Here is a 57,671-nt window from a genome sequence, read left to right as displayed (position 1 = left end):
CGTACTGTTTACAACATGATATATCGTGATGGAGCGAAAGGACCTTCATACATGAAGCGTTTTAATGTGACGTCAGTAACTCGTGATAAAGAGTATAACTTAGCCAATGATGATTCGAAATCAAAAGTATTGTATTTTACCGCAAACTCTAATGGAGAAGCTGAGGTGGTAACTATTTTACTCCGAGCAGTAGGAAGCGTTAAAAAACTAAAATGGGATATAGATTTTGCCGATTTAGCGATAAAAGGACGCGGTGTTAGAGGTAACTTAGTAACCAAGTACTCAATTAAAAAAGTAGAGTTTAAAGAAGCAGGAGTTTCAACTTTAAAACCTAGAAAAATTTGGTTTGACGATACAGTACAACGTTTAAATGTTGATGGTAGAGGAGAACTTTTAGGAGAGTTTAAAGCAGAAGATAAAATTTTAATAGCAACTCAATCAGGAAAAATCAAAGCAGTATCACCAGATTTAGCGATGCATTTTGAAAACGATATGATTGTGCTAGAAAAATGGAAACCTAACAAACCAATTTCAGCAATCTATTTTGATGGTGTAAAAGAACGTTATTTTGTAAAACGATTCTTAGTTGAAACACCAGACAAGGAAGAGCTTTTTATATCAGAAGACGAGAAATCAAAGTTAGAAATTATTGCTACAGATTATCGTCCTATGGCTGAGGTAATTTTCTCAAAAAGAAGTTTAGACAAAATAGAAGTTAATTTTGAAGACTTTATAGCAATAAAAGGAATTAAAGCTCAAGGAAATCAATTAACAACAGACAAAATAAGAACAGTTAATTTATTAGAATCATTACCTTATGAAGAGCCAGAAGAGGAAAAAGTGGAGGATATAGAGGTAAATGATGAAGAAGAAATTAAAGAAGAAGCATTACCTTTGGAAGTAGAAGATGCTAAGCCTAAAGATAAAGAGTTTGTAGAGTCTAAAGAAGACAAAGCAAAGAAAGCGTTGGAAAGAGCACTTCAAAAGAAGAAGAAAGATAAGGATGACGAAAGTCAAACAGCGTTGTTTTAATGGATAAGCTTTTACCATATCGTTTTAATTTAGATACCTTTTTTGGTGTTTTAGGATACATTATTGTTGTATTTCTAGTGTCTTGGGTTATTTCTAGATTGGTAAGAGCCATTATTTGGCAACTAATTAAGAGTAAGAAAGAAGATCGTTTTGGTAGAACAAGTATTCAGTTTTTACGTAATTCAGTATCTTTTGTAATAGGGCTTTTAAGTGTCATTTATGTAATTATGACCGTGCCTGCTTTTAGAAGTAAAGCAACGTTAATTTTTTCTGGGGCTGGTATTTTAGCAGCCATTATAGGTTTTGCTGCACAAGCAGCTCTATCTAACTTAATAGCAGGGGCTTTTATTGTTATATTCCGCCCGTTTAGAGTAGGAGACTATATTAAGTTGGATGATACACGAGTGGGTATTGTTGAAGATATAACGTTGAGACATACCGTGATAAATAACTTTGAAAACAAACGTTTAATAATACCTAACTCGGTAATAAGTACAGATTCTATTTTAAATCATACCATAGAAGACTCTCATGTATTGAGTTTTAATAACTTCAAAATAGGATTAAAAGCAGATATTGATTTAGCACGAAGAATTATACAAGAAGAGGCAGTTAAGTTACCAACTGTTATTGATTATCGTACACCAGATCAAGTGATGAGTGATATACATCAAGTAGATGTTCGTGTTATTGATGTTTACCCAGACCATATTCACATGCGTGCTTATGTATGGTTAAATGAACCATTTCAAGAATTTAAGACTAAATGTGCTTTAAAAGAAGCGGTACATAAATGTTTTCTTGAAGAAGGTGTGGACTTGCCAATACCAATTAATATTAATGAAATAATAAAAAGAGCAAACTAGGTTTGCTCTTTTTATTTAATATACTTCAAAAGTTATAAATAAGTTTTTCTCGGAAGGATTGGGAACTTCTGATATTAACCCATAAATACCTTTATTTAATATGGCTGTAAAATAAGCTTTATTACCAGTAGGCATATCGTTAACTCCACCTAAAAAAGTAACATCAGAAGGGGCAGGTTCAATTAGTCCTTTAGGATCAGCCCAATTCATCCAGTTTTCTAGGTTTTCAAAATCAGTATTACTTTGTAGTTTTACTAAATTAATATCGTGTCCAACAAAACTTTCGTATACAATTTGATCTTTAAAATGCACTGAAAAAGTACGTTTTCCAGCAAAAATTGAATCTTTTAAAACAATCCCATCAGTACTAGAAATAGTTATGTTAGCATCTGCTTTTGGTTCTGAGTTTCCAGAATCTTTGTCAGATACAACAACATCTTTAACCATTCCCATAGAAGTATGAAATACTCCATTACTCATTTTTACATAACATTCAAGCATGTAATTTCCAGGGTTTAAATAAAGTGTAGTTTCTCCTGTACTTTCAGGAGAAAGTAATCCACTACCACCTAAAAAAACAACTTCGCTAAACCATTCGGGTAAATTAGCAAACTCAGCAAACCCTTCTTTAGCTTTACCTTCATTAATAAGCTTCATAGCTTCATCAAAAACGGGTGCTACATATTTTTTAGCATCCTCTGAATTTTTCCCTTCAGGATACTTATCAATTAGAAAAAAGTGTGTTTGTGGAGATTTATTGATGTAACGAAATGTATTCCAGCCAGAAGGTATGGTATCAGACATTTGAAAATCCATACTTTCTGTAATAATTTCAATTACCTTTTTCTTCTTAATAACTTCTTTTTTAGTTTCAGTAATATTATCAGTTTGTTTCTTCTCTTTTTTACAAGATTGAAAGATTAAAAACGAACAACATATAATAATGAGAGCTAGAGTCTCTTTAAGAAAAGTTTTCATATAGAAATGAGTTTAGTTAGTAATTCTATCTTAAAACTAGGGAAGTAAAAGAGAGGAATTATTATTTAGCTAATAATAACACAAAAATAAAAAATACTTTAGAGAAAAGTATAGGTAAATAACTGATTTTTAAACAATTGAATTGTTAGTTTGCTTTTTTGAATAAAAAACTTAGTCCTAATCTACTTAAAAACTTCTTTTCAAACTCCCAAAAGAATTTAAATTGACCAAAAAGCCATCCAACTATAGGTAGTGTGGTTTGATAAATAGGGAAAATAAGTAAAATTCTTAAAGGGTAGTATAACCAAGGAGTCATTGTTTGTGGAGATAGACCCAGTAAGTTAGTAACAGGTTTAGCAACCCACGCGGCAAAAGAACCGTTTATTGCGAAAACTATAAAAATGGCTGCTAAAGCCCAATTGTTTTCTATGCCCCAACGTTGTTTAAGTTTCTCCATAAATCCTAATATCGTGGCAAAAGTAGTTAAAAGAAAAAGGGCAAACAAATGTTTGCCCTTTGATTATATTATAAATGAAAAGTTATTTTTTTCCAAATACTCCTCCTAAAAGTCCTCCTAAAAGTCCACCAGACTTTTGTTGACTGCTACTAGCGTTTCCTAAAATCATTCCAGCTACATCATCAACAATACTACCATCACCATCAGCATCTAATATTTGTTCTAAGAAACTTTGTTCTTTTTGAGCTGAACTACCACCAAGTAAACCACCTAAAAGCCCACTTAAATCACTCGAATTATTTATGTTTTCTTGACGAGATTGCTTACCTAATAACCCCATTAAAATTGGAGCTGCAGTTTTTAAGATATCAGCAACAGCACTAGTGTCCATTCCTGCTTTTTGACCAATAACTTTTTCTACTCCTTGTTGTTTATTTCCTAAAACATGACCTAAAATTTTACTACCATCTTGTAAAACATCAGAGTTAACACCACCATTAAATAAGTCACCTAAATTATCTAAGATTCCACCATCATGCTTGTTTAATGCACTTTTTAAACTTTCAGCACCTTGAGGTGTAGCAGCATTTCGTTGCATTGCTTTCATTAAAACAGGCAATGCCATTGTTAGAACACTACTAGTTTTATTAGTATCTTGTCCTGTAGAGCCAGCAACGCCAGATATTATTGCCTTTCCGGTATCGCTATTTAATAAATCTAAAATTCCAGTCATCTTTTTATTTTAATAAGGTTAGTACTTAGTATCTAATTTATGGGACACAATATACGAACTCAAGGTCACTTTTTTTTAAATAATTCTTTATACCTTACGGCCAGAAAAAAACTAATAGATTAATATATTATATGAAGAAACTTGCACTACACTGGCAAATTTTAATAGGAATGGTTTTAGGTATTTTATTTGGGTTAGCAATGACCTTTGTAGATAATGGAGCATCATTCGTATCTGACTGGATAAAGCCTTTAGGAACTATTTTCGTAAAATTATTAAAGTTAATTGCTGTACCATTAATTATTGCTTCTCTTGTAAAAGGTATATCTGATTTAAAAGATATTTCAAAATTTAAAAATATAGGTTTACGTACCATACTAATATATATAGGTACAACAGTAATAGCTATAACAGTAGGATTACTATTAGTAAATGTTGTACAACCTGGAGATGGTATTTCAGAAGATACCATAGCAAAGTTAACAGCTGATTATGCAAATAGTGAAGGTGTACAAGCTAAAATTGCAGAGGCTAGTAAACAAAAAGAAAGTGGACCACTTCAATTTTTAGAAGACATGGTTCCTGATAATGCCATGCAGGCAATGAGTAACAATAAAGCAATGTTACAAGTAATTTTCTTTACTATTTTCTTAGGAATATCAATGTTGTTGGTAGGTGAGAAAAATGCTAAACCATTAAAGAACTTTTTTGACTCATTAAATGAAGTCGTGTTAAAGATGGTAGATTTAATAATGTTAACAGCTCCTTACGCAGTATTTGCATTATTAGCAAATGTTGTGGTTTCTTCTAACGATCCAGATTTATTATTAGCATTGTTAAAATATGGATTAACAGTTATAGGAGGGTTATTGTTAATGGTGGCACTTTATATGGTTTTAATAAGTGTGTTTACCAAAAAGAACCCATTGTGGTTTTTACAACAAATTAGCCCAGCACAATTATTAGCATTTTCAACTAGTTCAAGTGCAGCAACATTGCCTGTTACGATGGAGAGAGTAGAAGAGCATATTGGAGTTGATAAAGAAGTATCAAGTTTTGTGTTACCAGTTGGAGCTACAATTAATATGGATGGTACTAGTTTGTATCAAGCAGTAGCAGCAGTTTTTATATCGCAGGCTTTAGGTTTTGATTTAACTTTTGGAGATCAGTTAACAATTATTTTAACAGCTTTGTTAGCCTCAATAGGTTCAGCAGCTGTACCAGGAGCAGGTATGGTAATGTTGGTAATAGTATTGGAGTCAGTTGGGTTTCCAGCAGATAAATTAGCAATAGGTTTAGCTTTAATTTTTGCGGTTGATAGACCGTTAGATATGTGTAGAACAGTTATCAATGTAACAGGTGATGCAACAGTGTCTACTTTAGTTGCGAAGTCTGTAGGTAAGTTAGGAAAACCACATCCACATGAATGGGATGAACATTATGATGAAGTAAAATAAACTTGTATGCTTACAGTAAAATCACCTATAGTTTCTGTTGAATGGTTACATGATAATTTAAGTGTAGATAACTTAATAATTCTTGATGCAACTATTCAGAAAGTAGGAACAAAATCAGATGATAAAAAAGAAAAACAGCAGATTCAAAATGCTGTTTTCTTTGATTTAAAGAATGTCTTTTTAGATATTGAAGGAGAATATCCTAATACAGTTCCGTCAGAGGAATACTTTGAAAACGAGGTTAAGAAGTTGGGAATAGACAATGATAGTTGTATTGTTGTTTATGATGATTTAGGAGTGTATTCAGCACCGAGAGTTTGGTGGTTGTTTAAAGTGTTTGGTTTTGAAAATATCGCAGTTTTAAACGGAGGTTTACCTGCTTGGAAAGACGCTGGTTATAAAGTTGAGTCCAAAAAAGAAAGAGAGCTCTTAACAGGGAACTTCAAAGCTAACCTTAATAAGGGTAAAATAAGTGTTACGGAGGAAGTGTTAAAAGCTTCTCATGATGATAATAAAGTTATTTTGGATGCTCGCTCTAAAGGAAGGTTTTATGCTACGGAACCAGAGCCAAGAAAAGACTTAAGAGGAGGTCATATACCGAATTCTAAAAGTTTGCCTTATGCAGAATTGCAATTAGAGGGAAAGATGAAATCGAAAGAGGAGCTTCAGAAAATATTTTCAGATATGAATCCGAATGAAGAAGAAATGATTTTTTCTTGTGGTTCAGGAATTACAGCGTGTATTTTAGCTTTAGGAGCAGAAGAATCAGGAAGTACTAATTATAGTGTATATGACGGTTCTTGGACAGAGTGGGCTAGTAGACTAGAATTACCTATTGAAAAATAATAGAAATAAAAAAGCCTCTGATCAGAGGCTTTTTTATTATATCAATTTCTTTACTTCTTGCTTTAAAAAGGAGATTGCAGTATTGGCGGGACTTTCTTGTTGAGAATAATCAATTAATACATTTTCTCGTAAATCTTTAGCGGTTTCAGAATCTTCTGCTGTAGAACGAAGCTTTGCTATAATGGCTAATTTAGCAGCAGTAACAGCTTTCCAGCTATCATCAGAAATGTATAGTTGTTGTACTAAATTATGTTCAAATTCTTGTTCTATGTTACCAATTAAAAGTTGTAGATAATTATCAGTATCATCTCCAATAGGGTTAACTCTTAAAAGTAATTTAGAAGGGTTGATACGCTCACAAAATAATAACATACGTTCATAAGCTTGTAGTTTTGTAGGTAAGCTTTCACGCTTTTTTTCAACTAAAGCATTGAATGTTTTTTCTTTATTATCCTGTTCAATAAAGCGACCTAAAATTAGGTAAGCCACACCGCCAGTTACTAATGCTGGTAGGGCATAAGCAAGCCCTTCAATAATTTTATCTTCCATAATGCGAATATACGAGTCCTGTTAAAATAGCCAATCCAAAACTTAATAAAGTTCCAATTAGTACATATTCAGTAAGTTTTCTGTCTTTTGAAGCAGTTAAATCTCCAAACCTAAATATAGATTTTGCTGCTAGTAAAAAGCCGACACCTGCCCATTGGTTAATTGCTATAAAAACAAAAATTAATATACGTTCTAAAAAACCAATGTACTTACCTGCATTGGCTAACGATTGTTCTGTTGATTTATTACCCTTTTCAGGATTCCATTTAGAAATTAATGTATTTATAATGATGGAAGAGGTATAAGTAACAAAAATTAAACAAGCAAAAAGTAATAGGTTTTGCTTAGTTAAAATAGCGTCGATATTAATTTTAAAAGGAGAATAAATATAGGTAGCAAGTCCTAAAAAGAATATATGTAAAGCTTGATCTAAAAAGAAAAATAAGCGTTTATTTTTTTTCTTTTGAAGGTATAGTTTTCCAAGATCAACTAAGTAGTGAGAAATAATTACGAGTAAAATAGTACTCCAATATGTAGAGTTGAATTGTAATAATATTAGTAATAGAATAGCATGAACACCTATGTGGGCATAGAGTTTTACAGATTTTATTTTCTTTTTCTCTTTGTTTTTTACCCAGTTTTTAGGTTGAAACACAAAATCACCTAATAAGTGAGCAATAAGTAGTTTTAAGAAGAGTATCATAGGTTAGTTAGTTTCTGATTCATAAGTTTTCTATAACGTTTTTCTAGCTTCATAATTTCATCAAAACCAGAACGTTTTCTTCGTTCGCTAGCACTACTTTCTGAAATATCTAGTTTTTTAGCAATAACTTTTTGAGTACACTCAGGGTTTTGTAATGACATATATACAAAAGCAGCAGAGTTAGTTGTCCAGCTATCCATTATTAACAAACTTAACCCTAAAGAAACTTCAAACTCTTCGTTAATATCTTTCCAAGGAGTTTTTAAAGCCAAATTTTGCTTTTTAAGTAAATGATCAAAAGCATACCCAGAATTTATAAAAGCTTCACCATTAGCTTCGGTAATTTTATCTGTATCAAAATTTTTATTACCAATACCAATAGCTAAACGAATGTCTAAATCTTTTATTTTCTTAATATTGGTTTTTAGCTTTATGGCATAAAGAAGAGCATCAGCAATATTTTCAATTTCAATTTGAAAACTATCTCCACGAAAAAGTTCCCATGTTTTTGGTGTTTTTCCAATAGAGTTAAAAGACTCCTTTAATAAAGGGAGCCATGTTTCAGCAGAAACACCTCTAGAATTAATAATATCACCAGTAATTACACTTGTCATGCATTTAAATTTTAGTAAAAATAGGTTTTCAAATTGAAAACGCCAAATAATTCGGGTTTTAAAACGAATACTTTAAAATAAGGGTTTTAGGACGAATTTTTGGTTATTCGGGTTTAGACTGAAATTTATCAAATAAAAATTAGTGAATAAAAAAAAGGTTAGAATCTTTAAAAAACCTAAAAGATTGGTTAATTTTCCACTTTTAAAATACTTTCAATTTAATTTCCATTGAATACTTATTTAGAGCAACTTAACGAACCACAGAGAGCAGCTGTTTTGCAAAAAGACGGCCCAATGATAATTATAGCAGGAGCAGGATCGGGTAAAACGAGAGTGCTGACTTATAAAATTGCTTATTTAATGGAGCAAGGCGTAGATGCATTTAACATTTTATCGTTAACATTTACCAACAAGGCTGCTCGTGAAATGAAAGACCGTATTGGTAAAGTAGTGGGGTATAGTGAAGCTAAAAACCTTTGGATGGGAACTTTTCACTCGGTTTTTGCGCGTATTTTACGTTCTGAAGCTGACCGATTAGGCTATCCATCAAACTTCACCATTTACGATACACAAGATTCAGTTCGATTGATAACGGCGATTATCAAAGAAATGAATTTGGATAAAGATAGATACAAACCAAAGCAAATTTTAAGTAGAATTTCGTCTTTTAAAAACAGTTTAATTACGGTTAGAGCTTATTTTAATAACTCTGATTTACAACAAGCCGATTTAGAAGCAAGCAGGCCTAGAACAGGTGATATCTATAAAGAATATGTAGATAGATGTTTTAAATCTGGAGCTATGGATTTTGACGATTTATTACTACGAACGAATGAATTGTTGGCGCGTTTTCCAGATGTGTTGGCAAAGTATCAAGATCGTTTCCGATATATTTTGGTAGATGAGTACCAAGATACCAATCATTCGCAGTATTTAATTGTACGTGCGTTAGCAGATCGTTTTCAGAATATTTGTGTGGTAGGAGATGATTCACAAAGTATTTACGGATTCCGTGGAGCGAATATTCAAAATATCTTGAACTTCCAGAAGGATTACCCAGATGTAAAAACGTTTAAGTTAGAACAAAACTATCGTTCAACAAGTAACATTGTACGTGCTGCGAATAGTGTTATTGATAAGAATAAAACCAAGTTAGATAAAGAAATTTGGACAGCAAATGATGCAGGAGATAGTGTAAAAGTAATGCGTACAATTTCTGATGGAGAAGAAGGGCGTTTTGTAGCGCAATCTATTTGGGAAAACCAAATGAATCATCAGTTAACAAGTGATCAGTTTGCTATTCTCTATCGTACTAATGCACAGTCAAGAGCTATAGAAGATGCGTTGCGTAAAAAAGACATTAAGTATAAAATTTATGGAGGTATTTCGTTCTATCAACGTAAAGAGATTAAAGACTTACTATCGTATTTACGAATTTTAATCAACCCGAATGACGAGGAAGCGTTAAAACGTATTATTAACTATCCAGCCAGAGGAATTGGAGCTACAACGTTAGATAAATTAACAATTGCAGCGAATCATTATAAAAAATCAATGTTTGATATTTTAAAGAATATCAATACAGTAGATATTAATCTTAACTCTGGAACCAAAACAAAGTTGCAGAATTTTGTAAATATGATTCAGCGTTTTCAAATTGAATCACAAACAAAAAATGCTTTTGAAATTGCTGATTTGGTAGTTAAACAAACGCAGTTAGTTAAAGACTTACAAAAAGACGGAACGCCAGAAGGAGTTAATAAAGTTGAAAACGTTCAAGAACTTTTAAACGGAATAAAAGACTTTATTACCGATAAAATTGAAACAGGAGAAGACGCATCGTTAACTTCATTTTTAGAAGATGTAGCATTAGCTACTGATTTTGATTCTGACAAACAAGATGAAGAACCTCGAGTTTCGTTAATGACAATTCACTTATCTAAAGGGTTAGAATTTCCTTACGTATACATTGTTGGATTAGAAGAAAGTTTATTCCCTTCAGCAATGAGTATGAATACTCGTAGTGAACTTGAAGAAGAACGCCGTTTGTTTTACGTAGCTTTAACAAGAGCTGAAAAAGGAGCATATTTGACCTATGCACAAACACGCTATCGTTGGGGGAAATTAACGGATGGAGAACCTAGTAGATTTTTAGAAGAAATTGATGATCAGTATCTAGAATACTTAACTCCCAAAGTGCCAGAACCATCAGTAAATAGATTTATAGACGCTAGCCTGTTTGAAGATGATTCTCCAAAGAAAATACGATTTCAAAAACCAATTCAAAAAAAGAGAAAAGAATTCTTAGCTAAGAAGGAAAAGCCTAATATGGTTCCTCCAAAAAGTAAAATGAAAAAGGTTTCAGAAATGAGTCCGAAAATGAATTTGTTTGATGGAGAAATTACAGTAGGAAATGTAGTAGAACATAACCGTTTTGGTACTGGGAAAGTAGTAGCTTTAGAAGGGAAAGGTCCCAATAAAAAAGCAGAAATAGAGTTTAGTACCGTAGGTAAAAAGAAATTATTGTTACAATTTGCAAAATTGAAAGTAATCGGGTAAGTTAATTCATAATAATTACCTATTTTGCATAGATAAAATATAGAGAAATGACGTTTGATTTAGAATACAATTCGAAAAGATCCAAATTAATTATCCCAGAATATGGGAGACATATACAAAAGTTAGTGAACCATTGTATCGCTTTAGAAGATAAAGAAGAAAGAAATACAATGGCCAAAGCTATTATTGACGTTATGGGGAATTTGCAACCTCATTTACGAGATGTACCTGATTTTAAACATAAACTTTGGGATCAGTTACATATAATGGCAGATTTTCAGTTAGATGTAGATTCTCCATACGAAACACCTTCAAAGGAAGAGTTACAAGAATCTCCTGAGCGATTGCCATACCCTAAATCAGCATCAAAGTACCGCTTTTATGGAACAAATATCCAAACCATGATTGATGTTGCGTTAACATGGGAAGAAGGAGAAATGAAAGAAGCTTTGGTGTTTACCATTGCTAATCACATGAAAAAATGCTATTTAAACTGGAATAAAGATACAGTTGAAGATAGTGTTATTTTTGATCATTTGTATGAGTTATCTGATGGGGAAATAGATATACGTAATACTGAAGAAGAGCTTACAGATAGTAAGAGCTTACTAAGAAAAAGAGGTGGTCAAGGACAGCATAAATCAAAAGGAAAAACAAATACTAAATACAGAAAAAAGTAAATGGCATCATTTAAAATAGAAGGAGGTCACAAGTTAAAAGGAACAATAACACCACAAGGAGCAAAAAATGAAGCATTACAGGTAATATGTGCGGTGTTATTAACGTCAGAAAAAGTAATTATAAACAATGTTCCTGACATTATTGATGTTAATAAACTGATTTTTATTTTAGGAGAATTAGGGGTTAAAGTAGAAAAGTTCTCTAAAAACTCGTATAGTTTCCAAGCAGATGATATCAATTTAAAATATCTAGAGTCACCAGAATTTAAAAGGGATGGAAGTTCTTTAAGAGGGTCTATTATGATTGTTGGCCCGTTATTAGCTCGTTTTGGAAAAGGATATATTCCACGTCCAGGAGGAGATAAAATTGGACGCCGTCGTTTAGATACTCACTTTGAAGGGTTCATTAACTTAGGTGCTAAGTTCCGTTATAATCGTGAAGAGTATTTCTATGGAGTAGAAACTGAAACAGGGTTAGTAGGAGCAGAAATGCTGTTAGATGAAGCTTCAGTAACAGGTACCGCAAACATTATTATGGCTGCAGTGCTAGCTAAAGGAACTACAACAATATATAATGCAGCTTGTGAACCTTATATTCAACAATTATCAAAAATGTTGAACTCTATGGGTGCAAAAATTTCTGGTGTAGGATCTAACTTACTTACAATTGAAGGAGTAGAATCATTAGGAGGTTGTGAACATACTATCTTACCAGATATGATTGAAATTGGTAGTTGGATAGGTATGGCAGCTATGACTCGTTCTGAATTAACAATTAAAAATGTAAGTTGGAATGATTTAGGTCAAATTCCTAATGTATTTAGAAAGTTAGGAATTCAACTAGAAAAAGTAGGAGATGATATCTTTATTCCAGAACAAGATAGTTATGAGATTCAAAGTTATATTGATGGGTCGGTATTGACGGTAGCAGATGCACCATGGCCAGGATTTACACCAGATTTGTTAAGTATTGTTCTAGTAGTAGCTACACAAGCAAAAGGAACAGTATTAATTCATCAGAAAATGTTTGAAAGCCGTTTGTTCTTTGTTGACAAATTAATCGATATGGGAGCAAAAGTAATTTTATGTGACCCACACAGAGCTACAGTAATTGGACATGACTTTAAATCTCAGTTGAAGGCAACTAAAATGACTTCACCAGATATTAGAGCAGGTATTTCTTTATTAATAGCAGCATTATCTGCTAAAGGAACAAGTATTATCAATAATATAGAACAGATTGATAGAGGTTACGAAGATATTGAAGCACGTTTAAAATCAATTGGAGCTAAAATTGAAAGAATTGATGATTAAAAAAGTAACATCGAGAAATAAATATAAATCCCAAATCAACTGATTTGGGATTTTTTTATGATTAAAGTGTAATTGAAGTATGTTTATTTCGACTTAGTGGATTAATTTTAATCAATATTATGAAAACAAGAATCATACTTGCAGTATTATTATTTCAGGTAACAATTTTTACAGCCCAAGAGAATTCCCAAACTTTTACATCATCAATAGAAAAAGCTCATAAAAAGAATGTATTTATGGGGAAGAAGTACCTTAAATATACCATTGATATAACTTTTGGAGGAAAAAAACATTTAAAAGGTGTTATAACACAAGAACCAGGAGGAGGTAAAATAAAAATAGAAAAGGAAGATGGTTCATTAATTATTTTTGATGGAAAAGAAGTGTATGCATTAGGAGTAAATAAAAAGGATATGGCTACAGCTCGTTTTGATATTTTTACATGGTCATATTTTTTAGGCTTACCATATAAACTTAACGATCAAGGAACTATTTGGTCTAATTTTAGTGAAAACAAATGGGGAACTGAAAATTTTACAACAGGTAGATTGACTTTTGAGTCTGGTACAGGTGATGCACCTGACGATTGGTATGTGATATATAAAAATCCAAAAACAAATATTTTAGAAGGAGCAGCATATATTGTAACCTTTGGTAAAGGAAAAGAAAAAGCAGAAAAAGAACCTCATGCTATTAAGTATAATCAAATTGAACAGGTTAATTCAATACCAATTGCTACAAATTGGACATTTCATATGTGGTCTTTAAAAAATGGATATGAAGAACAAATAGGAGAGGCAAAACTATCTAATATAAAATTCCTTAAAGAAGCAGAATTTATTGTGCCTACAAAAGCAAAAATAGTTAGCGTTGTGCCAAACTAGTTAGGAATAAGAAATAAAAAAGCTGTTATCGTTTAGATAACAGCTTTTTTTTATGTTTTAACTTTTACATTTCTTCACTACAAGTATATTCTTGTGTACAAGCAAAATATTGATGACAATAAATAGGGCCTGTAACGCTTCCAGAGCAATCACATCCACATTTACTAAGATCAATAGCAGCACCACCTGTTAAGTTCTTTTGTTGATTTTTTGAAAGAATTGTAACTCCTGAAATGTTTAAAAAATTCTGTTTCATAATGAGGGACTTTTTATGTTATAAATTAATTAATAAAAAATTTCTTAAATATATAATTTTGAGATGTTTGTACAAAAGATAAATGTACTTTTTTGTATGACAGATATAAAATAATATTAACAATGTCATTATGACACATTTTTTTTATTGGCAGTATTCTTGTTAATCAAAAAGTGTTAAATACATGAAACGATTTACAATGAGTAAAGATCAATATACAAAAGAAGACGAAATTAACGACGCTATTAAAAATGGCGATTTAGGAGAGAATCAAGAAGAAACTCAGGAAAATAAAGAGGTTGAGGCTAAAGAAGAGCCAACAGCAGAAGAATTAATTCAAGCTGAGAAAGATAAATATCTACGATTATTTGCAGAGTTTGAAAATTACAAAAAACGTACTTCTAAAGAACGTATTGAACTTTTTAAAACTGCAAGTCAAGAATTAATGACAGCTTTACTGCCAATTATGGATGATTTTGATAGAGGTTTGGCAGAAATTAAAAAAACAGAAGACTCTGAACTGTTAAAAGGAATGGAACTTATTAATAACAAGTTTAAAAATACCTTAACTCAAAAAGGATTAACAGAAATAGAAGTAAAACCAGGAGATGATTTTGATGCAGAAGTTCATGATGCAATAACACAAATACCAGCACCTTCAGATGATTTAAAAGGAAAGATTATTGATTGTGTAGAGAAGGGATATAAGTTAGGAGATAAAATTATTCGTCACCCTAAAGTAGTAATGGGGCAAGCGTAAAACAATCATCATTAATACAATTATTAGTAATTATAATAACTGTTTACTAATTAATTGAACATTGAAAGTTATGGCAAAACAAGATTATTACGAAATATTAGGAATATCAAAATCAGCCTCAAAAGCTGAAATCAAAAAGGCATATCGTAAGATGGCAATCAAGTACCATCCAGATAAGAACCCTGATGATAAAGATGCAGAAGAAAAATTCAAATTAGCTGCAGAAGCCTATGAGGTATTAAGTGACGATAATAAAAAAGCACGTTACGATCAGTATGGTCATGCTGCTTTTGAAGGAGGTCATGGAGGCTTCGGTGGTGGCGGTATGAATATGGATGACATATTTAGCCAGTTTGGAGATATTTTCGGAGGAGCCTTTGGTGGCGGTTTCGGTGGTTTTGGTGGTGGAGGTCACCGTCAAGCACGAGTAAAAGGTAGCAACTTACGTATTCGTGTAAAACTAAGCTTAGAAGATATTGCTAAAGGAGTTGAAAAGAAGGTAAAGGTTCGTAGAAAAGTTCAAGCCGAAGGAGTAACCTATAAAACATGTTCAACATGTAATGGTAGCGGGCAACAAATGCGTGTAACCAATACTATTTTAGGAAGAATGCAAACTGCTACTACTTGTAGTACTTGTCATGGAGCAGGAGAGATGCTAGACAAAAAGCCAAGTGGAGCAGATGCACAAGGAATGGTAGTAAAAGAAGAAACCGTTTCTATCAATATTCCAGAAGGAGTAACAGAAGGAGTACAATTAAAAGTAGGTGGTAAAGGAAATGAAGCTCCAGGTAAAAACTCAATTCCAGGAGATTTATTAGTGTTAATTGAAGAAGTACCACACGAAAACTTAAAACGTGAAGGAAGTAATATTCACTATGATTTATACATCAACTTTTCAGAAGCAGTTTTAGGAGTATCGAAAGAAGTAGAAACAGTTACAGGAAAAGTAAAGATTAAGATTGAACCAGGAACGCAATCAGGTAAAATTTTACGTTTAAAAGGAAAAGGATTGCCAAGTATTGAACGTTATGGTCATGGAGATTTCTTAATTCACATAAATGTATGGACTCCTCAAGAATTAACTAAAGATCAACGTAAGTTTTTCGAGGAAATGCAAGAAGATGAGAACTTTAGCCCGAACCCACAGAAATCAGACAAATCTTTCTTTGAAAAGGTTAAAGATATGTTTTCTTAAAAAAATCATAAAAAAGATAATTTTTTTTAAATAAAATTTTTTTTAAACGAAAAACAGTTATATATTTGCAGTGTCTAGGAGACGTCCTAGACACTTTTTCTTTTTCATAGCAATTTTCCCACTCAATTCTTTTGAGTGGGTTTTTTTATGAATAGAGGTGTGAACTTTTATTTGACAACAATATAATAGCAGACCTATCTTATCGACTTATAGAAAATATAAGTAGGAAAGTCTGGACACCATAGAGTAGCATAGCGGATAACATCCGTCCGGTGTAAACCGAGGACAAGTGCAACAGAAAGAATGTACAGGTAATGCTGTAGTGAAACCAGGTAAACTCTATGCGGTGCAATGCCATGTACATTAGAGCTTGAGTGCTACTCGCGCGATTCTAAGGGGTAGGCAGATTGATTCTGAGAGTAATTTCAGAACTAGATAAATGATAAGAGCCTTATTTATAAGGAACAGAATCCAGCTTATGGGTCTGCTTTTTTTTCCTATTTAGAATCATTATACTATTTTTTTCTAATCTCTTTAAAAAACTAAATTATCAATTTGATAATTATATGGTGTTTTTACAGTTGTTTTTTTGAGATATTTCTAAAAACAAGCCTTTCAAATTAAATTAATTTGCTTTTTGGACTGTTTTGTTGTTTATTTTTAAAATTAAGGTTAAAATATTACTTTTGCTAAGCAAAAATTAACAGGATAAAGCTGTAATAACCAGTTTTAATATATAGTAGTTTTTACTATTTCCTTCAAAATATTTTAAACAAAACTTTTTTATGAACACATACTCAGATTACCTAAAGGAGATTGAAGTAAGAAAAGGTCAAGGTCTTCACCCTAAACCTATCGATGGAAGTGAATTGTTAACTGAAATCATCTCACAAATTAAAGATGAAAACAATCCACACAGAAAAGATTCTCTTAATTTCTTTATTTATAATGTTTTACCAGGTACAACAAGTGCTGCTGCTGTAAAAGCAAAATTTTTAAAAGAGATTATTCTTGGTGAATCTGTAGTGGAAGAGATTACTCCATCTTTTGCTTTAGAGCAGTTAGGACACATGAAGGGGGGAGCTTCTGTAGAAGTTTTACTTGATTTAGCATTAGGTAGCGATGCTGCAATTGCTGAAGAAGCAGCAAAAGTATTAAAGACTCAAGTATTCTTATATGAAGCAGATACAGAGCGTTTAGAAGAAGCATACAAAGCTGGTAATAAAATAGCAAAAGAGCTTATCGAAAGCTATGCACAAGCAGAGTTTTTTACTAAGCTTCCAGAAATAGAGGAAGAAATTAAAGTAGTTACATATATAGCAGGTGTAGGAGATATATCAACAGACTTATTATCACCAGGTGCTGATGCACACTCAAGATCTGACCGTGAATTACATGGGCAATCAATTTTTGAGCATAATAAAGATATGCAAAATGAGTTGTTAGCACTTAAAGAGCAACATCCAGATAAACGTGTGATGTTAGTTGCTGAAAAAGGAACTATGGGAGTAGGTTCTTCTAGAATGTCAGGTGTTAATAACGTGGCTTTATGGACAGGTGTAGAATCAAGTCCGTACGTTCCATTTATCAATATTGCCCCAGTAATTGCAGGTACTAACGGAATTTCTCCAATTTTCTTAACTACAGTAGGTGTAACAGGAGGTATTGGTATTGATCTTAAAAACTGGGTAAAGCAAAAAGATGCTGAAGGTAATACGATTGTTGATGAAGATGGAGAGCCAGTTTTAAAACAAGAGTATTCTGTAGAAACAGGAACTGTTTTAACTATCAATACAAAAACCAAGAAATTATATAACGGAGATAAAGAATTAAAAGACATCTCTACAGCATTAACCCCACAAAAAATGGAGTTTATAAAAGCTGGAGGTTCATATGCTGTTGTTTTTGGTAAGAAATTACAAACATTTGCAGCTAAAGTATTAGGAATTGATGTACCACAAGTATATGCTACTTCTAAAGAAATATCTGTAGAAGGACAAGGATTAACTGCAGTTGAAAAAATCTTCAATAAAAATGCAGTAGGAACAACTCCAGGAAAAACATTACATGCAGGTTCTGATGTTCGTGTAGAAGTTAATATTGTAGGTTCTCAAGATACTACAGGTTTAATGACTTCTCAGGAATTAGAAATGATGGCTGCTACTGTTATTTCTCCAATAGTTGACGGAGCTTACCAATCTGGTTGTCATACAGCTTCTGTATGGGATGATAAGTCAAAAGCAAACATTCCAAGGTTAATGAAATTTATGAATGACTTTGGTTTAATTACAGGGCGTGATCCTAAAGGACAATATCCTGCAATGACAGATGTAATTCATAAAGTGTTAAATGACATTACAGTAAGTGATTGGGATATTATTATTGGAGGAGATTCTCATACACGTATGTCAAAAGGAGTTGCCTTTGGAGCTGACTCAGGAACTGTAGCATTAGCTTTAGCAACAGGTGAAGCAACAATGCCTATTCCACAATCAGTTAAAGTAACGTTTAAAGGAGACATGAGAAGTTTCATGGATTTCCGTGATGTTGTACACGCAACGCAACAACAAATGTTAAAGCAGTTTGACGGAGAAAATGTTTTCCAAGGAAGAGTTATTGAAGTACATATCGGAACCTTAACAGCTGACCAAGCCTTTACATTTACTGACTGGACTGCTGAAATGAAAGCTAAAGCTTCTATTTGTATTTCAGAAGATGAAACATTAATTGAATCATTAGAAATTGCCAGAGATCGTATCCAAATCATGATTGATAAAGGAATGGATAATGAAAAGCAAGTATTAAAAGGTTTAGTTGAGAAAGCAAATGCAAGAATTCAAGAAGTTAAAACAGGAATTAAGTCAGCATTAAAACCTGATGCAGATGCAAAATACTATGCAGAGGTTGTTATTGATTTAGATGAAATTGCTGAACCAATGATTGCAGATCCTGATGTAAATAACGAAGATGTATCTAAACGTTATACACATGATACAATTCGTCCATTATCATTCTATGGAGGAACTAAGAAAGTAGATTTAGGTTTCGTAGGATCTTGTATGGTGCATAAAGGAGATATGAAAATCTTAGCTCAAATGTTAAAAAACATTGAAGCACAAGAAGGTAAGGTAGAGTTCAATGCTCCATTAGTAGTAGCACCTCCTACATACAATATTGTAGATGAGTTAAAAGCAGAAGGAGATTGGGAAGTATTACAAAAGTATTCAGGATTTGAGTTTGATGATAATGCACCTAAAGGATTAGCACGTACAAAGTATGAAAACATGTTATACTTAGAGCGTCCTGGATGTAACTTATGTATGGGTAACCAAGAAAAAGCTGAGCCAGGAGATACAGTAATGGCTACATCAACACGTTTATTCCAAGGAAGAGTTGTAAAAGATTCTGGAGAGAAAAAAGGTGAATCTCTATTATCTTCTACACCAGTAGTAGTATTATCTACTATTTTAGGAAGAACACCTACTATGGAAGAATATGAAAAAGCAGTAGACGGTATTGTTTTAACAAAATTTAAACCATCTCAAAAACAACTAGTAATTTCATAGTTAAATGAAACTATTAGTTATAATATAGAAGCCCGAGTATTAAAGCTCGGGCTTTGTTGTTATTAATTAATTTCTGTATAAAACTCTACTATAGAAAAAACTTATTTAAACTTATTATAATTATATAGTTACTCCATCTTTTGTACTGTTTTTTTTGGTAAATTCGTACAGCAACAAAAAAATTACATATATGGCTTTTGATATTAATATGATAAAAGAGGTATACAATAAAGTAGTTGAACGAGTAGATGCTGCTCGTGAAATTACAGGTAAACCTTTAACATTAGCAGAGAAAATTTTATACACACACCTTTGGGACGGAAATCCAACGAAAGCATTCGAAAGAGGAAAGGATTATGTTGATTTTGCCCCAGACCGTATTGCTTGTCAAGATGCAACAGCCCAAATGGCGTTATTGCAATTTATGCAAGCAGGAAAAGATAAAGTAGCAGTACCAACAACGGTGCATTGCGATCACTTAATTCAAGCAAAAGTAGGTGCTTCAACAGATTTACAAACAGCATTAAATAACTCAAACGAAGTATTTAACTTCTTAGAGTCAGTTTCTAATAAATATGGAATCGGTTTCTGGAAACCTGGAGCAGGTATTATACATCAAGTAGTATTAGAAAATTATGCATTTCCGGGAGGAATGATGATTGGTACAGATTCTCATACAGTGAATGCAGGAGGATTAGGAATGGTGGCGATTGGAGTAGGTGGAGCTGATGCAGTGGATGTAATGGCAGGAATGCCTTGGGAATTGAAGTTTCCTAAGTTAATAGGTGTAAAATTAACAGGTAAATTATCTGGTTGGACAGCGCCTAAAGACGTGATTTTAAAAGTAGCAGAAATTTTAACCGTAAAAGGAGGAACAGGTGCTATTGTAGAATATTTTGGACCCGGAGCTACTGCAATGTCATGTACAGGTAAAGGGACTATTTGTAACATGGGTGCGGAGATTGGAGCAACAACCTCTACTTTTGGTTATGATGAGTCTATGGAGCGTTATTTACGTGCTACTGATAGAAACGATGTTGCTGACGCAGCAAATGAAATAAAAGAATACTTAACGGCAGATGCTGAAGTGTATGCAAACCCTGAACAATATTTTGATCAGGTAATTGAAATTAATTTATCAGAATTAGGACCATTATTAAACGGACCTTTTACTCCTGATTTATCTACTTCTGTTGGTAAAGAAATGACAGAAAAAGCACAAGCAAACGATTGGCCTTTACAAGTAGAATGGGGGTTAATAGGTTCTTGTACAAACTCTTCTTATGAAGACTTATCACGTGCTGCTTCTATTGCACAGCAAGCTATAGACAAAGGATTGAAAACTAAAGCAGAATTTGGTATTAACCCAGGTTCGGAGCAAGTACGTTACACAGCAGAAAGAGATGGAATCTTACAAGTTTTTGAAAATTTAGACGCTAAGATATTTACCAATGCATGTGGACCGTGTATTGGACAATGGGGACGTTATGAGGACCCTAAAAATGCACCTAAAAATAGTATTGTTCACTCTTTCAATCGAAACTTTGCTAAACGTGCTGATGGAAATCCAAATACACATGCTTTTGTAGCTTCACCAGAATTAACAGCAGCCATTGCCATTGCAGGACGCCTAGATTTTAATCCATTAACAGATAAACTAATTAATGAGAATGGAGAAGAGGTAATGTTAGACGAACCTACAGGTTGGGAATTACCTCCAAAAGGATTTGAAGTAGATGATAATGGATATTTAGAGCCAGAGGCTGATGGAAGCCATGTAGAAATAGTAGTAAATCCTAATTCAGAGCGTTTAGAGTTGTTAACTCCGTTTGAACCATTAGGAGATACTATTAAAGATGCTAAATTGTTAATCAAAGCTCATGGAAAGTGTACAACTGACCATATATCTATGGCGGGACCTTGGTTACGTTATCGTGGACATTTAGATAATATTTCTAACAATATGTTAATTGGAGCTGTAAATGCTTTTAACATGAAGACAAACTTCGTGAAAAATCAGTTAACAGGAGAGTATGATGCTGTGCCTAAAGTGCAGCGTGAGTACAAAGCAAAAGGAATTAAAACAGTTGTAGTAGGAGATCATAACTATGGTGAGGGGTCTTCTCGTGAACATGCAGCAATGGAACCACGTCATTTAGGAGTGGCAGCTGTGTTAGTAAAATCATTTGCACGTATTCATGAAACAAACTTGAAAAAACAAGGGATGTTAGGGTTAACATTTGATAATGAAGCTGATTACGATTTAATTCAAGAAGATGATACATTCAACTTCTTGGACTTAAATGAATTTGCTCCAGGAAAACCGTTAACTATTGAAGTGGTTCATGCAGATGGTTCAAAAGATATCATTGTAACTAATCATACCTATAACAAAGGACAAATAGAGTGGTTTAAAGAAGGCTCAGCTTTAAACTTAATCAAAAAACAAAATGCTTAATAAATAGTATTTTAAATATTAATAGTATAAAGGCTCTGGAGTTTTCCAGAGCTTTTTTTGTAATGCGCTTTTAATTTTTTCGACTTAAAATTTAAAAGTAAAAACTATGAGTGCACTTTGGTACTTTGAGGATGTTAACTTGTTTAAAATATTGTGTCCCCACAAATATCCTGCTTTTAAAGAAAACCACACACTGAATAAATATAAAAAGAAAGATTATATCTATTTTGAAGAAGATGCTGCAAATAAAATTTATTTAATAGATAAAGGAAAAGTAAAAATAGGGTACTATACGGAAGAAGGTGAAGAAGTAATCAAAGCAATACTAACTAAAGGAGAAATATTTGGTGAAAAAGCAATTTTAGGAGTTGAAAGACGAAATGAATTTGCTCAATCTATAGATAATGCAACAGAAATTTGTCCTGTATCTAGAGAAACCATGTATTCATTAATGAGAGATAATGTATCTGTAAGTTTTAAGATTTACAAATTTATAGGATTGCGGATAAAAAGATTAGAGAGAAGACTTCAATTATTATTATTTAAAGATACACGTACTCGATTATTAGAGTTTTTTAAAGAGTTGTGTGAAGAATATGGACATGAATGTGAAAAGACAGGAGATCAAGTAATAGAACATCCATACACACAAAAAGATATTGCTAGCTTAATAGGAACATCAAGGCCAACATTAAATACTTTAATGAATGAGTTAAAGCAAGAAAAAGTCATTGATTTTAACAGAAAAGAAATACGATTACTTAATAAAGTAGCGTAAGTGTAAGCTAGCTAACATTTTAATAGAAAAGGGGCAGGTAACTTTGTTTTTGTATAAATTCAAAATTACAAAAACAATGAAAAAAATACTTTTAACAATAGCAGCAGTAAGTGCGTTAACTTTTGTTGCTTGTAGCGATGATAACGATAACACACCAAAGACATCAAATTTAAGTTTAAATGTTAATGGTTTAGAAAACTTAGGAGCTGACTATGTGTACGAAGGTTGGATAATTGTTGGAGGTTCGCCAGTATCAACAGGTGCTTTTAATGTTAATGATTCAGGAGAATTATCTAAAAGTTCTTTTGTAGTAGATTCAGATATGCTATCAGCGGCATCTACCTTTGTTTTAACCATTGAACCAACAAACGATCCAGACCCAGCACCATCAAGTACTAAAATTTTAGCAGGAGATTTTTCAGGAAATAGTGCTTCTATAAACTCGAACATTGTTGGAGATTTTAGTAGTTCTTGGGGGAAATTCATTTTAGCTACACCAACAGATGGAGAAAACACAAACGAAAGAAGTGGTGTTTGGTTTTTAGAACCAGGAATGCCACCACAAGTAGGTTTAGGATTACCAGAATTAGATGAAGGATGGAAGTATGAAGGATGGGCTGTGATAAATGGAGTACCAGTTACTACAGGTAAATTCACAAAACTTGCTGCAACAGATGAGTTTGATGGCTTTAGTGGGCCTATGGATTTACCAGCACCAAATGGAGCTGATGGATTTTTCCCAGGAGAAGATTTCTTGCTAAATGCTCCAGACGGAGTAACTTTTCCAACTGATTTAAGAGGTTCAACTATTGTAATTACAGTAGAACCAAATCCAGACAATAGTCCAGCACCTTTTACTCTTAAACCATTAGCTAAAAAAGTAGCTGACGATGCTCAAGATCATGTTGCTATAGATTTAGGAGTTGGACCATTGGTAACTATTACAGGAACCGTTTCAAGATAACAGAAAACTGTATCATAGCGTTTAAAATTAATTAATACGCTTAATTCCCCTTATATTTTAAGAGTAATCAATTATTTTTGGTTACTCTTATTTTATATATAAAATTCATTTTATGAAAGACTTTTTAAATAATATATCTCAAAAACCATTGCATGTAGTTGATACGAGTATACCTTTTAGCGAATACATTCCAATTTCAATAGCAGCATCTAACGAAGAATTAAGTTTTGATGTTTCTTCATCAAAAGAATGGGAGGCTTATTTAGAAAATTATTTTTCAAAACATAAAAAAACAGTTGCTTTTGGAGGATATTTGGAAGTAAGAGATATTTATAGTAGAAGTGAGCATTTTAATAAACTATCAGAAGAAAACCAACGAAATATTCATTTGGGAATTGATTTGTGGTGTGATGCAGGTACAGATATTTTAGCTGTATTAGATGGGGAAATTCATAGTTTTAAAAACAATTTAAACTATGGAGATTACGGGCCAACAATTATTGTAAAACATTTAATAGACGGAAATGAGTTTTATTCATTATACGGTCATTTATCATTAGAATCTTTAGAAGACTTATCAGTTGGTACAAAGGTTAAAAAAGGGGAGAAGATAGGAACTTTAGGAGATAGTTCTGTAAATGGGGATTATGCTCCTCACTTACATTTTCAGTTAATGATAGATATTGAAGATTATAAAGGAGATTATCCAGGTGTTTCTTCAAAAAAAAGCCTAGGTTTTTACAAGGAAAATTGTCCTAACCCTAATTTATTACTAAAATTGCCAAATGAAACAAACATTAATAAATTTTAAAATTTTCTTTATAAAAGATTTTCTTTAAAATTTTTAATGAGAGAACGAGTGGAGCGAGTGGTTGCAAACGTTCTTAATTTTATAATTATAATAAATCAATAAATAAAAAACTTAAAACGTTTGAAATATAGACAACTTACAAAAGAACAGTTTGAAGGATTACATGAAGAATTTGCTCGATTTTTAGCATCTCAAAACATTGATAAAAAAGAATGGGATGAACTAAAAAAAGAGAAACCAAATGTAGCAGAAGATGAAATGAATGTATTTAGTGATGTCGTTTGGGATGATGTATTGACTAGAACAGCGTACTTAGAACATTTTTCTCCAAACTTAGTAAATCTGTTTAAATGTGAAGAAAAGGAAATACATCGTATTGTAATAAAAATAGAAAAAGATATTAATGTTTTGGAGCAAGAAGGGTTTGAGTGGTTACTAAAAAATCCAAATGATGAAGCAATTGAGTTTTTAAGAGGCTCAAAAGCATATCAAGAAGAAAGAAATGTTGAACTTTTTGATTTGATTGAAAAAGGAAGTAACATCTCTAAAGGAGAATTGTATGAGTATTTTGATCGATTAACATCAAATTCATAAAACTTAGATGCTAAGCTTTATTTTAGCATAGTAATTAATTTATCAGTACCAGAACTAGCAACGTCTTCAATAATAGTTAAGTTATTGAAGGCGTTTTTATTTACAGCAGGTTTAGGATCTATAAAATAAATAGGTGTATTATGCTGTACATAATTAACCAAACTAGCAGCAGGATATACTTGCATAGAAGTTCCTATAATCACTAAAATATCTGCTTGTAAAGTAATTTCTGCAGCTTTTTCCAAAAGAGGAACATCTTCACCAAACCAAACAATATGAGGGCGTAATTGAGCATTTTCTTCGCATACATCACCCATAACAATATCTTTATTCCAATCATAAACAAGATATTTGTTTTTGGTACTACGAGCTTTTAATAGTTCACCATGTAGATGTATTACATTTTTGTTTCCAGCTCTTTCATGTAAATCATCTACGTTTTGAGTAATAATATCAACTTCAAAATCATTCTCTAAAGAAACTAAATTGTGATGTGCTTTATTAGGAGAAACTTCTAAGAGTTGTCTTCTACGTTGATTGTAAAAATCCAACACCAATTCAGGATTAGCATGAAACCCTTGTGGAGAAGCCACTTCATAAATATCATGACCTTCCCATAAGCCATCAGCATCTCTAAAAGTTTTTAAACCACTTTCGGCACTAATACCTGCTCCTGTTAATACTACTAAACGTTTTTTCATAAAACTAAAATATAATATTTTACTTACTGTGGAATTAATGAAGGGTAATTAATTTATTTAGAAGGTTCTTATCTTTATTATAGAATAGTTTTATGCTTCTTTAGAAAAGAAAAATTAGGTAAATTTGTATTGCTATGAAAATTTTTCCTTTTCTATCTGAACCACTTTACTCATTAAAAAGAGAGCTACACTCATTCCTAATTTTATTCTTCAAGATAAAAGCTCAGTTTTATCTAAAATTTAAAGTATTAACTATGAAAAAAATATTATTCATTAACGTTTTATTGGTAAGTTTTGGTCTTTTTTCTCAAGGCACTCCAAAAATTATTTTAAAAGATTCTAGTGAACTAAAACTATCAAGTCTAAAAGTAGAAGTAAATATTACAGGTGATTTTGCTACTACTACTTATGATATGGAGTTTTATAATAATTTAGACAGAACACTAGAAGGGGATTTGATATTTCCTTTAGGAGAAGGACAATCTGTATATCAATTTTCGATGGATTTAAATGGGAAGTTAAGAGAAGCTGTAGTTGTAGAAAAAGAATTAGCTCGAGTTGCTTATGAAACTACTGTTAGGCAAAATATTGATCCTGCACTTTTAGAAAAAACATCAGGTAACAATTATAAGGCAAGGGTGTACCCAATTTTTCCTAAAAAATATAAAAGAGTAGTTTTAACGTATGAAGAAAAACTTTCTATAGTTAACGATAAACTTGTATATGAGCTTCCTTTAGGAATTAAGAAAGTTGTAGATAATTTTTCTTTAGATATTTTTACTTATGGAATATCTAAACTACCTGTTGTAAAAAGCGAGTTTTTTAAAGATTTACATTTTATTAAGAAAGGAAGTGTAATGAGTGCTTCTTTAGTTAAAGAGAATGTAGCTCCTCAAAAACCAATTAAAGTAGAGTTAAAAAAGCCTTCTAATTCTGAAAATGTAAGCTATGGAGATTATTTTTATAGCTCGATTCCATTGAAAAACAAACCTAGAAATAAAGAAAAACCTAAAAAGATAAGTATTCTTTGGGATGTTTCTTTTTCAATGAGAAATAAAAATTTAAATAAAGAAATAGAGCTTTTGAATAAATATTTTAACTACATACAAAATGTGGAAGTTGAATTTATCTCTTTTAATAATACAAAAAATAAAGGTGAGAAATTCGTTATAACTAACGGTATATGGGATAAACTTAGAAAAGAGATACAATCTCAAACTTATGATGGGGGAACTAATTTAGAAACACTAAGTACCTTAAAATTAAATTCAGACGAAATACTTTTATTTTCTGATGGATTGACTAACCTAGGAACTATAGAAGGGTTTAAGAAGAAAATAGTTTATACAATTAACTCATTAACATCCGCTAATCATTTTTTATTAAATAAGATTGCCACTGATCAAGGAGCTGTATATATAAACTTAGGAAAACTTAATAGTGAAGAAGGATATATATTATTAAAACAAGAAGTATTACAGTTTTTAGGTTTTAAGAGTGATGCTAATCTGGATGAAGTATACCCAAAAAGAAGAACAAATGTTACAAGTGATTTTGTAATTACAGGAAGGTTTAAGGGGAGCCCCTCAGTTGAATTAGAGTTCGGATATCAAGGAAAGGTTACAAAAGTATTAACTCTTAACTTGGAGAATTCTGTAGCTTCAAATCATGTTAAGAGACTTTGGGCAAAGGAGAAATTGAAATATTTAAATAAGGAAAAAGAAAAGAATAAGAAAGAAATTATTTCCTTGGCGAAACAACATCATTTGGTTACAGATTACACTTCAATGTTAATTTTAGATAGAATTGAAGATTATGTACGATATGGCATAGAGCCACCAAAAGAATTAAGATCTCGTTACAAAGAGTTGTTAAAAGAAAAAGAGGAAGATCAAGTTTCAACCATAGAAGATATTGAAGATAGAAGAGAAGACCTTTTTGGTCAATATAAGGATATTATAAAATGGTATAATCATAGATACCCAGAGAAGAAGCAGAAGAAAAAAAGAGCAACTCAAACATCTAGGGTTAGAAATTCTAATACAAATCAAGAAAATAACACTACAAACACAACAAATGGTAACAACTTGAATGAAAATCATGATGACAACCCAAGAGTAGATGTTGATTATTCTAAAAAGGTAGTGAAAGGTACTGTAAGTGATTCTTCAGACGTTTTACCTGGAGTGAGTGTAATAGTAAAGGGAACAAATCGAGGAACTGAAACTGATTTTGATGGTAATTATGCTATTAATGTGGAGGAGAATGAAGTTTTAGTTTTTTCTTTTGTTGGATGTTCAACTAAAGAAGTTATAATTAATAGCGGTGATACTGTAAATATAGAGCTTGAAGAAGATAATGTTCTTGATGAAGTAGTTGTTACTGGACTAGGTATAGCAAGAGAGTCAAAATCAGTAAATAGTAATATTGTTCAGTCTTTAGTTGGTAAATCTTTAGGAGTAAATATTTCTCAAGATAATGAAGGGACAACCAAAGTTTCTATAAGAGGGAACAGTTCATTGAGTCAAAATGAGCCAATGTATATAGTTGATGGAATTTCAGTAAGAAAGAGTTTTATAGGAAAATTAAATACCAAAGACATTGATGCTGTACAGGTAATTAAACCTTTTGATGCAATAAAACTCTATGGAGAAAAAGCAAGGGATGGGATTATAATTTTTACGACAAAAAAAGGAAAAGAAACTAATAAAAAAGAAATAGAGAAATTAAATTTGTTGATAGAGGAAAGAATAGAATTAAAAGCGTGGAACCCTAAAACTCCATATTTAGATTTTCTTAAAAAAGAAACTTCGGTTTTATCTGCTTACAATAAATATTTAGAAATTAGAGATTATTATTCTAATAGTCCGATGTTCTACATAGATGTAGCTGATTTCTTTGACCAAAAAGGAGAAAAAGAATTAGCAATTAGAATTTTGACAAATTTAATAGAGATAGATCTAGATAATTATGAACTTATAAAAGCATTGGCATATAAGTTAGAGTATTTTAAGGAGTATGACTTAGCAAAGGAAATTTATAAAAAAGTATTAGAGTTAAGACCTGAAGAACCTCAATCATACAGAGATTTGGCATTAGCATATGAACTAGCTGGAGATTATCAAGGTAGCTTTAATTTACTGTATAAGATTTATAATGGAGAGCTTTTAGTTAAAGATGAAGAAGAACGATTTGATGGTATAGAATCAGTTGTATTTGTAGAGCTTATAAGAATAGTATCCAAGTATGGAAATAAATTAAAGCTAAGTAAACATCAGAGAAAGTTTTTTAAATCAATTCCAGTAGATGTCCGTATAGTTGTTGATTGGAATCATAATGATACAGATATTGATTTATGGGTTATTGATCCAAATGGAGAAAAAGCATATTACAAAAATCAGGAAACAGCTATTGGAGGAAGAATGTCAACAGATATGACGGAAGGCTATGGACCGGAGGAGTTTATGCTAAAGAATGCTATTAAAGGGAAGTATAAAATTATGATTGATTATTATTCAGATAATGTTCAAAAGATATCTGGCCCAACTATTTTAAAAGTAAATATGTTTACAAATTATGGAAAGAAAAATGAAAAAAAACGAACAATCATCGTAAAATTAGAAAAACAAGAGGATTATATTGAGGTGGGAAATTTGTCTTTTTAAAACAACTTCATTCTAAAATTTACCTTTACATATGTTAAATATATGAATACTCTAATTTCTAAATGTTAATTTAGTTATCAGCACTAATACCAGCACCTGTTAATACAACCAAACGTTTTTTCATAGATAAAAAATAAAGTTTTAAAAATAGAAAAATTTATTATGCATATTACTTGATTAATTAGGATTTGTAGACCTTCTTTTCAAAAGCGATAATATAAATAGTTTTTCTATTTTTTTTGTTTTGTATACCTGTTTATGTATTTGAACCTCTAAAAAGATAATTTTCAGTACTTAAGTAAACTCCAAGAGAAAATTACTCTAGCTTTTCTAAGAATTTAGTAACTTTATCTGTAAGCATAAAAAAATCTAAAAAGAAGATAACATAAATTAGTAAAAATGAAATTATCCATAAAGTTAATAATATTACTATCGATTACAGTTGTCGCACTTAATAGTTGTACAACAACTCAATTAGTTGAAGATTGGAAAAACCCAGAAATAGATTCGCTATCATTAACCAAAGTGTTAATTATTGGTATGACTCCAAATTTAGAGGCTAGAGATAAGTTCGAAGAATTACTAAAAAAGGAGTTTGAATCTAGGGATATTGCAGCTGTACCAAGTTTAGATATTTTTGAGCCAAAATTTAGAATGGAAGGAAAAACAGATGAAGAATTAAAACATATAGAAAATGTTTTAACAGCAAACTTTTATGATGCAGTACTTTATACTAAGGTGGTAGGTGTAGAAGATAGAAAAATCTTCTCAGAAAAATATAAAGAAAAAAAATACCTAGATGTAAAGTTTAAGGAAGATTATTATAATCACCGTGAAATTCTAGAAGACCCCAATTATTATGAAAAATATAAAATATACAAAGCTGAAACCTCTTTATATTGTATTTGCCCTACAAAAGAACGAGAGTTAATTTGGAAAGGATATATAGATATTATTGATCCTAAGTCTATAGAAGAAACTGTAAATGATTATGTTAATTTATTGATTCTTGCTCTAGAAGAAAGACAACTTATTAGTAAAAAATTAAATTAGGGTTTTATTTTCTCTTTGAGTACTTGTTATACCATTTTAATTTAGTTGTGAATAGAGTTTACTGCCTTTATTAAAAAAGAACGAGTTGTTTAAGCATAAGAGAAAATAGGAAAATTCACTATGTTTGTTGTATGATTGATGAAGGATTATTAGCCTATTTAGAAGGTTACATTACTGAAAAAAGGAAAGGTACATTTCACAAAGTTTTGAATGAAAGAACACGCTATTTTACGGTAGTGTTAGAAGACATTTGTCAGCCACATAATGCAAGCGCAGTGGTAAGAAGTTGTGATATATTTGGTATACAAGATGTATATGCCATAGAAAATAAGTTCACAAACAAAGTATCAAGACATGTAGCCAAAGGAAGTCAAAAATGGCTTGATATTCATCGATATAAAGAAGACGGAGACAATACAAAAGCTTGTTTGGAAGATTTAAGAGCAAAAGGGTATCAAATTATAGGTACCACACCACATACAGATTCGTGTATATTACCTGATTTTGATGTCACAAAAAAATCAGCATTTGTTTTTGGTGCTGAAAAAGATGGAATTTCGGATTACATAAAACAAGAAGCAGATGGATTTTTAAAAATTCCGATGGTTGGTTTTACCGAAAGCTTAAATATCTCAGTAGCAGCAGCAATCACACTACAAGATGTAACTACCCGATTAAAAAGAACAAATTTAAATTGGCAGCTATCAGAAGAAGAAAAGAAGATACTCTACTTTAAATGGATAAAAAACACCATTAAAAACCCAGAGAAATTAATAGAATACTATTATAAAGAGCTTACTTAGAAGTCAATATTTTATATACTAACTCTTTGGTTAACGGTTGTCCGTTAGCCATTTTTTTGATGTTTTCAAAAGTAAACACAAAATCACAACCGTTTTTATACTCAGAACATCCGTAGGCAGACTTTCCTTTTAAAACAGTTCCTTTGCTACATTTAGGACAAGTTATTTTTTCATTGTCATTACGAGGAGTTTGCGACGAAGTAATTTTTTCATTTGTAACAACTCCTTTTTTAGGTTCAAATTTTAAATTGAAATTATCATCAAAACGAACTAAACCTTCTACTTTTTTATCTTCTTGTTTGAATCCTTTTAAGTTGGTAGTACAACCTTTGTCAAGCAAACGAATTAGTTGATTTTCGGATATTTTTTTATCCATAAACTCAAAAGCTAAGGTAAAATTACAACCATTTTTATAGGCAGAACAACCATAAGCAGCACTTCCTTTTAATAATTGTCCTTTCTTACATTTTGGACATTCTTTGCCAACAACGGTTTTCTTTTTTGAAGTTGCTTTCTTGGGTTTTTGTTTTGTTTTTTGAGCTTCGTAAGAAATCCTTTTTGTCTTAGAGCTTGAACGGACTTCATACACCAAATCATCAACCATTTTTTTCATTTGGTTGATAAATGTAGCAGCGTGGTATTCACCACGTTCAATTTCCTTCAAACGTTTTTCCCAGAGTCCTGTTAATTCAGCAGATTTTAAAAGTTCGTTGTCAATTAAATCAATCAAGTCGATACCTGTTTGGGTAGGAATAATTAATTTTTTTTGACGCTCAATGTATTTTCTTCTAAACAAGGTTTCAATAATACTTGCACGTGTAGATGGTCGTCCAATACCATTTTCTTTCATTAATTCACGCATTTCATCATCATCTACTTGCTTCCCTGCAGTTTCCATGGCACGTAATAAGCTCGCTTCGGTATAATTTCTAGGAGGCTTTGTTTCCTTTTCTAAAAATGAAGGTTCGTGCGGACCTTTTTCTCCCTTTTCAAAGGTAGGAAGTACATCTTTTTCTTCTGTTTTTTTAGTATCGCTTCCGTATTCAAAAACAGCTCGCCAACCTTTGGTAAGTATTTCTTTTCCTGAAGTTCTAAAAGGAACTTTATCTGCTTCTCCTTTAACTTCAGTTTTAGAAATATCACTATCAGGATAAAACACGGCAATAAATCGTTTTACGATGATATCATATACTTGTTGCTGATTGTACTGTAAGTTTATTTCTACTCCTGTAGGAATAATTGCATGGTGATCGGTAACTTTTTTATCGTTAAAAACTTTACTCGACTTACGTATTTTCTTTCCTAATAAAGGTTGTGTTAATGAAGCATACTGCTTTAACCCTTTTAAAATATTAGGAACTTTAGGATAAATATCATTCGGTAAAAAAGTAGTATCTACTCTAGGATAGGTAACTACTTTCATTTCATATAATTTTTGAACAATTTTTAAGGTTTCATCCGCAGAAAAGCCAAATTTGTTGTTACAATATACTTGTAAGCCTGTTAAATCGAAAAGTTTAGGTGCGTATTCTTTCCCTTTTTTCTTTGTAACAGAAGTTATTTCAAAATCACTTTCTTTTACTTTATCAGCAAAAGCTTGTCCATCTTCTTTTTTTAGAAAACGACCTTCTTCACAACTAAATAAGGTTTCACGATATTGAGTTTGTAATTCCCAATACGGTTCAGGTTTAAAGTTTTGGATTTCTTTATAGCGATCAACTAACATAGCTAGGGTAGGAGTTTGCACTCTACCAATAGATAAGACTTGTTTGTAACCACCAAACTTTACAGTGTACAAACGGGTAGCATTTAAACCTAACAACCAATCACCTATAGCACGAGAAAATCCCGCATAATATAAATTGTTGTAATCGTCGTTGTCTTTTAGGTTTTCAAAACCTTCTTTTATAGCTTCTTCTGTTAAGGAAGAAATCCATAATCGTTGGATTTTACCTTTGTAATTTGCCTGATTGATAACCCAACGTTGAATAAGCTCTCCTTCTTGACCAGCATCCCCACAGTTGATAACCACGTCGGCTTTTTCAAATAAAGATTTAACAATATTGAACTGTTTCTGAATTCCACTATCGTTGGTTACTTTAGTATCAAAACGTTCAGGAAGCATGGGTAAATTGTTCAAATCCCAACTTTTCCAGTGTGGTTTGTAATCTTTTGGCTCTAAAAGTGTGCATAAATGACCGAATGTATAGGTAACAGCATAGCCATTACCTTCGAAATATCCATCTCGTTTGGTATTGGCTCCTAAGATATTAGCAATCTCACGTGCTACACTAGGTTTCTCGGCGATACAAACTTTCATACAAGTAATTTAGAGGGTCGAAATTACTAAATTATTTGTGAATGTTATATGTTGTTTTTTGATGAAGTTTTAACAACCGTAATTGATTATGAATCAATAAAAGTTAGGTTACTTCTATAGTTTTCACCGATAGGGATTTCAATTTTTCCTATCTCAATATCATTTTTAGTATATGCAGTAATTTTATCAATGTTAACAATATATGAGCGATGTATTCTTATAAATCGTTGATCTAACTTTTCTTCAAAAGCAGTTATACTAGATTTGGTAACATGTTTTTCTTTTTCTAAATGTATTTTAATGTAGTCTTTTAGACTTTCTATATATAAAATAGAATCTAAATGTACTTTTACTTGTTTTCTGTCTTTTCTAATATAAATAAAAGAGTTGTTATTATGATTAGAAACTATTGAAGGGTTAACAATGCTTTCTTTTTGTGAAACTTTAAACTTTTGTATGGCACTAAAAAAGCGTTGAAAAGTTATAGGTTTTAAAATATAATCGACTGCATTTAATTCAAATCCTTCAACGGCATAATCTCTATAGGCTGTGGTAAAAATAACTTTAGGTTTGTTTACTAAGTTTTTGAAAAAATCAGTACCCTTTAAAACGGGCATTTCAATATCTAAAAACAATAAATCGATAGTTTCTTTTTGAAGTATGTTACTAGCTTCAATAGCGCTACTGCAAGAAGCAATTAGTTCAAAATCTTCTAATTGAGATAAATGTGTTTTTATAAGACCTCTAGCCAACTTTTCATCATCAACTATTAAACATTTGTATGTCATTTTATAGGTAATTTTAAGTCCAAGTTAAAACTATTAGAATCTTCCTTAATATGTAAAGAATAGTTATTATGGTATAATAATTCCAATTGCTTTTTTACGTTGTTTAAGCCAATACTTTTTTTATTTGTAGCTATACTATTTTTTGCCTTTGAATTCATAATATTGAACTTTATAAATTCTTCTTCTACAGACATATTTATATGTATAAAAGCTTTTTTTAACTCTTGAGAAACCCCGTGCTTAAAGGCATTTTCTATAAATGTCAGGAGGATTAAAGGAGCAATTTTAACATCGGTTTTTATTTCTTTATAAAAATTAATATCTACTCGTTCATCGTACCTAACTTTTTCCAAAGCGAGATAGTTTTCTATTAGTTCAATTTCTTTTTTTAGCGAAACGTATTTGTCATTACATCCATACAACATATAGTCTAACATTTCCGAGAGTTTTGCAATCACCTCAGGAGCTTCGTCAGACTTTTCTATAGATAAAGCATATAAGTTATTTAAAGTATTGAATAAAAAATGCGGATTTAATTGATGTTTTAAAACAGATAGTTCTGTATACATTTTTTGCTCATTAAGTTGTAAGTAGGCTTGTTGGTCTTTGTAAAACTTAGCTATAACTAATAATATAGTGGGAGTTAAGATTATTGTTGATTTTCCTAAAAATACTCGAAGATCTAATAGCTTTTCACAAAACATTTTATTAGAATCATATACACTGTTATTACTAGACTTAAAATATTTTGGAATGTGATAATATTCGTGAAACCCAACAAAAATTATAAACACACCAACTAATAAAAGCAAAAGGTATATTGTAAATAGAATATTTTTTTTAGGGATTAAAAACTTAGGAACTAAAAAATTAAGACAAGCATAAGCTACTATAAACTGACAAAAAACATAAATAGCATAGTGTTCTAAAACTTCAAGATACCCGCTATAATAATTCATGTTTACAGTGCCAATAAAATAGACGTACACTCCCAACCAAAACAAAATCTGTTTTACTATAGAAGCCTTTAAAAACCTTACTATGTTTTTTAAAATATGCATGTGCGCGCTAAAATACAATTTTAAAGAAGAGACAAATTAAAAATAGCTTAAAGCTAATTTTTTGTAGTTAGAAATAAAGAAATGATAGACTAAGCTTAGTTTCTTCCAAACATAACTTTCCAACTGTAAAAGCAACTCGTTAGTCTACTTTTTAAAAAGTAGGTATATCTCCATAATAGTTTTGTTTGCTAAATGTGCTTAAAGATGATAGCACTTTGTTAATTTTTAATTTAAGTAAATGAAGAAAGTTGTATTTTTTTTAATGTTAGTTTTTGGGGTGTTTTATATTCAGGCTCAGTCGGAGGTAGAAGCAAGTAAAATAATTTTCAGTGATAGTGATATTCAATTAGATGGAAAATTAGATGAACCTATATGGAACAAATTAATTCCCGAAGGAGAATTTCTTAACTATATACCCAATAATGGAGATTTAGCTTCTAACAAAACTGAGGTAAAAATGTTTCATAATGGTAAAAAATTATACATAAGTGCTGTGTACCAAGATACAACAGATGTTGTTCAAATAGGTTCTTTAAAAAGGGATGATATTGGAACTTCAGGAGCAGATAGTGACTCTTTTGCTATAATTCTTGATACCTACAACCAACAACAATCAGGTTATTTTTTTATTGTTAATATGGGAGGTGCTTTAGTAGATGCATTAGTATCTAGAAATGGAGATGGTTTTAAAGTAAGCACTAGTTGGAATACTGTGTGGAATGCTAGAACTTCAGTAAAAGGAAATTTAAAAATATTTGAAATAGAAATTCCCTTAAAAGCACTGGGTTACAAGATTGATTCTGCTGAATGGGGAGTCATGTTTCATACAAGAAACATTAAGCTGAATGAGTGGACAACTAGCACTTTAATAGATCGTAATTATAAACAATTCGATTTACGATTTGCCAAAGTATTCGAAGTAGAAAATTTGTCAAAGAATAAGTCATCGAAATTCGTTGTAACCCCATCTGTAATAACGAACTATTCTGAAGATGTAATCAATGATGTTGAAGATACTATGGTAAAACCAAGTGTAGATATACAATTTAATATAAGTTCTTCTTTAAAGTTAGATGCTACTATAAACCCTGACTTTTCGCAAATAGATGTAGACAGACAAGTTACAAACTTAAGTAGGTTCTCTATATTTTTCCCTGAACGCCGTAACTTTTTCTTAGAGAATAGTGACCTATTTACAAGTTTAGGAGTAAGAGGAGTAAATCCTTTTTATTCCAGACGTATAGGAGCAGATAGTGAAATTTCTTTTGGGTTAAAATTATCTGGAAATGTAACTAAAAAAACACGACTAGGAATACTTAATGTTGCAACAAAAGCGAAAAACGATAATCCTGCTCAGAATTATGGAGCATTTGTAGTGCAACAACAATTATCTAAGCTTTTCACAGCAACTGGGTACCTTATTAATAGGCAAGAGACTGATGGTTTTTCTTTTATGGATGACTTTAATAGAATTACTGGAATTAACCTAAACTATCAATCAAAAAATAATAGATGGACTGGGCTTGCAAATTTTGCAGGTAGTTTAACAAGTAATATTTCAGGAAATAATAAATTTTATAACACAGAAGTTTGGTACAATAACATAAATGTCTCTGGTTATGCAGGAATAAGAAAAGTTGAAAAAAATTATATTACAGATGTTGGTTTTGTACCACGTTTATATAACCATGACGCTATTTTAAATGAAGTTATACGTGAAGGATATACTCAGACAAGTGGTCGTATTAGTTTAACCAAATTTTATAAAAATTCTAAAACCTTCGATAATCATCGTTATTTGAACTTATCTAATGATACCTATTGGGATGATCAAGGAGATATTAGTCAGTCGACTACAGTATTAAATAATGATTTAGTATTTAAAGATCAATCGTTTTTGTATGGTGGATTTCGTCATGAATATGTAAACCTAAAATATGCATTTGACCCTTTAAATAACGGAAAAGCTATAACAGCAGGAAAGTATAAGTATTTCGATGCAGGTTTTGGGTATGCCTCAGCCGATAATAAAAAGTTTCAATACAGCGGTAATATTAGTTATGGGAGTTATTACAGTGGTTATAAAAACGGTGTTAGCGTAAATGCTCAATATAGATTAATGCCCTTAGCACGCTTGCAAGTTCTATATGAAAGAAATAGAATAAATTTAAAAGAATTAGGAAGAGAAACCTTTCATTTAGCACGTTTTACAGGAGAAATATTTTTTTCTAATCGATTAAATTGGACTACTTATGTGCAGTACAATACTCAGTTTGATAACTTTAATATTAATAGTCGTTTACAATGGGAATATAAACCGCTATCGTACATATATGTAGTTGTTTCGGATAATTATAATCAAGATATATCACGTAAAAACTGGGGGATAGCTTTAAAAGCAAACTATAGATTCGATTTTTAAGAAGACATAGAAGGAATTAGTAAAATTCAATTGATTTAGAGATAAATTAAAATGTGTTTTTAAAAAGAAAGTTAGTTAAATTCTATTGGTATAATATTTGTTAACTTGCGGATAAACGTCGTATTTAAATAAAAAAATAAAGTTAAGTATGGGGTTATAAGCTTTAAACTAAATTATGAAAAAATGAGAGGATTTAAATTTTTAGGAGCGTTATTACTTGTTGTGTCTGCATTTGTAGGGTGTAACTTGAGTAGCAATAAATCAAAGGATACAAAAGAAGAAACTACTAAAACAAATGAAACTGTAACAGTAACATATAAAGTTGCTTCAAGATATTTTATTAAAAATGATGTAACTAAATTGCCTAGTAAAATAAATAGCAGAGAGGAGTTTGAAAAGTATTTTGGAGCGGCAACAGTAATGGGAGAAGATGGAAAACTAACTCCAATTGATTTTGAGAAGGAGTATGTAATTGCAGTAACTGTTGAAGCTAGTAACAAATTAATAGAACTTCAACCAATATCTCTTACTAAAACAGGAGAAGAAATTAATTTTGACTATTCTGTTATTGAAGGAAATGAAACTAGTTATACTACACGTCCTTCATTAGTAATAATTGTATCTAAAGAAATGGATGGTAATGTAACTACAAATCCAATTAAAGCATTGAATGATGGTCATAATGCAAAAAACTCGTTAGACTGGAAAGGTAAATATGAAGGAATATTACCATGTGCAGACTGTGAGGGAATTAAAACCACTATTCAGTTAAAAGATAACGGTGCTTATACAATAACTACAAAGTATTTAGGAAAAGGCGAAGAAGATACAGTTGAAGGAAGCTTTAAATGGGATATTACAGGAACTGTTATCACATTGCTAAATGATGAAAAAGAACCTTATAAGTTAAAAGTAGTAGAAGGAGCTATTCAGAAATTAGATATTGAAGGTAAAGAAATAACAGGAGAGATAGCTAAATTATATTTTTTACAGAAAAAGTAAATCAACCTACATACAACGTAAAGAAAAACGTTCACCAGTGGTGAGCGTTTTTTATTTTTAAACAAAACCTAAAATATGTTTATAAATTAACGAGGGTAAAAGTAAGGTAGTTTGTTTTTTTATTATTTTTAATTGTGTGGAAATAACCATTTACAAGAGATAATAAATTTTTAAAAGAATAATGAAAACAATAGAACTTATAAAACCTAATACATTTAATAACGAGAACCATTGGTATCCTAAGGTGCTGAATGCCACAATTCACCCAATGGTAAACTTTTTTTTAAATCTAGATAAGGAACGAATTATTGCTAGGTACTGCCATTTACATCCTAAAGTAAATGCTGATAAGCTTAGAGAGATTTTGTCGTATGAATGTAAGTACTTTTTATGGGGAGGAGCAGATTTGATAAACTCAACATCAGCAGATGGAGATAAAAACATGGTTATTATTGAGAACAACTCATGTCCATCAGGTCAAAAGTCAATGCCATTACTTGACGATAATAAAGAAGACGGAGTATATCGCTTATTAATTGAAAGAACTTTTAAGCCTATTTTAGAGAAAAAACGAAAACTTGTTAAAGATGGTAGGTTAGCAGTACTTTACGATAAAAATTATATGGAAACATCAGGTTATGCAGCAGTTATAGCAGATGTTTTTAAAGAAGATGTTTTTCTAGTACCATATTATTCAAACAAAGATAACAGTCATATAAAGATAGAAAATGAAATTTTCTACCTTAAACAAGATGAAGAATGGATTCCGTTGCGAGGTATTTTTAGATATGTAACCCAAAAACCATGGAATAGATTTCCCATTAATAGTAAAACAAAAATTTTAAATCCAATTATAACTTGTTTAGCTGGTGGAAGAAATAAAATGGTTGCAGCCAAAGCATATGATATTTACAATACCGAGTTAGAAGAATACGGAATGAAAATAAACATACCAGATACTATTTGGGATGTGAGCAAGAATGAAATACCGTTATGGGTAAAAAAAATGGGCGGACAAGCTGTTGTAAAGATACCTTATAGTAATGCCGGACAAGGAGTTTATACGATTGTTAATGAACAAGAACTAGAAGAGTTTATGAAGTTAGAAATCGAGTATGAACGTTTTATTGTACAAAGTTTAATAGGTAATTATAATTGGAGCTCAGTAAGTACAAAAGGTAAATATTACCATGTTGGTACAATGCCAAATGCTAAAGGAGAAACGTTTGTGTCTGACATTAGAATGATGATTAGTAGTACTAAAGATGGAATAAAACCATTGTGTATGTATTCGAGAAGAGCATTGTTACCTTTGGTAAACGACCTAGAAAGTAGTAAAGATTCTTGGCAAATGTTAGGAACCAATTTATCAGTTAAGTTAGGAGAAAATGAATGGACATCTGACACAAATCGTTTGTTAATTATGGATAGAAGAGATTATAACAAACTAGGTTTAGGAATAGATGATTTAATAGAAACTTTTATCCAAACAGTACTTTCTACCATTGCTATCGATAAAATGTGTATTAGCTTAATAAATTCAAATAAAAAGTTTAAAAAGAAGCTATTTACTTCATTAAACAACGATAGTACGCTGTTAAACGAACTATATTAAATGTATAAATATGGGACACCAAATTGGATATATTACTGAGTTTGATGTAAATCAAACTCCTAAAAACTCTATAAAAAACTATTGGTTAAAGGTAACTTCCAATGCAATGGGAATACCTACATATATTCCTGTTATGGTTGCTAGAGGAAAAGAAGATGGCATAGTATTAGGGCTTACAGCAGCGGTTCATGGAAATGAATTGAACGGAATATCAGTTATCCAGCGATTGTTTAAAGATTTAGATACAGAAAATTTAAAAGGAACAATCGTAGGAATTCCAGTGGTTAATGTACCTTCATTTGTTCGAGGAACAAGAGTTTTTAGTGATGGAGTTGATATTAACAGAATTATGCCAGGAAAAGATAATGGAAATACAAGTGAAGTATATGCCAATCGTTTTTTGAATTTGGTAGTAAAGAAATTCGATTATTTATTGGATTTACATACAGCTAGTTTTGGTAGAGTGAATTCATTTTACATTAGAAGTGATATGAATAATAAAGTAACTAAAAAACTAGCCTTATTACAAGATGCTGAAATTATAGTACATACACCTCCGTCAGATGGTACTTTACGTGGAGCAGCAGAAGAATTAGGAATTCCGTCTATTACTATTGAAGTAGGTAATCCGCATAGTTTTCAAAAGAAAATAATTAAAAGTGGAGTAGCAGGAGTGCACAATGTATTGGCATATTTAGGGATTACGGATGATGAATATGAAACCTCTAAGAGAAATACAGTAGTTTGTGAAAAATCCTATTGGTTATATACACAAGAAGGAGGCTTACTTACTGTTCATGTTGATTTAAGAGATATTGTAGAAGAAGGAGACCATATTGCCACACTACGAGATGTGTTTGGTAATAGAATTAAGAAATATTACGCTCCAGAAAAAGGAATTGTAGTAGGTAAGAGTGTAAATCCTGTAAACCAATCAGGTGGACGCATTATTCACTTAGGAGTTATAAAATAAAAAGACTGTTTTTTGACAGTCTTTTTATTTTAAGATTTTAACTAGCCTTTACTAATGCTTTATTCCTAAACACAATAGCTGTAATTAGCAAACCGATACCTATACCAAAACTCAAACCTAGTATTAAGTCTGATACTTTTAAATAATGGGCAAGTATTTGTGAAGCGGCAATGGTTAAAATCCCTATTGATAATAACATCAAAGATTTTTTACGATATAAATTTTTCATAGTAAACCGTTTTATACTGTATTAGTAGAAAAACAATGTAATTTGTTACATAAAATAGAGATATAAACAAAAAACTCGCCAATTGGCGAGTTTTTTGTTTATTAAAAAAGTTTAGTAGAAAAATTACTTCATTTCAGCAATAAACTCTTTATTCATTTTTACATAGTCAGCATTTCCAGCCTTTTCTGCACCTGCTAATGAAGCTTTAGCAGCTTTAACAGCACCTTTTTTATCACCAGCTTTAGCTAAGATTAAAGATTGTTGACGTAAGTACCAAAAACGAGGTTGGTCTTTAGTCATATCAACTGCCTTGTTAATCCAGTTTTTAGCTTTGTTAATGTCTTTTCCTTCTTGTAAGTAATACACAGCAGAAGAAAAATAATCATTGGCAGAAGGTCCGCTCATTACTTGCGCAATGCTTTTTTCTACAGCCTTATCTGTAGGAGTATTAAACTTTACACCTACGTAAGCATTTTCCCATAAAATTCCTAACACAGCAGAATTGTTTGTTAAATCGTCAATAGACATTGTAAACGTTTCAATTTTCACAGGCATAGCTTCAACTTTAGCAGTAGTAGATACAGCTACTTTAGAGTCATCCCATTTTTGAGGAGTTCCCCAGTTGTTAGCATCAGAATAAAATAATACTTCCCATGAATCTTTTCCTGGTTTAGTATATAAAGCGTACGTTCCTTTCTTCAAGGTTTTACCATCAATAGTAACATCGTCGCTAAAAGTAACAGTTGTATTTTTATTGGCTCCAGTTCTCCATACTTTTCCGTAAGGAACTAAATTTCCAAAAATAGTTCTCCCTTTCATACTTGGTCGAGAATATTCAACTGATACATCTGTTAAACCTACAGTTTGCTCCAATTTAGCTGCAGGACTAGGGGCTGGGGTTTTTAATTGTGCATTGATATTTGTTGATAAAGCAACAACAAACAAGCTTAAAAGTATTTTTTTCATGTTGATAGATTTGTTTTTTAATTAGTTTTGTTAAAATTACAAGGAATTCCTCGGATTAATGTTAACAAAAACTTAAAATACCGTAGTCTTGTTTTAATAGATATTTGCAATTAAAGAAAGGATGGTAAGAAAAAGAATATATAGAAATAATGGAGCTATTGGAGCTTTGTTAGATGAGTATGAAAAGTCAATAGAAGAGTTTAAGGAGGTAATTAAAGATGTTACTTCAAAAGAAATGATTCAAATAGTTGATAGTGAGACTAAAGATGAAGATTGTAAGTCAATTCAAACAATACTGACACATGTAGTTAGGGCAGGATATACCTATGTTATTGAAATAAGAAAGTGGTTAGGAGAAGATATAGTTTATAAAGAAAAAGAGCAACTAAACTCTGTTTTGGAGTATAATAAAGCATTAGATACAATGTTCGCTTATAATGAGCAACTCTTCAAAGATTACCCTAATATTAAACTAGAAGAATTAAATCCAAATAAAAAGGTGTACGTGAGATGGGGACAGAAATATGATGTAGAACAATTATTTGAACATGCTATTGTGCATATATTAAGACATAGAAGACAAGTAGAATTATTCAAAGAAAAAATTAGTAGATAGAAACTTATAAAATGAAAAAATATATAGCTGAAAGTATAGGAACTTTTGCTTTAATTTTCTGTGGAACAGGAGCAATGACGGTAAATGAAATTACCAATGGAGCAGATTTGACGCATATTGGGGTTGCAATTACTTGGGGATTGATAGTGATGGCAATGATTTATGCCTTTGGAGAAATTTCTGGAGCACATTTTAATCCTGCAGTAACCATTGCTTTTGCCTATGCCAAAAGATTTTCATGGAAAAAAGTACCTAAATATATCATAGCTCAATTAGTAGGCGCTTTGTTAGCAAGTATTATGCTTTGGGTATTATTTCCTACAAGTGAATTTTACGGAGCAACATTACCAACGGTAGTGCCTTGGCGAGCTTTTATTTTAGAATTGTTATTAACCTTCTTTTTAATGCTAACGATAATAAATGTATCTACAGGAAGTAAAGAAGTAGGAGTAATGGCAGGTATAGCTATTGGTGGTGTGGTTTTGTTAGAAGCTATGTTTGCAGGACCTATAACTAAAGCTTCTATGAATCCTGCTCGTTCTATTGCACCAGCGTTAATTTCTGGTCACTTAGAGCATTTATGGTTGTATATATTAGCACCAATTATAGGAGCTTTATTAGCGGTGGTTTCATGTAAAATAGTAAAAGACGATAGTTGTTGTAATGAAAAATGTTAGTATTTTAGGTTGCGGATGGTTAGGCAAAGAATTAGGAATATATTTTACAAAGAAGGGATATAAAATAAAAGGTTCAACAACATCTAAAGATAAACTTCAAGAATTAAAATCAGTTGAAATTAAACCTTACTTAGTTAATGTTTCTGACGAACATATTTCATCAGAATTCTTAGATGCAGATGTTCTAATCATAGCTATCACTTCCAAAGAGATAGAAAACTTTAAAAGGTTGATTTCTTCTATAGAAAAATCAAACACAGCTAAAGTAATTTTTATTAGCTCTACTTCGGTGTACCCTAGTTTAAATAAGGAAATGACTGAAGAAGATGAAACTGTAGATTCTCCGCTAGTTGAAATAGAAAACTTATTTAGAAACAACAATAACTTTCAAACAACCATAATTCGTTTTGCTGGATTATTTGGAGGAAAAAGACAACCAGGGAATTGGTTTGCTGATAGAAAAATACCGCATCCAAAAGGCTATGTAAATATGATACATAGAGAAGACTGTATTGCTATTATAGAACAAATAATTGAACAGAATGTTTTTGGTGAAGTTTTTAATGCCTGTACAAACGATCACCCAACCAGAGAAGATTTCTATATAAATGCTAGAAAAACTCTAGGAAAACCTATTCCAGAGTTTGATGATTCAAAACCATTGGAATATAAAATAATTAGCAGTAAGAAACTTCAAAATGAATTGAAGTATCAATTTATATACGATGATTTGTTACGTATATAGCTTAGTCAAAAGTGAGTAGTATGTATTATTAATTTTTTCTTCTCTTACACGTATTTAAAAAATAACTTAACCACTAACCACTAACCACTAACCACTAACCACTAACCACTAACCACTAACCACTTATTGATATTTCTTCTTCCTCCAGTAATTAAAGCCAAAACCAAACAGTGCTAATAGCACTAATGGAATACCAATATTGATAAATTGCCAAAAACGTTTTTCAGCAAAAGCACGTTGCTTATCCAATAAGTTAATTTGAATGGTTTTATTACGCAGTTGAATCAATCCAGAATCATCTAATAAATAATCAATAGCATTGATTAAAAACTCTTTATTCCCAAACTGTTCTCCCGTCCATTTATCTAAGGACAAATCGTGTGGTTTTCCTTTTAAAATCTGATTTCTACCTACATCACCATCAGCAATTACAATCATTTTATTGTTTGTGCTCTCAGCTTTAAAATCAGGAGTATCAAAAGGTTTTATTCTGTTTTTATATGCAGAAGGAATATTACCTTCTAAAAGAACAGCCAATAATTGTGGACCTGAAGCAAACTCATTTTCTTTAGGTTCTTTCGCAATACTTTGTAACTCAATAAAATTAGGAGTTCCTGTTTGTTTGGTAAGCACGGAAGTCACTAATAACGGAGTTTTTTTCAAATTCCCTTTCAAAGTATCTATTTGAGTAGCAAAACGAAAACGAACAGGTGCTACATTTTTGGTAATCGGATGGTTCGGATTTCCATTAACTAACGGATGATAAAACCAGTTTAAGTGTTGGAACTGTGTTTGGTTTCCTACATTTCCTGTAGCTAAAGGGATTTTAGCCGAGTATAAATCTTGAATTAGTTTATTATTTACACGAACTTGATATCCAAACAATAAATCAGTTAAATTCAAATCACGAGGAAATGCTAACATTTTCCCTTCATTGTATAAACTATCAGTATCCGCATAGTTATTATCCAGCATCCATAAACTTTTACCACCGTTTGCTATAAACTGATCAACGGTAAACTTTTCTTCTTCAGTAAAACGTTCAGTAGGTTTTGCAATAATCGCTAAATCATAATTGCGTAAATCTTTCAAGGTTTTTTGCGGATTGCTTGCCACACTATCTAATGTAAATTTGGCTAAGCGGTATTTTTTACCAACTTCACTTAACAAGCTATATTGATAAATATCTTGAAGTTCTCCATTACCAGCTAACACCGCTATTTTTTGCCTTTCTTTTAGAGTAACATTATGTAACGCATTAGCAAAAGAATACTCTAATTTTTCAATAGCATTTTGTAACTGTGCCTCTTGCGTTTTAGCAATTGAGTTAGGAAGTAAAGAAATTAACTCTACTTTTTTATCATAAGTAATTTCTGCCCAAGGAAAAATAATAGCTTCAGATAACTTTCCATCTTCTTCTACAGTTAACTGGCTAGGCATCATTCCTCTTTTTACCAAACGTTCACGAATATTATCAGGATTGATAAATCTGAATCGGATGTTAGAGTTTTTAGCTTGTAATTCTTCTAAAAACTGGCGTGTTTCTATTTGTAAACGCTTAAATTCCGCAGGAAAATCACCTTCTAAAAATACGTGAATCGTTAGTGGTGCATCAATTTTATCAATAAGACTTTCACTTACTTCCGATAAGGTATATCGCTTGTCTTGTGTTAAGTCGAAACGTTTATATACAGAGTTTGCTATATAATTAATAACTAATAGCCCTATAATTGCTAATGCGATGTGTTGTAATTTCTTATTCATTTTTTAACTGTTGTTTAGTGATGAATAAAAAGAAGAAGGTAACACTGATAAAATAGATTAAATCACGAGTGTCTACTACACCACGACTAATACTTTTAAAGTGTTCGTTAATACCAAATTGTTGTAAGGCATATTCTGAGTTACTTAAAGAAGACCCGACAGCATCAAACCCGTAAAATAAAGCAAAAGTGATAAATACACTTACAATAAATGCTACAATCTGATTATTTGAAAGGGTAGAAGTAAATAACCCTACAGCAGTATAGGTTGATGCTAAAAATAACAATCCTAAATACGAACCAATTGTACTACCTACATCTAAATTTCCAATAGGGCTTCCTAATTGATACACAGTATAAGCATAAGTTAACGTAGGTAATAATGCTATAATAACGAGTAAAAGCGAAGCAAAAAATTTGCCCAGCACAATTTGCCAATCGGTAAGTGGTTTGGTTTTTAAAATTTCAATGGTTCCACTATTAAACTCATCTGCAAAACTTTTCATTGTAATAGCAGGAATCAGAAATAAAAACAACCATGGAGCTAAATAAAAAAAGCTATTTAAATCGGCAAACCCTGCATTTAAAATGTTGAAATTATCTTTAAATACCCATAAGAATAAGCCATTTACAAGTAAAAATACTCCAATAACCAAATAGGCAATGGGAGAGGCAAAAAATGAGTTAAATTCTTTTTTTAGTAGTGGTAGCATAAAATACTATTGTTCGTTTTTAAGAAGTCCAAAAATAACATTATTCTCGAAGTCGTTATCTTTTTTATTGGGACGTAATTTAAAGTTAAACCTTTTTAACAAATTTATAGAACCTTTATTGTGTTTATGAGTATAAGCTTCAATTTCATTCAAGTTAAGTGAACTAAAACCAAATTGAATAACTTCTTTTAAAGCTTCACTCATAAAACCTTTTCCGTGAGCGTCAGGATGTAATTCATAGCCAATTTCGGCATAAGAAAAATTGTCGTTAAAATGACGTAAACCAATAGAGCCTATAACCTCGTTGTTGTTTTCAATAACCCAGTAAATACCTTCGTTTTTAAGTACTAATTCATCAATTAGTTTTATAAAATCTTCCACATCAGAAATATCACTAGGAATCTTTCTATCAATAAATTTATTGACTACTGAATTCGAACGAATTTTAAAAACAGCCTCTTTGTCATTATCAACAAGTTTTCTTAGTACAAGCCGAGGTGTATGTAAAACAGGAAAAGGACTGAATAAATTCATTAAGTTAACGATTCAACTTTATTTACACTCCAAGCAAGAGGCTTGTCATTAAATAGAACTTTGGTTTGTGCCCAAACGCCTTTAAATAAATCAGAATTCCTGTAGTTTTCTAAATCTTGCTCAGTATCCCAATAACTATAAGTGAAAAATATATTCGGATTTGTTTTGTCTCTGTATAATTCTAATAAACGGCAACCAGGTGAGTTTCGTATAAACTCTTTTTTTGAATTAAAGTTGTTTAAAAACTCTTCAATTTTTTCTGGCTGAAAGCTCATTTTTACAATTCGTACAAACATAAATTTAATTTATAGGTGTAAATTCTGGTTTAATAGGGTTTTCAAATTCAATGGTAATAGTATCGCGATATTCTAAACCAAGTAGAGTAGAAGCTCCACCAACCGTTTCTAAATTACTTCGATAAATAGCAATTTCTAAAAAACCTGCAGAATTAAAAATAGCTAACTTTTCACCATCGTATTGTCTTTTGTCAGTCACCGAAAAATCAACAATCTCATTATATCGACTGTAAATTTTAGAAAAGGTATAACGTCTTGCTGTTACTTTATAATCACGACCTTTTCCTATGGTATTAAATTGTTTTTTACTAATGTTGGTAATCACATTTCCGTAATTATCAATATAAATAACACCTCCTGAAATAATGGTTTGCTGTTCGTTTACTTTAGGTTTAATTTCAACAATCTTTTTATAAGTTTCAATCTCTCTACCAATAACACTTAAACTACCACCACGAGCAATATGAGAAGCAACTTGCACAAAAACATCTAAAACAGGAAAACTACTTTCAATACGATCGTGAATATTAATTTCAACAATTTTAGTAGGTTTAATTTCAGAAGCAATCATAGAAATTAATCCATTGTCAGGACAAATAAAATAATGATTGTCCAACTCTAAAGCAATATGCTTATTGTCTACACTTAACTCGGAGTCTACACCAATTACATGAATCGTTTTATCAGGAAAACTTTTATAAGCATTCTTTAAAATATAAGCCGTTTCAGTAATATTGAAAGGAGAGATTTCATGCGTAATATCAACAATCTTTGCATCAGGTAACTCAGAATAAATAGCTCCTTTTACAGCACCTACAAAGTGGTCTTTCGTTCCAAAATCAGTAGTTAATGTAATAAGAGACATTAATTTAGGTGTTTGTTAATTAATTTGTGAAAAATTATGCTGAAATTTTAAACAAAACTACGTAATTCAAGAAAAATAATCATTATTTTTAGTGTGAATAATATTAAAACTTTTATCATTTGAACGAACGCGTAATTGAATTAACAGAAATCAACCCAAACGATTTTTTTGGAGCTCAAAACAGCACTATTACTCAGTTAAAAACATTCTTTCCTAAAATAAAAATAGTTGCTAGAGGAAATAAACTTAAGATTTTTGGTGAACCTGAATTATTAAATGAATTTGAAAAGCGATTAGAAATGCTTATCAAATACTTTAATAGGTATAACAAGCTAGATGAAAATAGTATAGAGCGTATCTTAACATCAACAGGTAAGGAAGAAGAAATACGAAAATCTGGAAATGCAAAAGATGTATTAGTTCACGGTGTTAGTGGTAGGTTAATTAAAGCGCAAACGGCTAACCAACGTAAAATGGTTGAGTTAATGCAAAAAAATGATATGCTATTTGCAGTTGGACCAGCAGGTACAGGTAAAACATACACAGCAGTTGCTTTGGCTGTAAAAGCATTAAAAGAAAAAGAAGTAAGACGAATTATTTTAACAAGACCTGCGGTAGAATCAGGAGAGAACTTAGGTTTTCTTCCAGGAGATTTAAAAGAGAAATTAGATCCATACATGCAACCTTTGTACGATGCACTTCGTGATATGATTCCTCATGAAAAATTAGAATCACATCTAGAAAAAGGAGTAATACAAATAGCTCCACTAGCTTTTATGCGTGGACGTACTTTAGATAATGCTTTTGTTATTTTAGATGAGGCACAAAATACTACGCATGCACAAATGAAGATGTTCTTAACACGTATGGGAATGCATGCAAAATTTATTATAACTGGAGATCCAGGTCAGATAGATTTGCCAAGAAGACAAGTATCAGGATTAAAAGAATCGTTATTAGCGTTAAAAGATATTGATGGAATTGCTCAGGTGTATTTAGATGATAAAGATGTAATCCGTCATCGATTAGTTAAAAGAATTATTTCAGCTTATAAAAGTATAGAAACCGAGTAGTTTTTAGTTGTCAGTATTTAGTGATTAGTTTACATTTGCGGCAACAACACAACAACATACAATGAATACAATTAACGAGACAAACTTCCAGTTTCAAGGACAAAAAGAAGTTTATAAAGGAAAAGTAAGAGAAGTTTATAATATTAATGACGAGTTGTTGGTAATGATTGCTTCTGATAGACTTTCTGCTTTCGATGTAATTTTACCGCGTCAAATACCTTTTAAAGGACAAATTTTAAACCAAATTGCTACTAAAATGATGAACGATACTGTAGATATTGTTCCGAATTGGTTATTAGCAAATCCAGATGAAAATGTAGCAGTGGGTCATTTATGTGAACCTTTTAAAGTAGAAATGGTTATCCGTGGATATTTATCGGGGCATGCGGCTCGTGAATATACAGCAGGAAAAAGAACGCTTTGTGGGGTAGCAATGCCAGAAGGAATGAAAGAAAATGATAAGTTCCCAGAGCCAATTATTACACCATCTACAAAAGCAGATAATGGAGAGCATGATGAAGATATTTCTCGTGAAGATATTTTAGTTAAAGGAATTGTTTCAGAAGAAGATTATTTAGTTTTAGAAGACTATACCAGAAAACTATTTCAAAGAGGTACTGAGTTAGCAGCTAAAAGAGGATTGATTTTAGTAGATACTAAATATGAATTTGGAAAAACAAGAGATGGTAAAATTGTATTAATTGATGAAATCCATACACCAGATTCTTCTCGTTATTTTTATGCTGATGGATATGCAGAACGTCAAGAAAAAGGAGAAAAGCAAAAACAATTATCAAAAGAGTTTGTACGCCAGTGGCTAATTGAAAACGGATTTCAAGGAAAAGAAGGACAAGAAATCCCTGAAATGTCTGATGAAAAAGTTATTGAAATCTCAAATAGATATATTGAGCTATACGAGCAAATCACAGGAGAAAATTTTGTGAAAGCAAATACTGAAAACGTACTCGAGAGAATAGAGAAAAACGTAAGTACGTTTTTACAAAACAAATAGAAAAAGAGAGGCTAGAGCCTCTCTTTTTATTTAAAATTATCTTAAAAGAACTTCATTAACAAACAGGCATTTATATTTTTTGTAACTTACACGAGACAAACAAAAATTAGCCAAAATGCCAAATTATACATTAAAAATTAACGGAAAGTCGGTGTCCTTTAAGGCAGATGCTGATACACCATTGTTGTGGGTTTTACGAGATGAACTCAATATGGTTGGAACTAAATTCGGTTGTGGAATAGCACAATGCGGAGCCTGTACTGTTCATGTAGACGGAACAGCAATGAGAAGTTGTCAATTACAAGTTTCTATGTTGGATGGTGAAGAAATAACAACCATTGAAGGGTTGTCAACCGAAGGAAATCATCCATTACAAGAAGCCTGGAAAGAAGTAGACGTCCCACAATGTGGTTACTGTCAAGCAGGTCAAATTATGACAGCTGCTTCTTTTTTAAAAGAAACCCCAAATCCTTCAAAAGAAGAGATAAGAGAAGCAATGCAAGGTAATATTTGTCGTTGCGCTGCATACAATAGAATAGAGAAGGCAGTTGCATTGGCTGCAGATAAAATGTCTTAAAAACTTTCAATCATGAGTACACAAGAAAAAAACTTTACGTTTAGCAGAAGAAACTTTTTAAGAACTTCTGCATTAGCTAGTGGTGGTATTATGATTGGATTTAATCTATTTACTGCCTGTAAACCTAATGTAAAACCATCTGTAGATGTTGAGAATCTGAACTTCAATGATTTTAATGCATTCATAAAAATATCCGATGAAGGTTATGTAACTATATACTCTCCCAATCCAGAAATTGGACAAGGAGTGAAAACATCAATGCCGATGATTGTTGCTGAAGAATTAGATGTTGAATGGAATAAAGTACATGTAGTCCAAGCTCCGTTAGATACAAAAAATTATACTCGTCAATTGGCAGGAGGAAGTGGGTCTATTCGAGTAAGCTGGCCTGTTTTAAGACAAACAGGAGCAACTGCTAAGCAAATGTTAATTAATGCAGCAGCAGTAAAATGGGGGGTAGATGCAGCTACATGTTCAGCTTCAAGAGGAGTTATTACAAATGCAAAAGGAGAAACTTTAGGGTATGGTGAAGTAGTTAAAGAAGCAGCTACTTTAGAAGTTCCAGAAAATGTAACATTGAAGAAACCTTCAGAGTTTTCTATCATAGGTAAAGATGCTATAAATGTTGATGTAGAAAAAATAGTAACAGGAAAACCTTTATTTGGATTAGATTATAAAGAAGAAGGAATGGTTTATGCAGCTGTAGTAAGACCTCCAGCTTTCGGACAAGAACTTGAATCGTATGATGCTACAGAAGCAAAAAAAATATCTGGAGTAGTAGATGTTATAACAATAGGAGAAAAAGCAAGAAATTTTATTGAGTCAGGAAAAACTAATTGGACATTCAAGTTAACAAAAACAGATAAAGTAGTTGTGTTAGCTGATAATACTTGGGCAGCAATCAAAGGAGCAAAAGCAATTAAAGCAGTGTGGAAAGATAGTTCTAAGTTAGAAGACACAAAACTTCATGATGAAAGGCTAATAAACTTGTTAGAATCTAATGATTTAGATGTAAGAAGAGAAGATGGAGATGTGAAAAAAGCTTTTAAAGAAGCAGATAAAGTAATTGAACGTACTTATCACTCACCTTTTTTACCTCATAATTGTATGGAGCCGATGAACTTTTTTGCTAATGTAACTCCAGAAAAAATATATCTAGTAGGACCAACACAAACGCCAGAGTTTGTAGCAAGAGTTGCTGCCGAAATGTTAGGACGTGATGTAGAACAAGTTCATGTAGAAATGACAAGAATGGGAGGAGGGTTTGGAAGAAGATTATATGGCGATTTTGTGTACGAAGCACTAGAAATATCCGATAAAGCTAAAAAACCAGTAAAAATGGTTTCAACAAGAGAAGAAGATGTAACAAGTGGTACATTTAGACCAGCAATTAAATACAGGATAGCAGCGTCAATTAAAGATGGAAAAGTTACAGGATATCACTTAAAAGAGGCAGCCATAAATGATAATATGTATGGATTGGTTCCACATTTCTTTCCAGCAGGATGTATTCCAAATTATAAAGTATCAACAGGAAACTATAATAGTAATATTAGCACAGGAGCTTGGAGAGCACCATATACCAACTTTTTAGGATATGCAGAACAATGCTTTTTTGATGAATTAGCACAAGAGCTAGAGGTTGATCCAGTACAATTGCGTTTAGATTTACTAGAAAATGTAAAAGAAACGAAAGACAAAAAAATTCAGTACTCAGGAAAAAGAATGCAAGATGCAATAAGGTTGGCTGCTGAAAAAGGAAACTGGGGTAAAGCTAAAGAAGGAGTTTATCAAGGTTTTTCAGCTTATTACAGTCATAATACCCATGTAGCAGAAGTAGCTGAAGTAGAGTTAAAAGAAGGAGTCCCCGTGGTAACAAAAGTAGTTGCAGCTGTTGATTGTGGTATCGTTGTAAATCCAACAGGAGCAAAAAACCAAGTAGTAGGAGGAGTAATTGATGGTATTGGACATGCTATGTATGGTAATTTAACCTTTAATGAAGGAAAACCATCAAGTAGAAATTTTGATAATTATCGATTAATAAGAATAAATGAGACTCCAAAAGTAGAAGTACATTTCGTAGAAAATGAAATAGCACCAACAGGATTAGGAGAACCTGGATTGCCACCAGCAGGAGGAGCAGTAGCTAATGCAATTCATAAAGCATTAGGAAAAAGATTATATAAACAACCATTTATAGAAGAGTTAAAATCAAACATTTTATCCTAAAAACTGAAGAACTTTATAGGTTTAATTAAGTAGTGTTTTTATTATTTATTGAAAATGAAACAGTAGGTAATTTTTGAAAATCTGTTAAAAAGCACTACTTTCGCATCCTATAAAAATCAAAAATAACAATGGTTAAAGATTTATTTGAAAGAATTAAAGGAGATAAGGGACCTTTAGGAAAATGGGCAGATAAAGCAGAAGGATATTATGTGTTTCCTAAATTAGAAGGACCAATTTCTAACCGTATGTCTTTCAATGGAAAAAAAGTAATAACTTGGAGTATTAATGACTACTTAGGGTTAGCAAATCATCCAGAAGTTTTAAAGGTAGATGGAGAGTCAGCTGCTACAGACGGAATGGCATACCCTATGGGAGCTCGTATGATGTCAGGTCACACAAAATACCATGAACAACTAGAGCAGGAGTGTGCTGAGTTTGTAGGAAAAGAATCAGCTTATTTAGTAAACTTCGGATACCAAGGAATGGTATCAGCAATTGATGCTTTAGTAGGAAAAGACGATATCATAGTATATGACATGGATACACATGCATGTATTATTGATGGAGTTCGCTTACATGCAGGAAAACGTTTTGTTTATCGTCACAATGATATAGAAAGCTGTGAGAAAAACTTGAAGCGTGCCACCAAAATGGCAGAAAAAACAGGAGGTGGAATTCTGTTAGTTTCTGAAGGTGTATTCGGTATGCGAGGAGAACAAGGACGTTTAGCAGAAATCGTAGCTTTAAAAGAAAAATATAACTTCCGTTTATTAGTAGATGATGCACACGGGTTTGGAACTTTAGGAGAAGGAGGAAGAGGAACAGGATTTGAGCAAGGAGTACAAGACGGAATAGATGTATACTTTGCGACGTTCGCAAAATCTATGGCAGGAATTGGAGCATTTTTCGCAGGAGATAAAGATGTAGTTCAGTACTTACAATATAATATGCGATCTCAAATGTTTGCAAAATCTTTACCAATGCCAATGGTAAAAGGTGCTTTAAAACGTTTGGATATGATTCGTACTATGCCTGAACTTAAAGAAAACCTTTGGAAAATAACCAATGCATTACAGTCAGGTTTACGTGAAGCAGGTTTTGATTTAGGAACAACACAAACGTGTATTACACCAGTATACTTAAAAGGAGAAATTCCAGAAGCCATGGCAATGGTAAATGATTTAAGAGAAAATCACGGTGTATTCTGTTCAATTGTAGTATATCCAGTAATACCTAAAGGATTAATAATACTAAGGTTAATTCCAACAGCACGTCATACAATTGAAGACGTAAATGAAACAATCGAAGCATTTTCTGCAATCCGTGAAAAATTAGAGAACGGAACTTATAAGCAAGTAGCAGCTTCAATTATGGCAGAATAATAAGAAATAGCAAAAAATAAATAAAAAACTCATGAAATACTTCATGAGTTTTTTTGTTTTAAAAGAGAAATGATACATTTGGAATCCTTTTGCTTATCAAAAAATCAAATGAAAAAATTACTATACATATATATATTATTATTCGTAGCAACATTAAGTGCACAAATTAAAGATACATTACCAAACTTTAATGACGAATATATTTTGATAAGAGAAGGAGATAGTTTGATGATAGAGCTAAATGAAGTAACAGTACTTCCAAAACATAAGTTTAAGGAAAAAAAAGATATTCTATATTATTATTGGCTTCGTAAAAAAGTATTCAAAGCATATCCTTATGCAATTTTAGCGGCAAAAAGAGTAGATAGTGTAAACTCACGTTTAGCTAGAGTTAAATCAAAAAGTAAAAAAAGAAAATACATAAAAAGAATTCAGAAGTATTTAGAAGAAGAGTTAACAGCACCTTTAAAGAAGTTAACAAGAACAGAAGGAAGAATTCTTTTAAAGTTAATTCACCGTCAAACAGGAAAAACAGCTTTTGATAATGTAAAAGAATTAAGAAGTGGTTGGAAAGCCTTTTGGTATAATACCACAGCAAATTTATTTAAGTTATCATTAAAGTCAGAGTACAAACCAGAAACAGAGAATGAGGATTATTTAGTAGAAGATATAATACAGCGAGCATATATAGAAGATAAGTTAGAGTATCAAGAGCCTAAATTACGCAAGAACTATTTAGTAATTGTATCGAAAAGTAGGGGATATGTTGACGTATCCGAGTATAAGGAGATGTTTGCAAAGATGCGAAAGAAGCGAAAACGAAAGAAAAAGTAAACAAATTAGGGGTTAGACTTATTACTAGAGTTCATAATTAAGTACTATAACAGCTATATGTACTTCCATATTATATGCATCCAAATAGATATAAAAGGAGTAAACAAAGGTATGAGAGGGGTGTATTGAAAAAAACTTTTGTATGTAACTAATTAGATTTTAAAGTATTAAAAAATAGTTTCAAAAAAAGGCAAAAAAGATGCTTGTTGAATGGAAAAAGGTATCTATATTTGCACCCGCAAACGGAAAAGCGGTAAGCTAAGAAGTTAGCGAGAGTTCATTAAAATAGGGTTTAAGATATTTAAAGAAAAGGTTAAAAAATAGTTTAAATTTTTCTTGTTTAATAAGAAATAAAGTGAGTATCTTTGCAGTCCGAATTTTAGGGAAACAGTTCATTAAAATAGTGTAGCAAGCAAACGAAAAAAAACTTCAAAAAAAGTTTTGTCAGGTTAAAAAGAGTTTGTAGTTTTGCATCCGCTTTCACGAAGCGACACGATCACAGAAATTTTGGAAGACAGTAAGTCACTAGTTCGAGTCTAGTATTTCTACAAAAGGTTGGATTGAAAAGATGAGTTAACGCTTATTATTGGAGGTTCACCAAGTTCATTGAAAATATTGAAATTGACAGCGTAAAACAAAGAGTAGAATAACCATAACTTTACGAAGTTAGAAATTCTTTTGGAACTTAACATTTATAATATTAAAGATTATACAATGAAGAGTTTGATCCTGGCTCAGGATGAACGCTAGCGGCAGGCTTAACACATGCAAGTCGAGGGGTAACAGGGAAAAGCTTGCTTTTTTGCTGACGACCGGCGAACGGGTGCGTAACGCGTATAGAATCTGCCTTGTACAGGAGGATAGCCTTTAGAAATGAAGATTAATACTCCATAATGTTGAGAAATGGCATCATTTTTTAATTAAAGATTTATCGGTACAAGATGACTATGCGTCCTATTAGCTAGATGGTAAGGTAACGGCTTACCATGGCGACGATAGGTAGGGGGTCTGAGAGGATTATCCCCCACACTGGTACTGAGACACGGACCAGACTCCTACGGGAGGCAGCAGTGAGGAATATTGGTCAATGGAGGCAACTCTGAACCAGCCATGCCGCGTGCAGGAAGACTGCCCTATGGGTTGTAAACTGCTTTTATACAGGAAGAAACTTAGTTACGTGTAACTAACTGACGGTACTGTAAGAATAAGCACCGGCTAACTCCGTGCCAGCAGCCGCGGTAATACGGAGGGTGCAAGCGTTATCCGGAATCATTGGGTTTAAAGGGTCCGCAGGCGGTCAATTAAGTCAGAGGTGAAATCCCATAGCTTAACTATGGAACTGCCTTTGATACTGGTTGACTTGAGTTATACGGAAGTAGATAGAATAAGTAGTGTAGCGGTGAAATGCATAGATATTACTTAGAATACCGATTGCGAAGGCAGTCTACTACGTATATACTGACGCTCATGGACGAAAGCGTGGGGAGCGAACAGGATTAGATACCCTGGTAGTCCACGCCGTAAACGATGGACACTAGTTGTTGGGATTTATCTCAGTGACTAAGCGAAAGTGATAAGTGTCCCACCTGGGGAGTACGATCGCAAGATTGAAACTCAAAGGAATTGACGGGGGCCCGCACAAGCGGTGGAGCATGTGGTTTAATTCGATGATACGCGAGGAACCTTACCAGGGCTTAAATGTA

50 protein-coding genes, 1 rRNA gene and 1 other RNA gene (2 of these 52 running past the window's edge) are annotated in these 57,671 nt (G+C 31.8%); 34 read left to right on the top strand and 18 right to left on the bottom strand.

All coding sequences use genetic code 11. From position 1 onward, the window contains the following. A protein-coding gene (locus VCM48_RS03770) for a DNA gyrase/topoisomerase IV subunit A (protein ID WP_274641008.1) crosses the window boundary here: on the top strand, nucleotides 1-1,032 show its 3' portion. The gene continues 1,683 nt to the left of window position 1, outside the view; only the last 1,032 of its 2,715 coding nucleotides appear in the window; its start codon lies off the left edge, out of view; the stop codon is at nucleotides 1,030-1,032. Beyond that, entirely contained in the window at nucleotides 1,032-1,898 is an 867-nt protein-coding gene (locus VCM48_RS03765; protein WP_482271672.1) for a mechanosensitive ion channel family protein, read from the top strand. Before VCM48_RS03770 ends, VCM48_RS03765 begins: the two co-directional genes overlap by 1 nt. 15 nt (nucleotides 1,899-1,913) lie before the next feature. On the opposite strand, the gene VCM48_RS03760 is transcribed toward VCM48_RS03765, so the two are convergent. The 3 genes from VCM48_RS03760 to VCM48_RS03750 form a co-directional block, all read right to left on the bottom strand. After that, entirely contained in the window at nucleotides 1,914-2,876 is a 963-nt protein-coding gene (locus VCM48_RS03760) for a hypothetical protein (RefSeq protein ID WP_482271671.1), read from the bottom strand. Between the two features lie 145 nt (nucleotides 2,877-3,021). Then, nucleotides 3,022-3,333, bottom strand: a complete 312-nt coding sequence (locus tag VCM48_RS03755; RefSeq protein ID WP_274641006.1) for a DUF6787 family protein — start codon at nucleotides 3,331-3,333, stop codon at nucleotides 3,022-3,024. Nucleotides 3,334-3,415: 82 nt separating this feature from the next. After that, nucleotides 3,416-4,066, bottom strand: a complete 651-nt coding sequence (locus VCM48_RS03750; RefSeq protein WP_274641005.1) for a DUF937 domain-containing protein — start codon at nucleotides 4,064-4,066, stop codon at nucleotides 3,416-3,418. A 131-nt stretch (nucleotides 4,067-4,197) separates the two neighbouring features. Between VCM48_RS03750 and VCM48_RS03745 the strand changes: the two genes are divergently transcribed. Next, complete coding sequence (locus tag VCM48_RS03745) at nucleotides 4,198-5,523, top strand: dicarboxylate/amino acid:cation symporter (protein ID WP_274641004.1); 1,326 nt, start codon at nucleotides 4,198-4,200, stop codon at nucleotides 5,521-5,523. Between the two features lie 6 nt (nucleotides 5,524-5,529). Continuing rightward, nucleotides 5,530-6,369, top strand: a complete 840-nt coding sequence (locus VCM48_RS03740; RefSeq protein ID WP_482271670.1) for a sulfurtransferase — start codon at nucleotides 5,530-5,532, stop codon at nucleotides 6,367-6,369. 36 nt (nucleotides 6,370-6,405) lie between these two features. On the opposite strand, the gene VCM48_RS03735 is transcribed toward VCM48_RS03740, so the two are convergent. From VCM48_RS03735 to VCM48_RS03725, 3 genes are read right to left on the bottom strand one after another with little or no spacing between them, the layout of a single operon-like run. Further along, nucleotides 6,406-6,918: a DUF7935 family protein gene (locus VCM48_RS03735; RefSeq protein WP_274641002.1), complete on the bottom strand. Its 513-nt coding sequence runs from the start codon at nucleotides 6,916-6,918 to the stop codon at nucleotides 6,406-6,408. Then, the gene (locus VCM48_RS03730; protein ID WP_482271669.1) at nucleotides 6,908-7,621 is read right to left on the bottom strand and encodes a DUF3307 domain-containing protein; all 714 of its coding nucleotides are present in this window, start codon (nucleotides 7,619-7,621) and stop codon (nucleotides 6,908-6,910) included. The genes VCM48_RS03735 and VCM48_RS03730 overlap by 11 nt, the downstream gene beginning before the upstream one ends. Continuing rightward, nucleotides 7,618-8,235, bottom strand: coding sequence for a SatD family protein (locus tag VCM48_RS03725; RefSeq protein ID WP_482271668.1), 618 nt, complete (start codon nucleotides 8,233-8,235; stop codon nucleotides 7,618-7,620). The genes VCM48_RS03730 and VCM48_RS03725 overlap by 4 nt, the downstream gene beginning before the upstream one ends. 228 nt (nucleotides 8,236-8,463) lie before the next feature. Here VCM48_RS03725 and VCM48_RS03720 point away from each other — a divergent pair, with 228 nt between their 5' ends. The 4 genes from VCM48_RS03720 (at nucleotide 8,464) to VCM48_RS03705 (ending at nucleotide 13,672) form a co-directional block, all read left to right on the top strand. Further along, nucleotides 8,464-10,794, top strand: coding sequence for an ATP-dependent helicase (locus tag VCM48_RS03720; RefSeq protein ID WP_482271667.1), 2,331 nt, complete (start codon nucleotides 8,464-8,466; stop codon nucleotides 10,792-10,794). 47 nt (nucleotides 10,795-10,841) lie between these two features. Beyond that, the gene (locus VCM48_RS03715) at nucleotides 10,842-11,474 is read left to right on the top strand and encodes a DUF4290 domain-containing protein (protein ID WP_274640998.1); all 633 of its coding nucleotides are present in this window, start codon (nucleotides 10,842-10,844) and stop codon (nucleotides 11,472-11,474) included. After that, nucleotides 11,475-12,788 carry a UDP-N-acetylglucosamine 1-carboxyvinyltransferase gene (murA, locus tag VCM48_RS03710; RefSeq protein ID WP_482271666.1) on the top strand — a complete coding sequence of 438 codons (1,314 nt, stop codon included), beginning with the start codon at nucleotides 11,475-11,477 and terminating at the stop codon, nucleotides 12,786-12,788. Nucleotides 12,789-12,907: 119 nt separating this feature from the next. Continuing rightward, nucleotides 12,908-13,672, top strand: a complete 765-nt coding sequence (locus VCM48_RS03705) for a DUF6503 family protein (RefSeq protein ID WP_482271665.1) — start codon at nucleotides 12,908-12,910, stop codon at nucleotides 13,670-13,672. A gap of 64 nt (nucleotides 13,673-13,736) precedes the next feature. Here VCM48_RS03705 and VCM48_RS03700 read toward each other — a convergent pair whose 3' ends face one another. Continuing rightward, a complete protein-coding gene (locus VCM48_RS03700) occupies nucleotides 13,737-13,928 on the bottom strand; it encodes a hypothetical protein (protein ID WP_099216630.1) in 192 nt (63 codons plus the stop codon). 184 nt (nucleotides 13,929-14,112) lie between these two features. Here VCM48_RS03700 and VCM48_RS03695 point away from each other — a divergent pair, with 184 nt between their 5' ends. The 9 genes from VCM48_RS03695 to VCM48_RS03655 all read left to right on the top strand — a co-directional run bounded on the left by VCM48_RS03695 (nucleotide 14,113) and on the right by VCM48_RS03655 (nucleotide 25,054). Continuing rightward, on the top strand, nucleotides 14,113-14,688 hold the full coding sequence (locus tag VCM48_RS03695; protein WP_440121875.1) for a nucleotide exchange factor GrpE: 576 nt from the start codon (nucleotides 14,113-14,115) through the stop codon (nucleotides 14,686-14,688). Nucleotides 14,689-14,758: 70 nt separating this feature from the next. Next, a complete protein-coding gene (dnaJ, locus tag VCM48_RS03690) occupies nucleotides 14,759-15,883 on the top strand; it encodes a molecular chaperone DnaJ (protein WP_482271664.1) in 1,125 nt (374 codons plus the stop codon). Between the two features lie 185 nt (nucleotides 15,884-16,068). Further along, nucleotides 16,069-16,378, top strand: an RNA gene (gene rnpB, locus VCM48_RS03685) — RNase P RNA component class A. A 290-nt stretch (nucleotides 16,379-16,668) separates the two neighbouring features. After that, complete coding sequence (locus tag VCM48_RS03680) at nucleotides 16,669-19,449, top strand: bifunctional aconitate hydratase 2/2-methylisocitrate dehydratase (RefSeq protein ID WP_482271663.1); 2,781 nt, start codon at nucleotides 16,669-16,671, stop codon at nucleotides 19,447-19,449. Nucleotides 19,450-19,639: 190 nt separating this feature from the next. Beyond that, complete coding sequence (locus tag VCM48_RS03675) at nucleotides 19,640-21,907, top strand: aconitate hydratase (RefSeq protein WP_482271662.1); 2,268 nt, start codon at nucleotides 19,640-19,642, stop codon at nucleotides 21,905-21,907. 106 nt (nucleotides 21,908-22,013) lie between these two features. Next, a complete protein-coding gene (locus tag VCM48_RS03670) occupies nucleotides 22,014-22,685 on the top strand; it encodes a Crp/Fnr family transcriptional regulator (RefSeq protein WP_440121872.1) in 672 nt (223 codons plus the stop codon). A 76-nt stretch (nucleotides 22,686-22,761) separates the two neighbouring features. Beyond that, on the top strand, nucleotides 22,762-23,649 hold the full coding sequence (locus tag VCM48_RS03665; protein ID WP_482271661.1) for an anti-sigma factor: 888 nt from the start codon (nucleotides 22,762-22,764) through the stop codon (nucleotides 23,647-23,649). 112 nt (nucleotides 23,650-23,761) lie between these two features. Beyond that, nucleotides 23,762-24,460: a peptidoglycan DD-metalloendopeptidase family protein gene (locus tag VCM48_RS03660; protein ID WP_482271660.1), complete on the top strand. Its 699-nt coding sequence runs from the start codon at nucleotides 23,762-23,764 to the stop codon at nucleotides 24,458-24,460. A gap of 120 nt (nucleotides 24,461-24,580) precedes the next feature. Further along, nucleotides 24,581-25,054 carry a DUF6495 family protein gene (locus tag VCM48_RS03655; protein WP_440121868.1) on the top strand — a complete coding sequence of 158 codons (474 nt, stop codon included), beginning with the start codon at nucleotides 24,581-24,583 and terminating at the stop codon, nucleotides 25,052-25,054. 17 nt (nucleotides 25,055-25,071) lie between these two features. Here the strand turns inward: VCM48_RS03655 and VCM48_RS03650 are convergent, their stop codons facing one another. Next, nucleotides 25,072-25,755 (bottom strand): SIR2 family NAD-dependent protein deacylase, encoded by a 684-nt coding sequence (locus tag VCM48_RS03650; RefSeq protein WP_482271659.1) that lies wholly within the window; start codon nucleotides 25,753-25,755, stop codon nucleotides 25,072-25,074. 254 nt (nucleotides 25,756-26,009) lie between these two features. On the opposite strand from VCM48_RS03650, the gene VCM48_RS03645 reads away from it, so the two are divergent. The 3 genes from VCM48_RS03645 to VCM48_RS03635 all read left to right on the top strand — a co-directional run bounded on the left by VCM48_RS03645 (nucleotide 26,010) and on the right by VCM48_RS03635 (nucleotide 31,276). Next, a complete protein-coding gene (locus tag VCM48_RS03645; protein WP_482271658.1) occupies nucleotides 26,010-29,420 on the top strand; it encodes a VIT domain-containing protein in 3,411 nt (1,136 codons plus the stop codon). Between the two features lie 399 nt (nucleotides 29,421-29,819). Continuing rightward, nucleotides 29,820-30,473 carry a hypothetical protein gene (locus VCM48_RS03640; protein ID WP_482271657.1) on the top strand — a complete coding sequence of 218 codons (654 nt, stop codon included), beginning with the start codon at nucleotides 29,820-29,822 and terminating at the stop codon, nucleotides 30,471-30,473. 131 nt (nucleotides 30,474-30,604) lie between these two features. Next, nucleotides 30,605-31,276: a TrmH family RNA methyltransferase gene (locus VCM48_RS03635; RefSeq protein WP_482271656.1), complete on the top strand. Its 672-nt coding sequence runs from the start codon at nucleotides 30,605-30,607 to the stop codon at nucleotides 31,274-31,276. On the opposite strand, the gene VCM48_RS03630 is transcribed toward VCM48_RS03635, so the two are convergent. From VCM48_RS03630 to VCM48_RS03620, 3 genes are all read right to left on the bottom strand, one after another. Continuing rightward, on the bottom strand, nucleotides 31,269-33,596 hold the full coding sequence (locus VCM48_RS03630) for a type IA DNA topoisomerase (protein WP_482271655.1): 2,328 nt from the start codon (nucleotides 33,594-33,596) through the stop codon (nucleotides 31,269-31,271). The genes VCM48_RS03635 and VCM48_RS03630 overlap by 8 nt on opposite strands. Before the next feature lie 86 nt (nucleotides 33,597-33,682). Beyond that, on the bottom strand, nucleotides 33,683-34,384 hold the full coding sequence (locus VCM48_RS03625) for a LytR/AlgR family response regulator transcription factor (protein WP_482271654.1): 702 nt from the start codon (nucleotides 34,382-34,384) through the stop codon (nucleotides 33,683-33,685). After that, the gene (locus tag VCM48_RS03620; RefSeq protein ID WP_482271653.1) at nucleotides 34,381-35,343 is read right to left on the bottom strand and encodes a sensor histidine kinase; all 963 of its coding nucleotides are present in this window, start codon (nucleotides 35,341-35,343) and stop codon (nucleotides 34,381-34,383) included. Before VCM48_RS03620 ends, VCM48_RS03625 begins: the two co-directional genes overlap by 4 nt. 340 nt (nucleotides 35,344-35,683) lie before the next feature. On the opposite strand from VCM48_RS03620, the gene VCM48_RS03615 reads away from it, so the two are divergent. The 4 genes from VCM48_RS03615 to VCM48_RS03600 all read left to right on the top strand — a co-directional run bounded on the left by VCM48_RS03615 (nucleotide 35,684) and on the right by VCM48_RS03600 (nucleotide 41,457). Beyond that, nucleotides 35,684-37,867: a DUF5916 domain-containing protein gene (locus tag VCM48_RS03615; RefSeq protein ID WP_482271652.1), complete on the top strand. Its 2,184-nt coding sequence runs from the start codon at nucleotides 35,684-35,686 to the stop codon at nucleotides 37,865-37,867. 183 nt (nucleotides 37,868-38,050) lie between these two features. Next, on the top strand, nucleotides 38,051-38,869 hold the full coding sequence (locus VCM48_RS03610) for a copper resistance protein NlpE (RefSeq protein ID WP_482271651.1): 819 nt from the start codon (nucleotides 38,051-38,053) through the stop codon (nucleotides 38,867-38,869). A 181-nt stretch (nucleotides 38,870-39,050) separates the two neighbouring features. Beyond that, nucleotides 39,051-40,484, top strand: coding sequence for an ATP-grasp domain-containing protein (locus VCM48_RS03605; protein ID WP_274640980.1), 1,434 nt, complete (start codon nucleotides 39,051-39,053; stop codon nucleotides 40,482-40,484). Nucleotides 40,485-40,494: 10 nt separating this feature from the next. Further along, nucleotides 40,495-41,457, top strand: a complete 963-nt coding sequence (locus VCM48_RS03600) for a succinylglutamate desuccinylase/aspartoacylase family protein (RefSeq protein ID WP_482271650.1) — start codon at nucleotides 40,495-40,497, stop codon at nucleotides 41,455-41,457. Between the two features lie 37 nt (nucleotides 41,458-41,494). Here VCM48_RS03600 and VCM48_RS03595 read toward each other — a convergent pair whose 3' ends face one another. Together VCM48_RS03595 and VCM48_RS03590 are read right to left on the bottom strand one after the other, a co-directional pair. Beyond that, nucleotides 41,495-41,686 (bottom strand): hypothetical protein, encoded by a 192-nt coding sequence (locus VCM48_RS03595; protein ID WP_482271649.1) that lies wholly within the window; start codon nucleotides 41,684-41,686, stop codon nucleotides 41,495-41,497. A gap of 123 nt (nucleotides 41,687-41,809) precedes the next feature. Next, nucleotides 41,810-42,652, bottom strand: a complete 843-nt coding sequence (locus tag VCM48_RS03590) for a DUF2911 domain-containing protein (protein WP_482271648.1) — start codon at nucleotides 42,650-42,652, stop codon at nucleotides 41,810-41,812. Nucleotides 42,653-42,773: 121 nt separating this feature from the next. On the opposite strand from VCM48_RS03590, the gene VCM48_RS03585 reads away from it, so the two are divergent. The 3 genes from VCM48_RS03585 to VCM48_RS03575 are packed head-to-tail and all read left to right on the top strand — an operon-like array spanning nucleotide 42,774 to nucleotide 44,690. Next, a complete protein-coding gene (locus VCM48_RS03585) occupies nucleotides 42,774-43,268 on the top strand; it encodes a DinB family protein (RefSeq protein ID WP_482271647.1) in 495 nt (164 codons plus the stop codon). 11 nt (nucleotides 43,269-43,279) lie between these two features. After that, nucleotides 43,280-43,945 (top strand): MIP family channel protein, encoded by a 666-nt coding sequence (locus tag VCM48_RS03580; RefSeq protein ID WP_482271646.1) that lies wholly within the window; start codon nucleotides 43,280-43,282, stop codon nucleotides 43,943-43,945. Next, nucleotides 43,932-44,690, top strand: coding sequence for an NAD(P)-binding domain-containing protein (locus tag VCM48_RS03575; protein WP_482271645.1), 759 nt, complete (start codon nucleotides 43,932-43,934; stop codon nucleotides 44,688-44,690). The genes VCM48_RS03580 and VCM48_RS03575 overlap by 14 nt, the downstream gene beginning before the upstream one ends. A gap of 123 nt (nucleotides 44,691-44,813) precedes the next feature. On the opposite strand, the gene gldG is transcribed toward VCM48_RS03575, so the two are convergent. The 5 genes from gldG to VCM48_RS03550 are packed head-to-tail and all read right to left on the bottom strand — an operon-like array spanning nucleotide 44,814 to nucleotide 48,861. Beyond that, complete coding sequence (gldG, locus tag VCM48_RS03570) at nucleotides 44,814-46,454, bottom strand: gliding motility-associated ABC transporter substrate-binding protein GldG (protein ID WP_482271644.1); 1,641 nt, start codon at nucleotides 46,452-46,454, stop codon at nucleotides 44,814-44,816. Then, nucleotides 46,447-47,166, bottom strand: a complete 720-nt coding sequence (gene gldF, locus VCM48_RS03565) for a gliding motility-associated ABC transporter permease subunit GldF (RefSeq protein WP_482271643.1) — start codon at nucleotides 47,164-47,166, stop codon at nucleotides 46,447-46,449. Before gldF ends, gldG begins: the two co-directional genes overlap by 8 nt. Nucleotides 47,167-47,172: 6 nt before the next feature. Beyond that, nucleotides 47,173-47,700, bottom strand: coding sequence for a GNAT family N-acetyltransferase (locus VCM48_RS03560; RefSeq protein ID WP_482271642.1), 528 nt, complete (start codon nucleotides 47,698-47,700; stop codon nucleotides 47,173-47,175). Further along, nucleotides 47,700-47,996: a putative quinol monooxygenase gene (locus tag VCM48_RS03555; RefSeq protein ID WP_482271641.1), complete on the bottom strand. Its 297-nt coding sequence runs from the start codon at nucleotides 47,994-47,996 to the stop codon at nucleotides 47,700-47,702. The genes VCM48_RS03560 and VCM48_RS03555 overlap by 1 nt, the downstream gene beginning before the upstream one ends. A 4-nt stretch (nucleotides 47,997-48,000) precedes the next feature. After that, nucleotides 48,001-48,861 (bottom strand): SAM hydrolase/SAM-dependent halogenase family protein, encoded by an 861-nt coding sequence (locus VCM48_RS03550; RefSeq protein ID WP_274640970.1) that lies wholly within the window; start codon nucleotides 48,859-48,861, stop codon nucleotides 48,001-48,003. Between the two features lie 119 nt (nucleotides 48,862-48,980). Between VCM48_RS03550 and VCM48_RS03545 the strand changes: the two genes are divergently transcribed. The 7 genes from VCM48_RS03545 to VCM48_RS03515 form a co-directional block, all read left to right on the top strand. Next, entirely contained in the window at nucleotides 48,981-49,934 is a 954-nt protein-coding gene (locus VCM48_RS03545; protein ID WP_274640969.1) for a PhoH family protein, read from the top strand. 61 nt (nucleotides 49,935-49,995) lie between these two features. Then, nucleotides 49,996-50,946 carry a phosphoribosylaminoimidazolesuccinocarboxamide synthase gene (locus tag VCM48_RS03540; protein ID WP_482271640.1) on the top strand — a complete coding sequence of 317 codons (951 nt, stop codon included), beginning with the start codon at nucleotides 49,996-49,998 and terminating at the stop codon, nucleotides 50,944-50,946. A gap of 115 nt (nucleotides 50,947-51,061) precedes the next feature. Continuing rightward, entirely contained in the window at nucleotides 51,062-51,523 is a 462-nt protein-coding gene (locus VCM48_RS03535) for a (2Fe-2S)-binding protein (RefSeq protein ID WP_482271639.1), read from the top strand. A gap of 12 nt (nucleotides 51,524-51,535) precedes the next feature. Continuing rightward, nucleotides 51,536-53,752: a xanthine dehydrogenase family protein molybdopterin-binding subunit gene (locus tag VCM48_RS03530; protein WP_482271638.1), complete on the top strand. Its 2,217-nt coding sequence runs from the start codon at nucleotides 51,536-51,538 to the stop codon at nucleotides 53,750-53,752. Between the two features lie 128 nt (nucleotides 53,753-53,880). Then, the gene (gene capB, locus VCM48_RS03525) at nucleotides 53,881-55,134 is read left to right on the top strand and encodes a cysteate-C-fatty acyltransferase (protein WP_482271637.1); all 1,254 of its coding nucleotides are present in this window, start codon (nucleotides 53,881-53,883) and stop codon (nucleotides 55,132-55,134) included. 108 nt (nucleotides 55,135-55,242) lie between these two features. Beyond that, nucleotides 55,243-55,968, top strand: a complete 726-nt coding sequence (locus VCM48_RS03520; protein ID WP_482271636.1) for a DUF4294 domain-containing protein — start codon at nucleotides 55,243-55,245, stop codon at nucleotides 55,966-55,968. A gap of 711 nt (nucleotides 55,969-56,679) precedes the next feature. Beyond that, a 16S ribosomal RNA gene (locus tag VCM48_RS03515) occupies nucleotides 56,680-57,671 on the top strand; it runs 532 nt beyond the window's last position.

The organism is Tenacibaculum sp. DPLXC6, from assembly GCF_056815515.1.
The sequence above is the reverse complement of the archived record's forward strand: the minus strand, read 5'-3'. Positions and strand labels throughout refer to the sequence as shown.

Coding starts and splice junctions, on each gene's coding strand:
- VCM48_RS03765 (WP_482271672.1), top strand. CDS start 1,032: ATGGATAAGCTTTTACCATATCGTTTTAATTTAGATACCTTTTTTGGT.
- VCM48_RS03760 (WP_482271671.1), bottom strand. CDS start 2,876: ATGAAAACTTTTCTTAAAGAGACTCTAGCTCTCATTATTATATGTTGT.
- VCM48_RS03755 (WP_274641006.1), bottom strand. CDS start 3,333: ATGGAGAAACTTAAACAACGTTGGGGCATAGAAAACAATTGGGCTTTA.
- VCM48_RS03750 (WP_274641005.1), bottom strand. CDS start 4,066: ATGACTGGAATTTTAGATTTATTAAATAGCGATACCGGAAAGGCAATA.
- VCM48_RS03745 (WP_274641004.1), top strand. CDS start 4,198: ATGAAGAAACTTGCACTACACTGGCAAATTTTAATAGGAATGGTTTTA.
- VCM48_RS03740 (WP_482271670.1), top strand. CDS start 5,530: ATGCTTACAGTAAAATCACCTATAGTTTCTGTTGAATGGTTACATGAT.
- VCM48_RS03735 (WP_274641002.1), bottom strand. CDS start 6,918: ATGGAAGATAAAATTATTGAAGGGCTTGCTTATGCCCTACCAGCATTA.
- VCM48_RS03730 (WP_482271669.1), bottom strand. CDS start 7,621: ATGATACTCTTCTTAAAACTACTTATTGCTCACTTATTAGGTGATTTT.
- VCM48_RS03725 (WP_482271668.1), bottom strand. CDS start 8,235: ATGACAAGTGTAATTACTGGTGATATTATTAATTCTAGAGGTGTTTCT.
- VCM48_RS03715 (WP_274640998.1), top strand. CDS start 10,842: ATGACGTTTGATTTAGAATACAATTCGAAAAGATCCAAATTAATTATC.
- murA (WP_482271666.1), top strand. CDS start 11,475: ATGGCATCATTTAAAATAGAAGGAGGTCACAAGTTAAAAGGAACAATA.
- VCM48_RS03705 (WP_482271665.1), top strand. CDS start 12,908: ATGAAAACAAGAATCATACTTGCAGTATTATTATTTCAGGTAACAATT.
- VCM48_RS03700 (WP_099216630.1), bottom strand. CDS start 13,928: ATGAAACAGAATTTTTTAAACATTTCAGGAGTTACAATTCTTTCAAAA.
- VCM48_RS03695 (WP_440121875.1), top strand. CDS start 14,113: ATGAAACGATTTACAATGAGTAAAGATCAATATACAAAAGAAGACGAA.
- dnaJ (WP_482271664.1), top strand. CDS start 14,759: ATGGCAAAACAAGATTATTACGAAATATTAGGAATATCAAAATCAGCC.
- VCM48_RS03680 (WP_482271663.1), top strand. CDS start 16,669: ATGAACACATACTCAGATTACCTAAAGGAGATTGAAGTAAGAAAAGGT.
- VCM48_RS03675 (WP_482271662.1), top strand. CDS start 19,640: ATGGCTTTTGATATTAATATGATAAAAGAGGTATACAATAAAGTAGTT.
- VCM48_RS03670 (WP_440121872.1), top strand. CDS start 22,014: ATGAGTGCACTTTGGTACTTTGAGGATGTTAACTTGTTTAAAATATTG.
- VCM48_RS03665 (WP_482271661.1), top strand. CDS start 22,762: ATGAAAAAAATACTTTTAACAATAGCAGCAGTAAGTGCGTTAACTTTT.
- VCM48_RS03660 (WP_482271660.1), top strand. CDS start 23,762: ATGAAAGACTTTTTAAATAATATATCTCAAAAACCATTGCATGTAGTT.
- VCM48_RS03650 (WP_482271659.1), bottom strand. CDS start 25,755: ATGAAAAAACGTTTAGTAGTATTAACAGGAGCAGGTATTAGTGCCGAA.
- VCM48_RS03645 (WP_482271658.1), top strand. CDS start 26,010: ATGAAAAAAATATTATTCATTAACGTTTTATTGGTAAGTTTTGGTCTT.
- VCM48_RS03640 (WP_482271657.1), top strand. CDS start 29,820: ATGAAATTATCCATAAAGTTAATAATATTACTATCGATTACAGTTGTC.
- VCM48_RS03635 (WP_482271656.1), top strand. CDS start 30,605: ATGATTGATGAAGGATTATTAGCCTATTTAGAAGGTTACATTACTGAA.
- VCM48_RS03630 (WP_482271655.1), bottom strand. CDS start 33,596: ATGAAAGTTTGTATCGCCGAGAAACCTAGTGTAGCACGTGAGATTGCT.
- VCM48_RS03625 (WP_482271654.1), bottom strand. CDS start 34,384: ATGACATACAAATGTTTAATAGTTGATGATGAAAAGTTGGCTAGAGGT.
- VCM48_RS03620 (WP_482271653.1), bottom strand. CDS start 35,343: ATGAATTATTATAGCGGGTATCTTGAAGTTTTAGAACACTATGCTATT.
- VCM48_RS03615 (WP_482271652.1), top strand. CDS start 35,684: ATGAAGAAAGTTGTATTTTTTTTAATGTTAGTTTTTGGGGTGTTTTAT.
- VCM48_RS03610 (WP_482271651.1), top strand. CDS start 38,051: ATGAGAGGATTTAAATTTTTAGGAGCGTTATTACTTGTTGTGTCTGCA.
- VCM48_RS03605 (WP_274640980.1), top strand. CDS start 39,051: ATGAAAACAATAGAACTTATAAAACCTAATACATTTAATAACGAGAAC.
- VCM48_RS03600 (WP_482271650.1), top strand. CDS start 40,495: ATGGGACACCAAATTGGATATATTACTGAGTTTGATGTAAATCAAACT.
- VCM48_RS03595 (WP_482271649.1), bottom strand. CDS start 41,686: ATGAAAAATTTATATCGTAAAAAATCTTTGATGTTATTATCAATAGGG.
- VCM48_RS03590 (WP_482271648.1), bottom strand. CDS start 42,652: ATGAAAAAAATACTTTTAAGCTTGTTTGTTGTTGCTTTATCAACAAAT.
- VCM48_RS03585 (WP_482271647.1), top strand. CDS start 42,774: ATGGTAAGAAAAAGAATATATAGAAATAATGGAGCTATTGGAGCTTTG.
- VCM48_RS03580 (WP_482271646.1), top strand. CDS start 43,280: ATGAAAAAATATATAGCTGAAAGTATAGGAACTTTTGCTTTAATTTTC.
- VCM48_RS03575 (WP_482271645.1), top strand. CDS start 43,932: ATGAAAAATGTTAGTATTTTAGGTTGCGGATGGTTAGGCAAAGAATTA.
- gldG (WP_482271644.1), bottom strand. CDS start 46,454: ATGAATAAGAAATTACAACACATCGCATTAGCAATTATAGGGCTATTA.
- gldF (WP_482271643.1), bottom strand. CDS start 47,166: ATGCTACCACTACTAAAAAAAGAATTTAACTCATTTTTTGCCTCTCCC.
- VCM48_RS03560 (WP_482271642.1), bottom strand. CDS start 47,700: ATGAATTTATTCAGTCCTTTTCCTGTTTTACATACACCTCGGCTTGTA.
- VCM48_RS03555 (WP_482271641.1), bottom strand. CDS start 47,996: ATGTTTGTACGAATTGTAAAAATGAGCTTTCAGCCAGAAAAAATTGAA.
- VCM48_RS03550 (WP_274640970.1), bottom strand. CDS start 48,861: ATGTCTCTTATTACATTAACTACTGATTTTGGAACGAAAGACCACTTT.
- VCM48_RS03540 (WP_482271640.1), top strand. CDS start 49,996: ATGAATACAATTAACGAGACAAACTTCCAGTTTCAAGGACAAAAAGAA.
- VCM48_RS03535 (WP_482271639.1), top strand. CDS start 51,062: ATGCCAAATTATACATTAAAAATTAACGGAAAGTCGGTGTCCTTTAAG.
- VCM48_RS03530 (WP_482271638.1), top strand. CDS start 51,536: ATGAGTACACAAGAAAAAAACTTTACGTTTAGCAGAAGAAACTTTTTA.
- capB (WP_482271637.1), top strand. CDS start 53,881: ATGGTTAAAGATTTATTTGAAAGAATTAAAGGAGATAAGGGACCTTTA.
- VCM48_RS03520 (WP_482271636.1), top strand. CDS start 55,243: ATGAAAAAATTACTATACATATATATATTATTATTCGTAGCAACATTA.